Annotated in this window: 54 protein-coding genes (2 of these 54 only partly in view); 19 read left to right on the top strand and 35 right to left on the bottom strand. The window is 73.5% G+C overall.

The features are described from left to right. Both ACFYUZ_RS16595 and ACFYUZ_RS16600 read right to left on the bottom strand, forming a co-directional pair. Positions 1-579, bottom strand: partial view of a sugar ABC transporter substrate-binding protein gene (locus ACFYUZ_RS16595; RefSeq protein WP_389309605.1) — the 5' portion only. 441 nt of this gene lie to the left of the window's left edge; the window shows 579 of its 1,020 coding nt (coding positions 1-579); it begins with the start codon at positions 577-579; its stop codon lies off the left edge, out of view. A gap of 88 nt (positions 580-667) precedes the next feature. Beyond that, positions 668-1,387, bottom strand: a complete 720-nt coding sequence (locus tag ACFYUZ_RS16600) for a GntR family transcriptional regulator (protein ID WP_389310284.1) — start codon at positions 1,385-1,387, stop codon at positions 668-670. Positions 1,388-1,526: 139 nt separating this feature from the next. Here ACFYUZ_RS16600 and ACFYUZ_RS16605 point away from each other — a divergent pair, with 139 nt between their 5' ends. Then, a complete protein-coding gene (locus ACFYUZ_RS16605; protein WP_389309608.1) occupies positions 1,527-2,597 on the top strand; it encodes a Gfo/Idh/MocA family oxidoreductase in 1,071 nt (356 codons plus the stop codon). Here ACFYUZ_RS16605 and ACFYUZ_RS16610 read toward each other — a convergent pair. The 4 genes from ACFYUZ_RS16610 to ACFYUZ_RS16625 are packed head-to-tail and all read right to left on the bottom strand — an operon-like array spanning position 2,586 to position 6,100. Continuing rightward, entirely contained in the window at positions 2,586-3,017 is a 432-nt protein-coding gene (locus tag ACFYUZ_RS16610; protein ID WP_389309611.1) for a PaaI family thioesterase, read from the bottom strand. The genes ACFYUZ_RS16605 and ACFYUZ_RS16610 overlap by 12 nt on opposite strands. A gap of 4 nt (positions 3,018-3,021) precedes the next feature. Then, positions 3,022-4,200 carry a cytochrome P450 gene (locus tag ACFYUZ_RS16615; RefSeq protein WP_389309613.1) on the bottom strand — a complete coding sequence of 393 codons (1,179 nt, stop codon included), beginning with the start codon at positions 4,198-4,200 and terminating at the stop codon, positions 3,022-3,024. A gap of 17 nt (positions 4,201-4,217) precedes the next feature. Next, on the bottom strand, positions 4,218-4,892 hold the full coding sequence (locus ACFYUZ_RS16620) for a response regulator (protein WP_389309615.1): 675 nt from the start codon (positions 4,890-4,892) through the stop codon (positions 4,218-4,220). After that, on the bottom strand, positions 4,889-6,100 hold the full coding sequence (locus tag ACFYUZ_RS16625; RefSeq protein ID WP_389309617.1) for a sensor histidine kinase: 1,212 nt from the start codon (positions 6,098-6,100) through the stop codon (positions 4,889-4,891). Before ACFYUZ_RS16625 ends, ACFYUZ_RS16620 begins: the two co-directional genes overlap by 4 nt. Before the next feature lie 146 nt (positions 6,101-6,246). On the opposite strand from ACFYUZ_RS16625, the gene ACFYUZ_RS16630 reads away from it, so the two are divergent. Beyond that, positions 6,247-6,483 (top strand): hypothetical protein, encoded by a 237-nt coding sequence (locus tag ACFYUZ_RS16630; RefSeq protein ID WP_389309619.1) that lies wholly within the window; start codon positions 6,247-6,249, stop codon positions 6,481-6,483. 19 nt (positions 6,484-6,502) lie between these two features. Here the strand turns inward: ACFYUZ_RS16630 and ACFYUZ_RS16635 are convergent, their stop codons facing one another. From ACFYUZ_RS16635 to ACFYUZ_RS16645, 3 genes are all read right to left on the bottom strand, one after another. Beyond that, positions 6,503-6,862: a hypothetical protein gene (locus ACFYUZ_RS16635; RefSeq protein WP_389309620.1), complete on the bottom strand. Its 360-nt coding sequence runs from the start codon at positions 6,860-6,862 to the stop codon at positions 6,503-6,505. Positions 6,863-6,873: 11 nt separating this feature from the next. Then, a complete protein-coding gene (locus ACFYUZ_RS16640) occupies positions 6,874-7,800 on the bottom strand; it encodes a DMT family transporter (RefSeq protein WP_389309621.1) in 927 nt (308 codons plus the stop codon). A 115-nt stretch (positions 7,801-7,915) separates the two neighbouring features. Beyond that, positions 7,916-8,524 (bottom strand): dihydrofolate reductase family protein, encoded by a 609-nt coding sequence (locus tag ACFYUZ_RS16645; protein ID WP_389309623.1) that lies wholly within the window; start codon positions 8,522-8,524, stop codon positions 7,916-7,918. Between the two features lie 193 nt (positions 8,525-8,717). Between ACFYUZ_RS16645 and ACFYUZ_RS16650 the strand changes: the two genes are divergently transcribed. Next, entirely contained in the window at positions 8,718-9,458 is a 741-nt protein-coding gene (locus tag ACFYUZ_RS16650) for an SDR family NAD(P)-dependent oxidoreductase (RefSeq protein ID WP_389309625.1), read from the top strand. A gap of 249 nt (positions 9,459-9,707) precedes the next feature. On the opposite strand, the gene alc is transcribed toward ACFYUZ_RS16650, so the two are convergent. Both alc and allB read right to left on the bottom strand, forming a co-directional pair. Further along, positions 9,708-10,823, bottom strand: coding sequence for an allantoicase (alc, locus tag ACFYUZ_RS16655; protein WP_389309627.1), 1,116 nt, complete (start codon positions 10,821-10,823; stop codon positions 9,708-9,710). Between the two features lies 1 nt (position 10,824). Continuing rightward, the gene (gene allB, locus ACFYUZ_RS16660) at positions 10,825-12,159 is read right to left on the bottom strand and encodes an allantoinase AllB (RefSeq protein WP_389309628.1); all 1,335 of its coding nucleotides are present in this window, start codon (positions 12,157-12,159) and stop codon (positions 10,825-10,827) included. Between the two features lie 327 nt (positions 12,160-12,486). Between allB and ACFYUZ_RS16665 the strand changes: the two genes are divergently transcribed. Then, positions 12,487-13,293 carry an IclR family transcriptional regulator gene (locus tag ACFYUZ_RS16665; protein ID WP_389309630.1) on the top strand — a complete coding sequence of 269 codons (807 nt, stop codon included), beginning with the start codon at positions 12,487-12,489 and terminating at the stop codon, positions 13,291-13,293. A 722-nt stretch (positions 13,294-14,015) separates the two neighbouring features. Beyond that, positions 14,016-14,444: a DUF6223 family protein gene (locus ACFYUZ_RS16670; protein WP_389309632.1), complete on the top strand. Its 429-nt coding sequence runs from the start codon at positions 14,016-14,018 to the stop codon at positions 14,442-14,444. Positions 14,445-14,453: 9 nt separating this feature from the next. Here ACFYUZ_RS16670 and ACFYUZ_RS16675 read toward each other — a convergent pair whose 3' ends face one another. Both ACFYUZ_RS16675 and ACFYUZ_RS16680 read right to left on the bottom strand, forming a co-directional pair. Further along, positions 14,454-15,134, bottom strand: a complete 681-nt coding sequence (locus ACFYUZ_RS16675; RefSeq protein ID WP_389309634.1) for an ABC transporter ATP-binding protein — start codon at positions 15,132-15,134, stop codon at positions 14,454-14,456. Then, entirely contained in the window at positions 15,131-16,207 is a 1,077-nt protein-coding gene (locus ACFYUZ_RS16680; RefSeq protein WP_389309636.1) for an ABC transporter permease, read from the bottom strand. Before ACFYUZ_RS16680 ends, ACFYUZ_RS16675 begins: the two co-directional genes overlap by 4 nt. A gap of 112 nt (positions 16,208-16,319) precedes the next feature. On the opposite strand from ACFYUZ_RS16680, the gene ACFYUZ_RS16685 reads away from it, so the two are divergent. After that, positions 16,320-17,498, top strand: a complete 1,179-nt coding sequence (locus ACFYUZ_RS16685) for a histidine kinase (RefSeq protein ID WP_389309637.1) — start codon at positions 16,320-16,322, stop codon at positions 17,496-17,498. Further along, the gene (locus ACFYUZ_RS16690) at positions 17,495-18,121 is read left to right on the top strand and encodes a response regulator (protein WP_389309639.1); all 627 of its coding nucleotides are present in this window, start codon (positions 17,495-17,497) and stop codon (positions 18,119-18,121) included. Before ACFYUZ_RS16685 ends, ACFYUZ_RS16690 begins: the two co-directional genes overlap by 4 nt. Here ACFYUZ_RS16690 and ACFYUZ_RS16695 read toward each other — a convergent pair. The 8 genes from ACFYUZ_RS16695 to ACFYUZ_RS16730 form a co-directional block, all read right to left on the bottom strand. Continuing rightward, positions 18,111-18,335 (bottom strand): hypothetical protein, encoded by a 225-nt coding sequence (locus ACFYUZ_RS16695; RefSeq protein ID WP_389309641.1) that lies wholly within the window; start codon positions 18,333-18,335, stop codon positions 18,111-18,113. The two genes, ACFYUZ_RS16690 and ACFYUZ_RS16695, sit on opposite strands and share 11 nt — an antisense overlap. A 116-nt stretch (positions 18,336-18,451) precedes the next feature. Then, complete coding sequence (locus ACFYUZ_RS16700; RefSeq protein WP_389309643.1) at positions 18,452-18,877, bottom strand: amphi-Trp domain-containing protein; 426 nt, start codon at positions 18,875-18,877, stop codon at positions 18,452-18,454. Further along, positions 18,874-19,311, bottom strand: a complete 438-nt coding sequence (locus ACFYUZ_RS16705) for a hypothetical protein (protein WP_389309645.1) — start codon at positions 19,309-19,311, stop codon at positions 18,874-18,876. Before ACFYUZ_RS16705 ends, ACFYUZ_RS16700 begins: the two co-directional genes overlap by 4 nt. Positions 19,312-19,339: 28 nt before the next feature. Continuing rightward, complete coding sequence (locus ACFYUZ_RS16710) at positions 19,340-19,798, bottom strand: SHOCT domain-containing protein (protein WP_389309648.1); 459 nt, start codon at positions 19,796-19,798, stop codon at positions 19,340-19,342. 58 nt (positions 19,799-19,856) lie between these two features. After that, positions 19,857-20,054 carry a hypothetical protein gene (locus ACFYUZ_RS16715; RefSeq protein ID WP_030693005.1) on the bottom strand — a complete coding sequence of 66 codons (198 nt, stop codon included), beginning with the start codon at positions 20,052-20,054 and terminating at the stop codon, positions 19,857-19,859. A 103-nt stretch (positions 20,055-20,157) separates the two neighbouring features. Beyond that, entirely contained in the window at positions 20,158-21,939 is a 1,782-nt protein-coding gene (locus ACFYUZ_RS16720) for an MFS transporter (RefSeq protein ID WP_389309651.1), read from the bottom strand. A 166-nt stretch (positions 21,940-22,105) separates the two neighbouring features. Further along, positions 22,106-24,751 carry a LuxR C-terminal-related transcriptional regulator gene (locus tag ACFYUZ_RS16725; RefSeq protein WP_389310286.1) on the bottom strand — a complete coding sequence of 882 codons (2,646 nt, stop codon included), beginning with the start codon at positions 24,749-24,751 and terminating at the stop codon, positions 22,106-22,108. Positions 24,752-25,098: 347 nt separating this feature from the next. Then, the gene (locus ACFYUZ_RS16730) at positions 25,099-25,416 is read right to left on the bottom strand and encodes a DUF5955 family protein (RefSeq protein WP_389309654.1); all 318 of its coding nucleotides are present in this window, start codon (positions 25,414-25,416) and stop codon (positions 25,099-25,101) included. A 184-nt stretch (positions 25,417-25,600) separates the two neighbouring features. On the opposite strand from ACFYUZ_RS16730, the gene ACFYUZ_RS16735 reads away from it, so the two are divergent. The 3 genes from ACFYUZ_RS16735 (at position 25,601) to ACFYUZ_RS16745 (ending at position 29,464) form a co-directional block, all read left to right on the top strand. After that, positions 25,601-26,215, top strand: coding sequence for an NTP transferase domain-containing protein (locus ACFYUZ_RS16735; RefSeq protein ID WP_389309657.1), 615 nt, complete (start codon positions 25,601-25,603; stop codon positions 26,213-26,215). Positions 26,216-26,441: 226 nt separating this feature from the next. Continuing rightward, positions 26,442-28,073: a malate synthase A gene (aceB, locus tag ACFYUZ_RS16740; protein ID WP_389309660.1), complete on the top strand. Its 1,632-nt coding sequence runs from the start codon at positions 26,442-26,444 to the stop codon at positions 28,071-28,073. Positions 28,074-28,318: 245 nt separating this feature from the next. After that, positions 28,319-29,464, top strand: a complete 1,146-nt coding sequence (locus ACFYUZ_RS16745; protein ID WP_389309662.1) for a GDSL-type esterase/lipase family protein — start codon at positions 28,319-28,321, stop codon at positions 29,462-29,464. A gap of 18 nt (positions 29,465-29,482) precedes the next feature. Here ACFYUZ_RS16745 and ACFYUZ_RS16750 read toward each other — a convergent pair whose 3' ends face one another. From ACFYUZ_RS16750 to ACFYUZ_RS16760, 3 genes are all read right to left on the bottom strand, one after another. Then, positions 29,483-31,270 (bottom strand): hypothetical protein, encoded by a 1,788-nt coding sequence (locus ACFYUZ_RS16750; RefSeq protein WP_389309665.1) that lies wholly within the window; start codon positions 31,268-31,270, stop codon positions 29,483-29,485. 51 nt (positions 31,271-31,321) lie between these two features. Next, complete coding sequence (locus tag ACFYUZ_RS16755; RefSeq protein WP_389309666.1) at positions 31,322-32,437, bottom strand: hypothetical protein; 1,116 nt, start codon at positions 32,435-32,437, stop codon at positions 31,322-31,324. A 96-nt stretch (positions 32,438-32,533) separates the two neighbouring features. Further along, a complete protein-coding gene (locus ACFYUZ_RS16760) occupies positions 32,534-33,505 on the bottom strand; it encodes a fibronectin type III domain-containing protein (protein WP_389309669.1) in 972 nt (323 codons plus the stop codon). Between the two features lie 132 nt (positions 33,506-33,637). Here ACFYUZ_RS16760 and ACFYUZ_RS16765 point away from each other — a divergent pair, with 132 nt between their 5' ends. Further along, complete coding sequence (locus ACFYUZ_RS16765; RefSeq protein ID WP_389309671.1) at positions 33,638-34,306, top strand: hypothetical protein; 669 nt, start codon at positions 33,638-33,640, stop codon at positions 34,304-34,306. 25 nt (positions 34,307-34,331) lie between these two features. Here the strand turns inward: ACFYUZ_RS16765 and ACFYUZ_RS16770 are convergent, their stop codons facing one another. From ACFYUZ_RS16770 to ACFYUZ_RS16810, 9 genes are all read right to left on the bottom strand, one after another. After that, on the bottom strand, positions 34,332-35,003 hold the full coding sequence (locus ACFYUZ_RS16770) for an aspartate/glutamate racemase family protein (protein WP_389309673.1): 672 nt from the start codon (positions 35,001-35,003) through the stop codon (positions 34,332-34,334). A gap of 59 nt (positions 35,004-35,062) precedes the next feature. Next, positions 35,063-36,511 carry a nucleobase:cation symporter-2 family protein gene (locus ACFYUZ_RS16775; protein WP_389309676.1) on the bottom strand — a complete coding sequence of 483 codons (1,449 nt, stop codon included), beginning with the start codon at positions 36,509-36,511 and terminating at the stop codon, positions 35,063-35,065. Between the two features lie 304 nt (positions 36,512-36,815). Further along, positions 36,816-38,204, bottom strand: a complete 1,389-nt coding sequence (locus tag ACFYUZ_RS16780) for an 8-oxoguanine deaminase (protein WP_389309679.1) — start codon at positions 38,202-38,204, stop codon at positions 36,816-36,818. Positions 38,205-38,252: 48 nt separating this feature from the next. Beyond that, positions 38,253-39,668 (bottom strand): nucleobase:cation symporter-2 family protein, encoded by a 1,416-nt coding sequence (locus tag ACFYUZ_RS16785; RefSeq protein WP_389309682.1) that lies wholly within the window; start codon positions 39,666-39,668, stop codon positions 38,253-38,255. A gap of 73 nt (positions 39,669-39,741) precedes the next feature. Beyond that, positions 39,742-40,665 carry a factor-independent urate hydroxylase gene (gene pucL / locus ACFYUZ_RS16790; RefSeq protein ID WP_356906430.1) on the bottom strand — a complete coding sequence of 308 codons (924 nt, stop codon included), beginning with the start codon at positions 40,663-40,665 and terminating at the stop codon, positions 39,742-39,744. A gap of 5 nt (positions 40,666-40,670) precedes the next feature. Then, on the bottom strand, positions 40,671-41,060 hold the full coding sequence (gene uraH, locus ACFYUZ_RS16795; RefSeq protein ID WP_017236881.1) for a hydroxyisourate hydrolase: 390 nt from the start codon (positions 41,058-41,060) through the stop codon (positions 40,671-40,673). Next, positions 41,057-41,608: a 2-oxo-4-hydroxy-4-carboxy-5-ureidoimidazoline decarboxylase gene (gene uraD / locus ACFYUZ_RS16800; RefSeq protein WP_389309686.1), complete on the bottom strand. Its 552-nt coding sequence runs from the start codon at positions 41,606-41,608 to the stop codon at positions 41,057-41,059. Before uraD ends, uraH begins: the two co-directional genes overlap by 4 nt. A 155-nt stretch (positions 41,609-41,763) precedes the next feature. Further along, entirely contained in the window at positions 41,764-42,102 is a 339-nt protein-coding gene (locus ACFYUZ_RS16805) for a helix-turn-helix domain-containing protein (RefSeq protein ID WP_389310288.1), read from the bottom strand. A 44-nt stretch (positions 42,103-42,146) separates the two neighbouring features. Next, a complete protein-coding gene (locus ACFYUZ_RS16810; protein ID WP_389309689.1) occupies positions 42,147-42,401 on the bottom strand; it encodes a thiamine-binding protein in 255 nt (84 codons plus the stop codon). Between the two features lie 137 nt (positions 42,402-42,538). Here ACFYUZ_RS16810 and ACFYUZ_RS16815 point away from each other — a divergent pair, with 137 nt between their 5' ends. The 3 genes from ACFYUZ_RS16815 to ACFYUZ_RS16825 all read left to right on the top strand — a co-directional run bounded on the left by ACFYUZ_RS16815 (position 42,539) and on the right by ACFYUZ_RS16825 (position 46,002). Next, positions 42,539-43,372 carry a TIM barrel protein gene (locus ACFYUZ_RS16815; RefSeq protein ID WP_389309692.1) on the top strand — a complete coding sequence of 278 codons (834 nt, stop codon included), beginning with the start codon at positions 42,539-42,541 and terminating at the stop codon, positions 43,370-43,372. Positions 43,373-43,416: 44 nt separating this feature from the next. Then, on the top strand, positions 43,417-44,331 hold the full coding sequence (locus ACFYUZ_RS16820; RefSeq protein WP_389309695.1) for a 2-hydroxy-3-oxopropionate reductase: 915 nt from the start codon (positions 43,417-43,419) through the stop codon (positions 44,329-44,331). Positions 44,332-44,544: 213 nt separating this feature from the next. Further along, positions 44,545-46,002, top strand: coding sequence for a catalase (locus ACFYUZ_RS16825; protein ID WP_389309697.1), 1,458 nt, complete (start codon positions 44,545-44,547; stop codon positions 46,000-46,002). Positions 46,003-46,372: 370 nt separating this feature from the next. Here ACFYUZ_RS16825 and ACFYUZ_RS16830 read toward each other — a convergent pair whose 3' ends face one another. Next, positions 46,373-47,575: an MFS transporter gene (locus ACFYUZ_RS16830; protein ID WP_389309700.1), complete on the bottom strand. Its 1,203-nt coding sequence runs from the start codon at positions 47,573-47,575 to the stop codon at positions 46,373-46,375. Between the two features lie 58 nt (positions 47,576-47,633). On the opposite strand from ACFYUZ_RS16830, the gene ACFYUZ_RS16835 reads away from it, so the two are divergent. Beyond that, positions 47,634-48,647 (top strand): ArsR family transcriptional regulator, encoded by a 1,014-nt coding sequence (locus ACFYUZ_RS16835; RefSeq protein WP_389309703.1) that lies wholly within the window; start codon positions 47,634-47,636, stop codon positions 48,645-48,647. 12 nt (positions 48,648-48,659) lie between these two features. Here ACFYUZ_RS16835 and gcl read toward each other — a convergent pair whose 3' ends face one another. After that, positions 48,660-50,447, bottom strand: coding sequence for a glyoxylate carboligase (gcl, locus tag ACFYUZ_RS16840; protein WP_389309706.1), 1,788 nt, complete (start codon positions 50,445-50,447; stop codon positions 48,660-48,662). 1,114 nt (positions 50,448-51,561) lie between these two features. On the opposite strand from gcl, the gene ACFYUZ_RS16845 reads away from it, so the two are divergent. The 4 genes from ACFYUZ_RS16845 to ACFYUZ_RS16860 form a co-directional block, all read left to right on the top strand. Then, on the top strand, positions 51,562-52,020 hold the full coding sequence (locus ACFYUZ_RS16845) for a hypothetical protein (RefSeq protein ID WP_389309708.1): 459 nt from the start codon (positions 51,562-51,564) through the stop codon (positions 52,018-52,020). Positions 52,021-52,108: 88 nt separating this feature from the next. After that, on the top strand, positions 52,109-52,927 hold the full coding sequence (locus tag ACFYUZ_RS16850; protein WP_389309711.1) for a TIGR04222 domain-containing membrane protein: 819 nt from the start codon (positions 52,109-52,111) through the stop codon (positions 52,925-52,927). A gap of 19 nt (positions 52,928-52,946) precedes the next feature. After that, positions 52,947-53,477, top strand: a complete 531-nt coding sequence (locus ACFYUZ_RS16855) for a GNAT family N-acetyltransferase (RefSeq protein ID WP_389309714.1) — start codon at positions 52,947-52,949, stop codon at positions 53,475-53,477. A gap of 135 nt (positions 53,478-53,612) precedes the next feature. Next, on the top strand, positions 53,613-54,842 hold the 5' portion of the coding sequence (locus ACFYUZ_RS16860) for an NACHT domain-containing protein (protein WP_389309716.1). It continues 1,053 nt past the right edge of the window; 1,230 of the gene's 2,283 nt are visible here — the first part of the coding sequence; its start codon is at positions 53,613-53,615; its stop codon lies off the right edge, out of view.

Here is a 54,842-nt window from a genome sequence, read left to right on the forward strand (position 1 = left end):
GTGGCCGACGTTGCCCTGCTCGTGCAGGACGCAGAGGGCCTTCTTCCTCCCGCGCTTGTCGAGCTCCTCGCCGACGGCCTCGCCGGCGACGGCCTCGTCCTGGCCGATGTGGGTGAGCGCCCCGTAGGCCTTGGACTGCTCGGCGCCCGAGTTCACGGTGATCACCGGGATGCCGGCCCTGACGGCCTTCTCGACGGCGGCCTTCATGGCGTCGGGCTTGGCGAGGGTGACGATCAGTCCGTCGACGCCCTTGGCGACGTACGAGTCGATCAGCTGCGCCTGCTGCTGCGCCTCGTCGCTGTGGGCGTAGAGGAAGTTGATGTTGTCCTTGGCGGCGGCCTGCTTGGCGCCCTTCTGGACGATGTCCCAGAAGGTGTCGCCGTCGCCGGAGTGGGTCACCATGGCGAAGGTCCACCGGGGGGTGTCGACGGCCGCCCTGCCCTGGGCCTCGGCGGCCTTGCGGGCGTCCTCCGCCCGCTTCCCGCCGGTGCTGCTGCACCCGGCGAGCGCCGCGGTGAGTGCGAGGGCGAGCACGGCGCCGACTGCGGCGCGTACCCCTCCTGTCCGAAGCCTGGTCACGAGGCCGTGCCCTCCTTTGTGTCCTTCTGCGTGCATTGCAGTATCGGTCATGCGGGTCGTGGCACTGCCGAGGGGCCCCCTCGAGTGGCTACGGACGGGCCATCAGCTGGAACTCGAAGGAGTAGCGGGCCGCCCGGTAGAGGTGGGAGCCGTACTCGATGGCGCGTCCGGTGTCGTCGAAGGTGACGCGCTCCATCGTGAGCAGCGGCGCGCCCTCCGGTTCGTCGAGGAGCGCGGCCTCCTCGGCGGTCGCGGCGCGGGCGCCGACGGACTGGCGGGCGCTGTGCAGGGTGTGCGCGGCGGAGCGGAGCATGCGGTAGAGGCCGGTGGTCTCCAGGAGCTCGGTGTCGGGGGCGACGATCCCCGTGGGCAGGTGGTTGCGCAGGTACGCCATGGGCTCGCCGTGCGCGGTGCGGATCCGCTCCAGGTAGTGGACCTCGGTGCCCTCGGGCACGCCGAGGGCCGCGGCGGCGGATCCGGTCGCGGGTTCGAGGCGGTTGACCAGGACCCGGGTGGCGGGGCGCCGGCCGGCGGCGGCGAGGTCGTCGTACAGGCTGCTGAGTTCCATCGGGCGCCGGACCCTGCTGTGCACGACCTGGGTGCCGACGCCCCGGCGGCGGACCAGGAGGCCCTTGTCGACGAGGGTCTGGATGGCCTGGCGGACGGTGGGCCGGGAGAGGCCGAGGCGGGTGGCGAGGTCGATCTCGTTGCCGAGGAGGGTGCCCGGGGACAGCGTCCCGTTCTCCACGGCGGTCTCCAGCTGCTGGGCCAGCTGGAAGTAGAGCGGGACCGGACTCGTGCGGTCCACGGCCAGCGGAGGAAGCGGGGAGCCGGACTGCTTGGGCACGGGGGGAGCGTAGCCCGGGGCGCTGATGACGGGAAGTCGTGACGTCCGGTTGTCCTGACAAATCCTTGACAGTCGGGCCGTCCGCCTCCACGGTGGGCCCATGCGCATCGGACTGATCGGTACGGGACGGATCGGGAGTTTCCACGCGGGGGTGCTGGCCCGGCATCCGGAGGTCGAGTCGCTGGTCCTGGCGGACGCGGACGCCGTCCGGGCGGCCGGGGTGGCGGGGGCGCTCGGCGCGGAGGCGGCGCCGGACGTGGACGCGCTGCTCGGGCACGCCTTGGACGCCGTGGTGATCGCCTCGGCGACGGCCGCGCACGCGGAGCTGATCGCCCGCGCCGCCCGGGCGGGCCTGCCGGCCTTCTGCGAGAAGCCGATCGCCCTGGACGTGCCGGGGACGCTGCGGGCGCTGGACGCGGTGACGGAGGCGGGCACGGTGCTCCAGCTGGGGTTCATGCGCCGCTTCGACGCGGGGTACCGGGCGGCGCGCGAGGCCGTGCGGGCGGGGCGGCTCGGCCGGCTGCACACCGTGCGGGCGGCCACCTCCGACCCGGAGCCGCCGCCCGCCGCGTATCTGCCGCTCTCCGGCGGTCTCTTCCGCGACTGCCTCGTGCACGACTTCGACATCGTCCGCTGGGTGACCGGGCGGGAGGTCGTCGAGGTGTACGCGACGGGCTCGGACTCCGGGCCGGCGATGTTCCGGGAGGCCGGCGACGTGGACACGGCCGCGGCCGTGCTCACCCTGGACGACGGGACGCTGGTGACGGCGACCGCGACCCGGTGCAACGGCGCCGGGTACGACGTCCGCATGGAGCTGGCGGGCGAGCGGGACCAGATCGCGGTGGGCCTGGACGACCGGACCCCGCTCGCCTCGGTGGAGCCGCAGGGCCCGCCCGCCCCGGGCAAGCCCTGGCCCGGCTTCCTGGAGCGGTTCGCCCCCGCGTACGAGGCGGAGCTGGACGCCTTCGTACGGCTGGTGCGCGGCGAGGCGCCCAACCCCTGCGACGGCCGGGAGGCCCTGGCGGCGCTCCGGATCGCCGAGGCGTGCGAGCGCTCGCGACGGGAGCGGCGGCCGGTCCCGGTCCAGGACGCGCGACGGGAGCGGGGGCCGGTCCGGCCCGCCGGGGCGGGCGGACCGGCCGGGGGCGGCGGGGCCGGTTCAGCCGGCTGAGAGCACCGTGCCCTGGGCCACCGCGCACAGCGTCTCGGCGCCCCGCTCGTCGACGGTCGACAGGTCGCAGCGCACCACCGCCTGCCGCCGCCCGGCGTGGACCACCTCCGCCCGGGCGCGCAGCACTCCGCCCGTCGCGGGCCGGACGTACTGGATGGAGAACCCGGCCGTCAGCACGGCCGCGCCGAGCTCGGCGCCCGCGGCGAACGTGATCGCGTTGTCGGCCGCGTACGAGAGCACGCCGCCGTGCAGGAAGCCGTTCTGCTGCCTCAGCTCGTCGCGGTGGTCCACCTCGAGGACCGCACGGCCCGCGCCGAATTCGGTGAGGCGGGCGCCGACGAGCCGGCTGAACGGCTGTGCGTCGAGGACCTTCCGGGCGAGGTCGAGGTCGAGGTCGAGGGCGGGGGTCTGGTCGCTCAAGGGTTCACCACCGAACGGGGAGATGACGGGTCCCGCGCATGAGCATGCCGGGCAGCCATTCGAACGAACCGGCCTCCGCGTCGAGTTCCAGCCCGGGGAAGCGGTCCAGAAGTGTCCGGAGCGCGATCCTGCCCTCCAGGCGGGCGAGCGGCGCGCCCAGGCAGTAGTGGATGCCGTGGCCGAAGGCGAGGTGCCCCCTGGTGTCGCGGCGGATGTCGAAGCGGTCGGGCTCGGGGAAGCGGGCCGGATCCCGGTCGAGCGCCCCGATCCCCACGAGGACGCTCTCTCCCGCCGGGACGACGGTGTCGCCGATGGTGACGGGCTCCCGGGTGAAGCGGAAGGTGCCGGTCTCCACCGGTCCGTCGTACCGCAGGGACTCCTCGATCGCCCCGTCGAGGAGTCCCGGGTCGGCGCGCAGGGCGGCGAGCTGCTCGGGGTGGGTGAGCAGGTTGCGGACGGTGTTGGAGATCAGGTTGACGGTCGTCTCGTGGCCGGCGATGAGCAACAGGTAGGCCATGGCGCGGAGTTCGGGGCCGGAGAGCCGGTCGCCGTCCTCGGCGCGAGCGGCGATCAGACCGGAGAGCAGGTCGTCGGCGGGCCCCGCGGCCCGCTTGTCCTCGACGAGTCCGTCGAGATAGCCGCCGAAGCCCTCCAGGGCGTCGAGGATGCCCCGCTCGCCGGTCGGGGTGACGAGCTCGTTCGACCAGCCGCGGAAGGTCTCGCGGTCCTCCGCGGGGACGCCGAGGAGCTCGCAGATGACGGTGATCGGCAGCGGGAAGGCGTAGGCGTCGACGAGGTCGGCGCGGCCGGCCGGTTCCATGGCGTCGGCGAGTTCGTGGGTGAGCCGCTCGATGCGGGGGCGCAGGCTCTCGACCCGGCGGCCGGTGAACTCCGCCGTGACCAGGCGGCGCAGCCGGGTGTGGTCGGGGGCGTCCGCCGCGAGGAGGTGGACGCCGATGACGTCCTCCTCCGGGGGCCGGACGCCGATGACGGAGGGGGACTTGGCGAGCCGGGGATCGGCGAGCGCCGAGCGTCCTTCCTCGTGGCCGACGATCAGCCAGAACTGGAAGCCGTCGGGCATCCGCACCTCGTGGACGGGCCCTGCTTCACGGAGCTTCGCGTAGTAGGGGTACGGGTTCGCGGTGAAGTCCGCGCCGTACTCCCCCAGTTCGATGACGGACATCGAAGCAGACTATCCGACTAGTCGTCGTCGTCCGCGTCGACGAGGCCCGCGTCATGGACGAGGAGCGCGATCTGGACACGGTTGTTGAGGCCGAGCTTGGCGAGGATCCGCGAGACGTGGGTCTTGACCGTGGGGACGCTCATGTACAGCTCGGCGGCGATCTCGGCGTTCGACCGCCCGTGTCCGACGGCGACGGCCACCTCCCTCTCGCGGTCGCCGAGTCCGGTCAGGCGCCCGGCGGCCGTGGTGCGCCGCGGTGGGCGTTCCGGCCGCTCCACGACGTGGGCCACGAGCCGGCGGGTGACGGCCGGCGAGAGGACGGGGTCGCCCGCGGCGACCCGGCGGACGGCGGCGACGATCTCCGCGGGCGGGGTGTCCTTGAGGACGAAACCGGCGGCACCGGCCCGCAGGGCGCGCAGCACCTGCTCGTCGGCGTGGAAGGTGGTGAGGACGACGACCTCGGGGGCGCCGGGGCGGGCGCGGAGCCGCTCGGTGGCGGTGAGGCCGTCCACGTGGGGCATGCGGATGTCCATGAGGACGACGTCCGGGGCGTGCCGGGCGACGAGTTCGGGGACGTCCCGGCCGTCGGCGCCCTCGCCGACGATCTCGAGGTCTTCCGCGCCGCCGAGCATGAGGGCGAGGCCCGCGCGGACCAGGGGGTCGTCGTCGACGACGATCAGCCGAATGGTCATGGGGGCCACGGTAGCCAGGCGTGCAGGGCGAAACCGCCGTCGGGGGCCGGACCGTGCTCCAGTCGGCCGCCGGCGAGGGCGGCGCGTTCGGTGAGGCCGATGAGGCCCTGGCCGGAGCCGGGGACGTGGGGCACCGGGCCGGCGGGGGCCGGGTTGCGGACGTCGACGGTGAGGCCTTCGCCGGGCCGGCCGCGCACGGTGACGGTGACGGTGGTGCCGGGGGCGTGCTTGCGGGCGTTGGTGAGGGCCTCCTGCGCGATGCGGTAGACGGTGCGGCCGGTGGCGGCGGGCACCGCGGCCGGGTCGTCGACGGTGGTGTCGAGGACGACCTCCGCACCGGCCTCGCGGGACTCCTCGACCAGTGCGTCGAGGGTGGCGAGGGTGGGCTGGGGCCGGTCGCCGTCGCCGTTCTCGCCGGGGGCGCGCAGGACGCCGATGATCTCGCGGAGGTCCTGGAGGGCTTCGTGCGCGCTGTCGCGGATGACTCCGGCGGCACGGGCGATCTGCTCGGGCGGGGCGTCCGGCCGGAACTCCAGGGCTCCGGCGTGCACGCTCAGCAGGGTGAGCCGGTGGGCGAGCACGTCGTGCATCTCCCGGGCGATGGCCTCGCGGGCGAGCCGCTGGGCCTGGGCGGCGCGCAGTCCGGCCTCGGCCTCGGCGCGGCGGGCCCGCTCCCTGAGGGCTTCGACGAGCTGGCGCCGGGAGCGGACGAGCATGCCCCAGGCGGTGACGAGGAGGATGAGGATGAAGCCGAGGGCGATGGAGAGACCGGCGTGGGTGGTGGGGTCGGGACGGACGAAGACCTGGGCGACGGAGGTGGCGACGGCGAGGGCGCCGATCCAGGCGATCTCGCGGAACGGGCGGCGCACGGCGACGCTGAACAGGCTCGCGAGGAGGGCTCCGGCGGCGACCGGGGCCACGAGGTTCGCCAGGGAGAGGGCGACGGCGAGCCCGACGGGCCACCGTCGGCGCAGCCAGAGGGCGCAGCAGGCGGCGGCGCCGACCAGTTGGTCGACGAGGGTGACGGCCTCGCTGGTGTACTGCGCGCTGGCGTCGGCGGCGAGGAGACCGACGAACGCGGCGAGGAGGAACAGGACGGTGTCCACGGTCCAGTCGCGGAGGGTACGGCGGGGCCGGGCCGCTCCGGTCCCGCCCGGTTCGACCAGGTGGGAGGGGAGCAGCCAACGCTGCCGGTCCGTACGAGTCATGTCCGCAAATGTACGCAGGCCGGGTGCGTGCCGGCGGTCGTGCGGGCCGTCGGGCTACCGGAGTCGCCGAGGTCGATACTTTGGTATCGACCCCGGTAGACGAGCGGCGGACGCGGCCGGTCGACCCGCCTCGCCATGATCGGCTCATGAAGAAGTTTCTCGAGGGTGTCGGAGTGCTGCTGCTCCTGGCGGGCGTCGCCGGAGTGATCCGCGAGCTGACCGGCGGCTGGTTCCACTTCATGGGTCTGACCCGGTTCCTCACGGAGAACGTGGGGTTCCTGGAGGGCCGGGAGCTGTTCGCGAACGTCGTCGTCGCGGTCTTCGGGCTGGTCCTCGCGATCGTGGGGAGCCGGGTGGGGGAGAGACGGATGACGAAGGACTGAGCGGGCGGCTTCCCGGGGGTCAGGCGCTCGCCCGGTCGAGGCGGGTGACCTCGGCGAGGTGTTCGGCCATGCGGTGGGAGACGGAGCCGCTGGTGTGGAGGACGCCGCCGAGGACGGCCACGGGCACGGACGCGCCGAGAACGGCGAGGAGTTCGGGCCAGTCGCGCTCGTCGACGCAGCGGCTGTCGCTGTTGTGGAGGTTCTCGCTGGTGAACCGGGAGGTGCACTCGCGGCCGCGCTCACCGGTCTCGTAGGGCGTGAAGAGGAGCACGGCGAGCCAGATCCACAGGAGCACGGCCACGGCGAGGAGTCCGAGACCCCATGCCTGGGTGCGTCGGGCACGGGCGCGGAACGCATTGTCGTACACGAGTGAACGCATGGTCGAAGAACCTACCCGGCGCCCTTGTCGGCCGTGCGGCGGCCCCAACTGGTGCCCGCGAGCACGAGGATCGCGCCCGCGAGGCCGAGGGCGCCGGGGCGGTCGCCGGCGAGGGCGATGCCCGCGGCGGCGGCCCAGAGCGGCTCGGTGCCGAGGAGGAGGCTGACCCGGGAGGGTGAGGTGCGGCGGACGGCCCACATCTGCACGAAGAAGGCGAAGAGCGTGCAGAAGACGGAGAGGAAGAGGAGCCCGGCCCACTCGCGCGGACCGAAGTCGAGGGCGACGGCCCAGGGCGAGGCGCCGGTGCCGGGGAGGGCGGCGATGACGGCGAACACGGCGACGGCGGAGCCGAGCTGGACGGTGGTGAGGGAGAGCGAGTCGGCCGACCGGACCGCCTTGATCCGGGACATGGCCAGGACGTGGACGGTGCGGGCGAGGGCGGCGAGCAGCATGAGCAGATCGCCGGGGGAGGGGGCGGTGAAACCTCCGCCCTGGGTCAGCAGGACGACACCGGTGACGGAGAGCGCGGCGGCGGCGAGGAAGGCGCGGGGCGGGAGGACGCGGGTGACGGCGGCCTCGGCGAGCGGGGTGAAGATCATGGTGAGGCTGATGATCAGGCCCGCGTTGGTGGCGGAGGTGTGGACGACGCCGTACGTCTCCAGGAGGAAGATCCCGCCGAGGATCAGCCCGAGGGTCGTGGCGCCGCGCCACTGGGCCGCGCTCAGGGCCCGGAGCCTGCTCCACCCCGCGGCGACGAGGACGGGCACCACCACGGCGAACCGCAGCACGAGGACCGCGATGACGGTGTGGCCGGTGGTGATGCCCTTGGCCGCGAGATAGCTGGTGCCCCAGACGAGGGCGACGAGCAGGACGGGCAGGTCGGTGAGCCAGGCGCGGCGCGGGGCGCCGAGGGACACGGGTGCGGCGATCGAGGACATCGCGGGCCGGTTCTCCCACTCTTCCGAAGGGGTGGAGACTTCGACGGCTCGCACTCGGGGCGATCACCGTAACCGGGACGGGCCCGTGGTGGCTACACCGTTCTTCCGGTACGGGTCAGTAACTGCCGTACGTGGGGCGTCCGGCCAGTTCGTACGTGTGGAGGGCGACGCCCGCGGCGGTGGTGCGTGCGTCGGTGAGGCGGAAGGCGGTGGGGCGGACCCCGTCGGTGAAGAGGCGGCGGCCGGTGCCCAGGACCACGGGGAAGACGTGCAGGTGGAGGACGTCGATGAGGTCGTGGTCGAGGAGGGTCCGGGCGAGGCCCGCGCTGCCGTGCATCTGGATCTCGCCGTCGGTGCGCTCCTTGAGGGCGGCGACCTCCTTGACGACGTCGCCGCGGAGCAGGGTGGTGCCCTCCCAGTCCGCGGAGGTGAGGGTGGTGGTGGCGACGTACTTGGGGAGGGCGTTGAGCTTGGAGGCGACGGGGTCGGCGGGGTCGGTGTGCCGGGGCCAGTAGCCCGCGAAGATGTCGTAGGTGCGGCGGCCGAGGAGGAAGGCGGTCGGGCGGGCGAAGATCTCGGTGATGCGCCGTCCGAAGTCCTCGTCGCCGAACGGCACGGACCAGCCGCCGTGCTCGAAGCCGTCGCTGGGGTCCTCCTCGGGGCCGCCGGGTGCCTGGACGACGCCGTCGAGGGTGAGGAACTGGGTGAGGCTGAGGGTGGCCATGGCGGGGTGCCCTTCCTTGTTCTCCGGACCATCGTGTCTCACCCCTTCCGACTCCACCGCCCGGCGGAAGTCATCGGCGGACGGGGCGGTGTCCCGCCGGCCGGGTCGGCGTCCGATTCCCGCCAGCGTTCGGACGCCCCGCCGACTTTCATTGAACCCGCAACCAGTTGGTACTTCTCACGGAGGTTTCGGGATGTCCACGATGAACGGCACGGCGGTCCTGGTGACGGGCGGCAGCCGGGGGATCGGCGCGGCGACGGCGGTGCGGCTGGCCCGGGAGGGAGCCGACGTGGCCTTCACCTACGTCCAGGGCGAGGCGCGGGCCAAGGAGGTCGCCGCGCGGATCGAGGCGGCCGGCCGCAAGGCGCTGCCCCTGCGGGCCGACGCGGCCGACGCCGGGGACGCGGCGGGCGCGGTGGAGTGGGCGGCGGACGCCCTCGGCCGCCTCGACGTCCTGGTGAACAACGTCGGCGCCGGCGTCCTCGGTCCGCTGGAGTCGCTCTCCCTCGCGGACGTGGACCGGGTCCTGGACGTCAACGTGCGGGCGGCGTTCCTCGCCTCGCAGGCGGCCGCGGCGCGGTTCTCCGAGGGCGGCAGGATCATCACGATCGGCACCTGCATGACCCAGCGGGTGCCGGGCCCCGGCGGGAGCCTCTACACGATGAGCAAGGCCGCGCTGATCGGCCTGACGAAGGCGCTCGCCCGGGAGCTGGGCGGGCGCGGCATCACGGCGAACATCGTCCACCCCGGTCCGGTCGACACCGACATGAACCCGGCGGACGGGCCGTACGCGGAGGGGCAGGCGGCGATGACGGCGCTCGGCCGCTTCGGCACCCCGGACGAGGTGGCGGCGATGGTCGCCTTCCTGGCGGGGCCCGGCGGGCGGTACGTGACGGGCGCCGAGTTCTCGGTGGACGGCGGGCACGCCGCGTAACGCCTCGTCCGAGGGACCCGGCGAGCGAGCCGAAGGGCGCCGCCGGGGGAACGGCCCCGAGCGCGCGGAGCCTCCCGAGGAACGAGGGAGGCGAGCACGGTCGGGGCCGTGAGCCCGGCTCCAGGCGCCCGGAGGCGAGCCGAGCCGTAAAAAAAGGGGGTGGCGCGAGGGCGCACCGGTGCTGTCGGGTCGGTGCGCCCTCGCGGGCCGGGCGGGGTGTCGTGCCCGCCCAGTCGGTGGAGGAGTCGGTCAGCCGCCGAGCTCCTGGTGGCGGGCGGTCAGCCGCGCCGCGCCGGCCTCCGTGAGGGAGCCGAAGAGACGGAGGCGGGAGATGCCGCCGTCCGGGTAGATGTCGATCCGGACGCGGGAGCCGACGGCCGGGGTGTCGAGCACGAACCGGTGGTTGGTGTCGGGCTGGAGGCGGGTCCGGGGCAGGATCTCGGTCCACTCCTCGGAGCCCTCGGCCGCGACGGAGAGGGCGGCCCAGCCCGCGCTGTTGCCCTTGAGGTAGGCGGTGTCGATCTCGACGGCGCGGATCTCGGACTCGGCGACCAGGCCGTAGCGGATCCAGTCGTTGCCCTTGTCGCGGCGGCGGCGGGTCTCCCAGCCGTCGTCCATCTTGCGGGAGCGGCCCGGCTGGATGGTGTTGGTGGCCGGGGAGTAGAAGCGGTCCGAGGCGTCCTCGACCTGGCCGCCGTTCTCCAGGGCCGCGAGGTCGAAGGTGCCGAGGACGCCGAGCCACGCCGGGTCCGGGGCGACCTCGCCGTAGACGCGGAGACGGGCGATGCCGCCGTCGGGGTGCTGGTTGACGCGCAGGTGCGTGAAGCGCTGCTCGACGTCGACGGCGAAGCCGTTGGCGGCGTGGCCGCCGACCGCGGTGCGCGGGACCAGCGTCGTCCACTTCACGTCGTCGGCGAGGAGCTCCTCGGGCGAGGGCGAGCCGGCCACGGAGGTGGCCTCGACGGAGACGGCCTGCGGGTAGTTGCCGCGGAAGTGGGCGGTGTCGACGACGATGCCGCGGACGACGCCGGGCGCGCCGAGGCGGACGAGGGCCCAGTCGTGGTCGTCCTCGGTGGGGTGCGGCTGCTGGGCCGATACACCGCGGCGGCGGCGGGTCTCCCAGCCGTCCATGATCTTGCCCTTGTGGCCGAAGTGCTCGGGGTCGAACTCGGCGGCCTCGGGCTTGAGCAGGTTCTCGCGCTCGGCGAAGAACTCGTCGTTGGCCGCGATGACGCCCGCGCCCAGGCGCCGGTCCGCGAGGTCCGCGTACTGGGTGAAGGGGAAGTCGGCCGTCCGGTAGTCGGCGTACGGGTCGCCGCCGCCGTAGGGGCTCGCGTCACCGGTGAAGCTGGGTACGGACGACACGTCAGTTGTTCCTTTCGAGGAGGCGGCCGGAGGGCTCGGCGAGGGTGCCGTGGTCGGCGATCCGCTCTCCACGCAGCCAGGTGGAGGTGACGACGCCGCTGAGGGTCTTGCCCGCGTAGGCGGTGATCCGGTTGCGGTGCTGGAGCTCGGCCGGGTCGACGGTGAAGGTGGCGTCGGGGGCGAGGACGGCGAAGTCGGCGTCGCGGCCGGCCTCGATGGCGCCCTTGCGGGTGAGTCCGGCGAGCCGGGCCGGGCCCTCGGACATCCAGCGGACGACGTCCTCCAGGGTGTGGCCGCGGCGGCGGGCCTCGGTCCAGATGGCCGGCAGGCCGAGCTGGAGGGAGGAGATGCCGCCCCAGGCGGAGGCGAAGTCGGGGGTCTTCAGGTCTGCGGTGGACGGGGAGTGGTCGGAGACGATGCAGTCGATCGTGCCGTCCGCGAGCCCCTGCCACAGGGCGTCCTGGTTCGAGGCCTCGCGGATGGGCGGGCAGCACTTGAACTCGGTGGCGCCGTCCGGGATCTCCTCGGCGGTGAGCGTGAGGAAGTGCGGGCAGGACTCGACGGTGATCTTCACGCCCTCGGCCTTGGCGGCGGCGAGGACCGGCAGCGCGTCCGAGGAGGAGAGGTGCAGGACGTGGACGCGGGCGTTGAGCCGGCGGGCCTGGTTGATCAGGTTCTCGATGGCCGTGTTCTCGGCGTCCCGGGGGCGGGAGGCGAGGAAGTCGGCGTAGGCGCCGCCCGACCGCTGGGGCGCGGCGGCGAGGTGGTGCGGGTCCTCGGCGTGCACGATCATCAGGCCGTCGAAGCCGGAGATCTCGGCGAGCGAGTTGGCCAGCTGCTCCTGGTCGAGCTCCGGGAACTCCTCGACGCCGGAGGGCGAGAGGAAGCACTTGAAGCCGAAGACGCCGGCGTCGTGGAGGGGGCGCAGGTCCTTGACGTTGTCGGGCAGGGCGCCGCCCCAGAAGCCGACGTCGATGTGGGCCTTGCTGCGGGCGACCTCCTGCTTGACGCGCAGGTTCTCCACGGTGGTGGTCGGGGGCAGCGAGTTGAGCGGCATGTCGAGCAGGGTGGTGATGCCGCCGGCGGCGGCCGCGCGGGTGGCGGTCCAGAAACCCTCCCACTCGGTGCGGCCCGGGTCGTTCACGTGGACGTGGGTGTCGACGAGCCCGGGGAGGACGACGTCGTCGCCGACGTCCTCGAGCCGGGCGCCTGCGGGCACCTCGGCGTCGTACGGCAGCACGGCCGCGATCGTCCCTCCGGAGACGGCGATCGACGCCGGGCGCGTCCCCTCGGGGGTGATGACGCGTGTCGAGCGCAGGACCAGGTTGACGTCCACCCGTACCCCTTCTTCAAGCACTTCAACGGAATTTCAACGAACTGTTGAAAAGGAGTCTTCACTTCCGAGCGAGGGGTCGTCAAGGGCACACTTCCAGCATCGGGCGCCGGTGGACCCGACTTAGATGTTTCCACAAAGTGGAATGGAAATTTCGTACAGTAGAACGTAGCTCCACACATGCGAGCCGGACCCGGACCGCTCCGGGCCGTCACCGACACCGGACAAACACCCCCTGACCGGCGCTGACGCCGGTACCGGGACCATGTACCCCGGCCGGCGGCCCGGTAGGCTGCTGCCTTGCCCGCCTGCCCCGAAAGGACCGTTGACGTGCCGACGTCCAGCGCCAGCACCACCGACGCCGCCAAGCCCGCCGCGAGCGGCGGCGTCCAGTCCCTTGAGCGCGCCTTCGACCTCCTGGAGCGGATGGCCGACGCCGGGGGCGAGGTAGGGCTGAGCGAGCTCTCCGCCAGCAGCGGACTCCCGCTCCCCACCATCCACCGCCTGATGCGCACCCTCGTCGCCTGCGGCTACGTGCGGCAGCAGCCCAACCGCCGCTACGCCCTCGGCCCCCGGCTCATCCGGCTCGGCGAGTCCGCCTCCCGCCTCCTCGGCACCTGGGCCCGCCCCTACCTGGCGCGGCTCGTCGAGGAGACCGGCGAGACCGCGAACATGGCGCTGCTCGACGGCGACGAGATCGTGTACGTCGCGCAGGTGCCGTCCAAGCACTCCATGCGCATGTTCACCGAGGTCGGCCGCCGGGTCCTGCCGCACTCGACCGGCGTCGGCAAGGCGCTCCTGGCGCACACGCCGGCGGAGGAGGTCCGGGCGCTGCTCGCCCGCACCGGCATGCCGGCCGCGACCGAGAAGACCATCACCACGCCGGACGGCTTCCTCGACGCGCTCGTGGCGGTCCGCGAGACGGGCTACGCGGTCGACGACAACGAGCAGGAGATAGGGGTCCGCTGCCTCGCGGTCTCCGTACCCGACTCCCCCACCGCGGCGGCCATCTCCATCTCGGGCCCGGCGGGCCGGGTCACCGAGGCGGCCACCGAGAAGATCGTCCCGATCCTCCAGGAAGTGGCCCGCGAACTGTCGACGGCCCTGGCGAACACCTCGGGCAACGGCCAGGGCTGAGCCCCGGGACGCCTCCCGGGCCCGTCGCCGCGGGGCGGGCCGGGGGGGGGGCGAAGACGCACGCGAGCGCGAGGGCCGTCGGGCCGTCGGCCCCGAAGCCGTGCGTCAGGGCCGGGGAGCACGCGGTGACACCAGCCCCGACCCGTAGGCGAGGACGCGACCATGCGCACCCCGGCCGGAGCCGGATCGGCGGCGCTGCGCCGGGTCGGCTCGACGCCGTCCACGACGGGCATCCGGATGTCCACCGGCGCGATGTCCGGCAGGCGCTCCTCCGCCAGAACCAGCCCCTCCCGGCCGCCGTCCGATGGCCGACCGCGCACAGCCCGGTCACGACCAGGACGGCGACCGGAGCGCGCCGGCGCGCGGCCGGGGCCGGTCCGCCGGCGGCGAGGAGCCCGAGGCCCAGGAGGTCGAGGCCGCCGGCCGCGTGCCCCCGGAAGCCCCGGTGAGCAGCAGAGCCCCGTCACGCCCACGGCGGTCGCCGCGTCGACGACGCCGTCCGGGACACCGAACCGTCCTCTGACCACGCGCGCGCCCCGGCCGCGCGGAAGGGGTGGGCGGATCCCGCCCGCGGAGGAGCCGCGACTACCGCGGACGCGGTAGTCGCCGCCGTTCCTGCCGCGCCCGCGGCAGCGCGAAGTGACCGCGCCCGCCGGACGACGCGCGGCCGGTCCGGCGGCCATGCTCGGACCGTCCCGTTCCCCGCGGAGAAGGAGCACCCCATGTCGGTCCGCACCGTACTCGCCCTGACCGGAGCCGCCCTGATCGGCGGCCTGGCGCTCGCCGTGCCGGCGGCCGCCGAAGCCTCCGTCCCGCCGGTCGCCGCGAGCGTCTACACCCTGAGCGTCGGTCGCGTCGGGGCCTCGTCGGCCGCGCTGGTCGGCCTCCTCGGCGTGGTCGCCGGCGGCCTGGCGCCGACCCGCTCGGCGGGCCCGGGGCGCGTCCGCGCCTGGGCCCGCCGGAACGGTTCCGTCACGGCCCTCGTGGCCGGGCCGATCGCCGTGGCCGTCGGGACGGCCGTCGCGGTCACCGCCGACGGCGGCCTCGGCACCGGCAACGGCCTCGGCGGCGCGTACGTCGCCGTGCTGGTGGGCCTGGCCTCGGTCGCCGTGGGGTGGCGGTCCCGCTCCCGGTCCCGCCGGGCCGGATGACGGCCCGCCTCAGGCCCGCACCGACTCCGCCAGGCGGCCGTCCTGGACCGTCACCGTGCGGTCCGTGCGGGCCAGGTGCGTGCGGTCGTGGGTGACCAGGACCGTCGCCGTCCCGCGCTCGGCCGTCAGCGCGGCGAGGAGGTCCATGACCGCCGCCCCCCGCTCGTGGTCCAGGGCGCTCGTCGGCTCGTCGACCAGGAGGACGGACGGCTCGTTCATCAGCGCCCGCGCGATGTTCACGCGCTGCCGCTGGCCGCCCGACAGCTGGTGCGGCCGCCGGTGGGCCCGGTCCGCGAGGCCCACCGCGTCGAGGAGGTCCAGGGCCCGGTCCCGTACCGCCTTCGGAGGACGTCCCGACAGATGGGCCATCACCTGGAGCTGCTCCACCGCGCTCAGCGAGGGCAGCAGGTTCGGCTGCTGGAAGACGATCCCGATGTGCTCCCGGCGCAGCTCCGCCTTGGCGGCGGGGGTGAGCGCCCCCGTGTCCGTCCCGGCGACGACGACCCGCCCCTCGTCCGGGGTCACCAGGGTGGCGGCGACCGCGAGGAGGCTGGACTTGCCGGAGCCGGAGGGCCCGACGACGGCGGTGAGCGTGCCGGCGGGGACGGTCAGGGAGACGGCGTCGAGGGCGGTGAGCCGGCCGTCGCCGTCGGGGTAGGTGAGGGTGACGGCGTCGAGGACGAGGCTCATCGGGCGCTCCCGAGGGCGGTGAGGGGGTCGACGGCGGTGATCCGCCGGATGGACAGGGCGGCGCCGAGGACACCGAGGACGACGATCACGGCGGCCGGCCCGAGGACGGTGAGCGGTTCGAGGACGAAGGGCACGTTCCCGCCGCTGACGAGGGCGCCGATGCCGACCGCGAGCGCGGTGCCGAGCAGGGTGCCCGCGGTGAGCATGAGGACGGCCTGCCCGAGGGCGTCCCTGAGGAGGTACGGGGTGGAGGCGCCGAGCGCCTTGAGGACGGCGACGTCGCCGCTGCGCTGGATGGTCCAGACGGTGAAGAAGGCTCCTATGACGAGCGCGGAGATGGCGAAGAGGAAGCCGCGCATCAGCTGCAGCGAGCCGTTCTCGGCCTGGTAGGACCCTATGGCGGTGAGGGCGCCGTCAAGGGTGCGGGCCTCGGTGCCGGCGGCCCTGTCACCGGCCGCCCAGTCGACGCCGTCGCCGCTCAGCGCGATCACGGTGGCCTGTTCCCCCGCTGCGGAGCCGTTGTGGCCGAGCTTCTGCCAGTCGTCGAGGGAGGTCCACACCACGGGCGTGTGGCTGTACGAGGCGTCGCCCGCGACCGCGGCGACGGTGACCTCCAGCGGGCCGAGGCGGACGCGGTCGCCGGCCCCCACGGCCAGCTCCCGGGCCGCCGACTCGGACAGGACGGCCTTGCCCGTGCCGACGGCGGCGGGGGCGAGTCCCGCGCCCGGTTCCGTGCCGAAGGCGGAGACGGCGGCGGTGCGGTCCCCGGCGGCGGCGTTGAGGGTGCGGATGCCGAGCGGATCGGCCTCTGTCACCCCGGGCCGCTCCGCCCAGCCGCGCCACTGCTCCTCCGCCACCGCCGAGTTGGTGAAGGAGACCGACTGCCCGGACGGCGGCGCCGCGAAGGCCAGCCGGTCGGCGGGCAGACCGGTGATCGCGGAGATGTTCTCTCGCGCGAGTCCGGCGGTCAGCCCGGACAACAACCCCACGAGCAGGGTGATCAGCACGATCACGGTGCCCATGAGGGTGAAACGCCCCTTGGCGAATCTCAGGTCTCTCCATGCCACGAACATGCTGACCAGAGTGGTCGGCGAGGGGCCCCGCGGGCATCGCGCCACGGATGGCTCCGTAATCAAACTTTCGGTTGAGTCCGGATCGTGGCCCGCTGTCTACGCTGGTGGGACCATGGATCCCCGCTCCCTCACCCCCGCCCTGCGCGCGCTGCGCCTCTGTCTGCACCTCCTCATGGCGGGGCTGCTCGTCCTCGCGGCGGTGCGGGCGGACTCGGCCGCCGGGACGGTGGCGGCGGTGGTCACGGGCGCGGTCTACGCGGCCGGCTCGTACCTGCCGTCCGTGCGGAGCTCGCAGCGGGCCGCCGCCGTGTGGCTGGCGGTCCTCGGGGCGTCCTGGCTCGGGCTGCTCTGGATCACCCCGGAGGCGCTCTGGCTGGCCTTCCCCCTGTACTTCCTCCAGCTGCACCTGCTGCCCACGCGGTGGTCACTGCCGGCTGTGGCGCTGACGGCGGGCGCGGCGATCCTCTCGTACGTGGGACACGGCGCCGCGCTCAATCCGGGGGTGTTCATCGGACCGCTGCTCGGCGCCGCGGTCGCGGTGGCGACGGTCCTCGGCTACCAGGCGCTGTACCGGGAGAGCGAGCGGCGGCGCCGGCTCATCGAGGAGCTGATCGCGACACGGGCGGAGCTGGCGGCGGCGGAGCGGCACGCGGGGACGCTCGCCGAGCGGGAGCGGCTCGCGCGGGAGATCCACGACACGCTCGCGCAGGGCCTGTCCTCGATCCAGCTGCTGCTGCGGGCGGCCGAGCGGGTGCTCCCGCCGGACTCCCCCGCCGCCGGCCACATCGGCCGGGCCCGCGAGGCGGCGCAGGACAACCTGGCGGAGGCGCGGCGCTTCGTCCGGGCGCTCTCGCCCCCGGACCTGGAGCACGGCTCCCTCGCGGCGGCGCTGGAGCGGCTGTGCGAGCCGGTCACCGGCGTGGCCCCGGGAGCGGGGCCCCGGGTGCGGTTCTCGGTGAGCGGCACGCCGGTGGAGCTGCCGACCCCGTACGAGGTGGCGCTGCTGCGGATCGCGCAGTCGGCGCTCGCGAACACGGTGCGGCACGCCTCGGCCTCGCGGGCGGAGATCACCTTGTCGTTCATGGACGCGTCGGTGACCCTGGACGTGGTCGACGACGGCCTGGGCTTCGAGCCCGCGTCCGTGCGCCCCTCCTCCGACGGCGGCTTCGGCCTTCCGGCGATGCGCTCGCGGGCGGAGTCGCTGGGCGGCACGTTCACCGTCGAGTCGGCGCCCGGCCAGGGCACCGCCGTCGCCGTCTCCCTCCCCCTCCCCGCTGGAGCGTCCGCATGACCATCCGACTCCTCCTCGCCGACGACCACCCGGTGGTCCGGGCGGGCCTGCGCGCGGTCCTCGACACCGAGCCCGACTTCGCGGTGGTCGCGGAGGCGGCCACGGCCGAGCGCGCGGTGGAGCTGGCCGCCGCCGGGGGCGTGGACGTGGTCCTGATGGACCTGCAGTTCGGCGCCGGGATGCACGGCTCGGAGGCGACGGCGGCGATCACGGCGGCGCCGGACGGGCCGAAGGTGCTGGTCCTGACGACGTACGACACGGACGCGGACATCCTGGCGGCGGTGGAGGCGGGCGCCTCCGGCTACCTCCTGAAGGACGCGCCGCCGGAGGAGCTGGCGGCGGCGGTCCGGACGGCGGCGGCCGGCCAGTCGGCCCTCGCACCGGCGGTGGCGCACCGGCTGATGGACCGCATGCGGACGCCGGCGGAGGCCCTGACCAAGCGCGAGCTGGAGGTGCTCCAGCTGGTGGGCGAGGGCCTGTCGAACCAGCAGATCAGCAAGGCGCTGTTCCTGAGCCAGGCGACGGTGAAGTCCCACCTGGTGCACGTCTTCGCGAAGCTGGGCGTGGACTCGCGCACGGCGGCGGTCGCGGCGGCGACGGCACGGCGGCTGATCAGACGGTGAGGCCGTCGGGCCGGCCGTCGGCCGAGGCGTCGGCCCGGGCGGCCATCAGGTCCTGGAAGGACCGCATGCACGGCAGGCAGTGCCGGTCCGTCCGCATCCCGTCCGCGCCACGGTCGACGGTCTGACCGCAGAGGCTGCTGTCCGCCTGCTTGGCGATCACGTGCCAGACCAGGAGTCCGCTGGAGTCGTCGGGCGCGATGTGCATCTCGTACATGGCAGGTTCCGTTCTCTGGGGGTCCGGGTTCCCACCCAACTCGTGCCCGGCGGCACCGGCGCGGCAGCCAGGTCAAGTGGGTGAAGCCGGACCCCCGCCCCCGAGCGGGGACCGGCTCACGCGGGCTTCGCGGCGGTGCGCCTGGTCTTGGCGGGTGCCGCGGCCTTCCGTCGCCGGGCGGGTGCGGGCTGTCCGCTCCCGGCCTCGGCCCTCTTCGCCTCGGCCTTCTTCGGCGCGGGCTTGGGCCTCGGCTCCGGCTCGGGCTGTTCCGCCCCGTCACCCTTCCCCCTGGGGGCGGCCGTGTCGCGCGAGCCGCCGCCCGTCCGCCACTTCAGCTCGATCTCCAGCTCGATCTCGCCGTCGCCGACCTCGAACTCCACCTCGCTGCGGAGTCTGTCGGGCACCCGCAGGCTCAGCACCCCGGGCCCCAGCGGGACCTCGGCCTCCTCACCGGCCCTGAGCGCCTCGGCGAGCGCCTCCAGCTGGTCGGCGGCCTCGGTACGGGTCAGGGAGCTCTTCTGCTCGAACTTGAGGTCCTTCACGGCTGCCTCCCGGCGATGGAACCCTCGTCCTCGCCCCTGTCGACGCACAGGGCCCAGATGATGAAACCGGACATCACGATCACGATGACGGACCACCACGGGTAGTACGGCAGCGACAGGAAGTTGGCGATGATCACGAGCGCGGCGATGCCGACGCCGGTGTACCGCGCCCAGGCGGACGCCGCGAAGAGTCCGAAGCTGACCAGCAGGGCGACGATGCCCAGGCCGAGATGGACCCAGCCCCAGCCGGTGAGGTCGAACTGGAAGACGTAGTGGGGCGTGCTGACGAAGACCTCGTCCTCGGCGATGGCCATGATCCCGCGGAAGATGCCGAACAGTCCCGCGAGGGCGAGCATGACGGCGGCGAAGACCCGCAGGCCCCCGGCCCAGGCGTATTTCGCCGATGAGGGGTGAGCGGTGTGCGTGGCGTTCATCATCGTCTCTCCTTCTCCCCGGCCCGTCTCACTGAGGGGCCGTGGTGGCGCCGGCGGGCGTGGACGGGCGGTCGTCGTTCAGGACGAGGGCCTTGGCCCGCTGGAACTCCTCCTCGCTGATGTCGCCCCGGCTGCGGAGGTCGGCGAGCCGGCCGAGTTCCTCGGTCCGGCTGGGGCGGCCGCCGCCGGCGGTCTCGCGGACGTAGGCGTCGAAGGCCTGCTGCTTCTCGCGGGCGTGGTCGATCTCCCGGCGGCCCATGCTCTTGCCGCGGGCGATCACGTAGACGAGCACGCCGAGGAACGGCAGCAGGATGACGAACGCCATCCAGCCGGCCTTGCCCCAGCCGCCCATGGTGTCGTCGCGGAGGATGTCGGCGATGATCCGGAAGAGCAGGATGAACCACAGGACCCACAGGAAGAGCCACAGCATGGTCCAGAACATGCTCAGCAGCGGGTAGTCGTAGGCGAGGTACATCTGTGTGTCCATGTCTCCGCTCCGTTTCCGGTTCCTTCTCCCGCCGGGCTCCCGCCGGGCTCCACGTCGGTCATTCGGGCAGCCGCCGCAGTTCCACCACGTGCAGTCCGAGGGACTGGAAGCGGGCCAGGAGCCCGTAGAGGTGGGCCTCGTCCACGAGAGGGCCGTACAGCACCGTCTGGCCGGAGATCATCACGTGCTCCAGCTCGGGGAAGGATCCGATCAGCGTCTCCGACATGAGGCCGTCGATCCGGATCTCGTACTGCATGGTCTGCCCCTCCCGTGATGGGGGTGGCTGTCACGGGGCCGGTCGGGCCCTGATGCGATGCTCCGCCCTCGCGGCTCCGGCGGCCTCACCCTGCGCGGGTGATTCAGGAGCCCTCGGGGCCGGGCTCCGGCGGCGTGGGACCCTCGGTGTCCCGGCGACGCCCCGCATCCCCGGGCCCGCCCGCCGTGGCCCCGCCCGTCCCCTGGATCCCGCCTGTCCCTCGGGTCCTGCCTGTCCCAGCAGCACCACCTGCTCCAGGGGTCCTGTCCGTCCCAGCAGCACCACCTGCCCCAGCGGCTCCGCCCGCCCCTTTGCCCCCGTCGGCGCCGGGGAGGCCGCGCGTCACCAGGAAGCTCGCCAGGGTGATGCCCCCGGTCGCGAGGACGGCCGCCTTGAGACCGTCCAGCTGGGCCGAGGCGTACGACTCGGTGACGGCGTCCACCTCGCGCGGCGGCAGTCCGGCGTCCTCCGCGGCCGAGCGGACCTGGTCGGTGGGGACGAAGCTGACCCCGGCCTCCAGGGCGACGCTCGTCTGCCGGCGCGCCTCGTCCGAGAGCCTGGGGTCGTCCTCCACCTGGGTGGTGAAGGCCTGGGCCAGGGCCCCGATCAGCAGGGATCCGATGAGGGCCGTGCCCAGCGCGGACCCCAGGTTCTGGGCGGTGAACTGCAGCCCTCCGACCTCGCTGCGCTCCCGCTCCCCCACGCTGGACTGGACGACGTTGCCCAGCTGCGAGGCGAGCAGTCCCATCCCCACGCCGAGGAGCGCCATGGCCCCGAAGAACTGGGCGTCGTCGATGACGGGGTCGATGGTGCCGAGGAGCCAGGCGATGGCGGCGAGGAGCAGCACCAGGGCCGTCCGTACGATCCGCCGCGGTCCCAGTCTGCGTCCGAGCTTCGCCGCTCCCAGGGAGGCCGCGAGCATGGTGACGGAGACCGGCAGCAGCCGCAGCCCCGTCTCGAAGGCGTCGAGCCCCTGCACCACCTGCAGGTACAGCGGGATGGTGAAGAACAGCCCCAGCAGGATGAGGTTCTGGCTCAGCAGGGTCATCAGCCCCGAACGCAGGACGGGCCGGTGGAGCAGGGCCAGATGGACCAGGGGATCGGCGCCCCGCGCCTCCCGCCTGTCCTCCCACACCCGGAAGAGGAACAGGACCACCGCTCCGGCCCCGATCACGAACAGCGTGGGGGCGAAGCCGAAGACGGTGAAGGGCGGGTTGCGCGGCTCCACCCACCCCCAGGTGCCGCTCTGCAGCACACCGAGCACGCCGAGGCCCAGACCTGCCGCCGACAGCACGGCACCGACGACGTCCAGGCCGGGGCGCCGGCCCGCCCGGGTCGGTTCCGGGATCGCCCGCCGCAGGAGCAGTACGGCCAGCACCACCACGACCTCGCCCGCGAAGACCAGGCGCCAGGTGAGGTACGTCGTCACCCAGCCGCCGAGCAGCGGACCGACCGCGATGCCCGCGCCGGCCAGGCCCCCGATGACGCCGTACGCGACGGAGCGGTCGCGGCCCCGGTAGGACTCCGCGACGAGGGCCGCCATGGACGGGAGCACCAGGGCGGCGCCGAGACCCTCGATGACCGACCATCCCAGCGCCAGGACCCACAGGGTGGGCGCGACGGCGGTCAGGGCCGATCCGACGCCGTAGACCGTCATGCCGATCAGGAAGACGCGGCGCCGGCCCAGGATGTCCCCGAACCTGCCTCCGATGATCATGAAGGCGGCCATGACCAGGGCGTACAGGGTGATGACGGCCTGGATGGCGGTCACCTCGGTGTCGAAGTCCTCCACCAGCTGGCTGATGGAGACGTTCATGACGGAGGTGTCCAGCACCATCAGGAACTGGGCCGTCCCCAGCACGATCAGAGCGCGCCACTTCTTCACGGTCGCCACCTCGCCGGGCCTGGCTGCCGGTGTCGGCGGCAGCGGAAGGGGTGAGCCCACCCCCGCCGCCATCACATCCGAAAAGGTCGCCGGCCGCCTCACCCGTCGCGGGTGAGGGGGCCGGCGGGGCCGGTGCGCCCTTCGGCGCCCGGTGTCCGGTGTCCGGTCACAGCAGCCGCAGCTCGCGGGCGCGGCGGACGGCGTCGTTGCGCCGGTGCACCGACAGCTTCCGGTAGGCGCTCTTGAGGTGGGTCTTCACCGTGTTCACGGACACGTACAGGTCGGCGGCGATGTCCTCGGTCGACATCGCCCGGGCGAGCCGCTCCAGGACCTCGCGCTCCCGTCCGCTGAGCTCCTCCACCGGCGCGACCGGCTCGGATCCGCCCGGGTCCGTCCCGCCGTACGTCTCGGGTCCGGGCAGGAGCCATCCGGCGGCCAGCGCCCGCAGCGGGGGCTCGGCCAGGAAGGGCGCGGTCCAGGGTCCGGCGTCCCGGAAGGGGCGCCTGAGCTCCTCGCCGCGGCCCTCGACGAGGGCCTGGGCGAGCATCCTGCGGGCGGTGGCGGTGTCTCCCTCCAGCGCCGCCGCCTGTGCCCGTACCAGCGCGGCCGGTACGGACACCCCCGGGCCGGGCCGCCCCTGGGCCGCGAGGCCGTCGAGCAGGCGGAGGGCCGTGCCGGGGGCGCCGGCGGCGAGGTGGGCCCGCGCCGCGCCGACGGTGCACAGCGGCTGGTCCCCGGCGACCTGACGGAGGGCTTCGAGGGCCGCGTCCGGGCGCCCCTCGGCCAGATGGGCCTCGGAGGCGGCCAGGGCGGCGCTGCCCCGCGCCCAGGGCGACGGCTCGGCGGCGGGGACGGGCCGTGCCGCGGCGGCCAGCGCCTCCCTCGTACGCCCCCGGAGCAGAAGCACGCCGGCCGTCACGGCCCGCCTGGTGGCGGCCGCCACCGGGTCCGCCGGCGGCCGGTCGGACGTCTGGGCGAGGAGGGCCTCGGCGCGGTCCGCCTCGTCCCGGTCGACGGCGACCGCGGCGAGCACCAGCTGCCCGAGTCCGGAACCCGACGGCGGGGCGAGGCCGTACCGCTCGGCCTCGGCCGTCATGGCGAGGACCCTGCGCTCCGCCGCGCCCGGCCGGCCGTCGAGGTGGTCGACGAGCGCCAGGTGTTCCAGCGCCTCCAGCCGCGGGAGGACGGTGGCCGCCGTGCGGGGGCCGCGGGCCACGGCGGTGAGGGCGGTCCGGGCCTCGTCGAGGTGTCCGGCCCACAGCCGCGAGGAGCCCACGTGGGTCAGCAGGAGGGCGCCGAGTTCCGGGTGACCGTCCAGCAGCCGGGAGGGCACCTGCGGCATCAGCCGCCGGGCCGACCGGCCGGCGCGCTCGGCCCGGTCCGCCGAGCCGGTCAGCCGTCCGGCGAGCGCCTCCAGCAGGGCGCGGCTCAGCCGGGCCGCCGGGGAGCCCCGGTCGTCGGCCGCCGGCTGCGGTGCCGCGCGGCGCAGGTGCGCCAGGCCGCCGTCGAGGTCCGAGCGGGACAGCTCGCACGCGGCGCGGACGAGGTTCAGGGCCGGGTCGGGCGTCTCTCCCTCCGTCCCCGCGAACCAGTCCACCGGCTCCCCGGAGCCGAGGCCGGTGAAGAGCTGCCCGATCGCCAGGTCCTCGACCAGGGCCCGGGCGATGTACGTCCAGTCCTGGGCGGCGGCGCCGTGGGCCAGCATCTCGGGGAGCGTGCCGGAGCGCCGCAGCCAGTGCGCGGCGCGCCGGTGCAGCTCCGGTTCGAGGCCGGGGGCGCGCCGGCGCAGATGGGCCCGCAGGATCTCCCGGAACAACGGGTGGAGCCGGTACCAGCCCTGCCCGAAGTCCTCGACGAAGGCGTTGGCGCCGTGCAGCGCGGCCAGGATCGTCGCGGCGTCGTGCCGCCGGGTCAGCTCGTCCGCCAGGTCGGGACAGAAGCGGTCCAGCACGCTGATCCGCAGCAGCAGGTCCTTCGTCTCGGGTGTCTGCCGTTCCAGCACCTCGGCCAGGAGGAAGTCGGCGATCGTGCCCCGTCCCGCCTCGAACTCCTTCAGGTAGAGCTCGGGGTCCGGGGTCGACCGCGCGGCCAGGGCGCTCAGCCGGAGACCGGCCGCCCACCCCCGGGTGCGTTCCACCAGGGCCCGGGCCACCGGGACGTCCAGTGACAGCCCGTGCCGTTCGAGGAGATCGACCGCCTCCTCGGTGGTGAAGGCCAGTTCGGCGCCCCGGATCTCGGTCACCTCACCGGTGAGGCGGTAGCGGTGGAGCGGGAGGAGGGGCTCGGTGCGGCTGACGAGGACGAGGCGCAGTCCCGGTCCCGCGTGCCGCAGGACGAACTCCAGCTGCCGCCCGACCTCGGGGTCGGTCATCCGGTCGAACTCGTCGATCACCACGACGACGGGCCGGTCGCGCCCGGCGAGTTCCCAGGCGAGTCGGCTCAGGAGCGCGTGGGAGACCCGCGTCGCGTCGGCGGGGAGGTCGACGGTGGCGGGTACCGGTGCGCCGGCGGCGTTCAGGGACTGGAGGAGGTGGGCCCAGAACATTCCCGGACCCCTGATCGCCGCGTCGAGCGTGAGCCAGGCGACCGGCCGCTCCAGGTTCGCGGCCCAGTCGGCGACCAGGAGGGTCTTGCCGGCCCCCGCGCTGCCGTTGACCACGGTCAGCGGGGTCAGCAGGGCCTGCCCGAGGTGCTCGACCAGCCGGTCGCGGCGCAGGAACGTGCCGGGGCGGCTCGGCAGGGCGAAGCGGGTCCGCAGGTACGGGTCTCCCAGCGGGTCGGCGCCGCCGGGGACCGGGGCGCCCCGCAACATCTCGTCATCCGTGGCCCCCACGTCCACCACCACCTTCCGGCCGGCCCGCCGAGACGGGACCTTCCTTCAGGATGGGAGCATTCCCTCCGGATCGGCCATCCCACAGAGGCCCGCGAACCCCTCCCGGGTACCCGGAGGTCCCGCCCCGGAGGGGCCTCTCGGGCCCTCTGCCCGGCCGCCGCGGGCCGTCGGCCCGGGCCCGGTCGCGGTCGCGGTCGCGGTCACGGATGGTCGTCGGACCGAGCACGAGCCGGTCGCGGATGACCGATCGGCCCGATCCGGTCGCGGAGAGCCGTCGAGCCGGTCGCGGATGACCGATCGGACCGGGCCCGGCCCCGGTCGCCGGCCTACTGTCCGGGCCGCGGGGGCCCGAAGAGCTCGATCGCGCGCCGGACGCCGGCGAGGCCCTCGGCGAGGGCGCTGACGGAGCCGACGGAGCCCGCGACGAGCAGCAGCGAGCGGCGCAGCCGCCGCACCTCGGGGTCGCCGCTGAGCGCCATGGCGTCAAGGGCGGCGAGCTCGTCCTCGGCGATCCCCCGGTCGGCGAAATCGACCCGGTGCGCGGCCAGTTCGCGCCGGAGCCGGGACACGGCGGCCCGCAGTTCGGCCACCCTGGGGTCCACGCCCTCGCCGGTCACTCGCCTCTGCCCCACGCTTCGCAACACGGTTCTCCCCCTCGCACCACACTGTGCGCAGAACTCCACTCCGAACACTCCGAGCCGCCCCCGGACGGCGGTCGGGCGCCGTGAGTCGCGGGCCAGTTAACTCCTTCGCCACCCCGGCGCGCCACCCTTGGTGGACGGAATTCAGGCGACCGTGTGATTCCGCCCCATGAGGTATGCAGTCCCCATGACAGCTGCAGAGGATCGAAGCCCCGTCGTCGCCGGACTGCTGCTCGCCGCAGGGGGCGGCAGGCGCCTCGGGGGGCGGCCGAAGGCCTTGCTCACGCACCGGGGACGGCCGCTGGTCGAGCACGCCGTGGAGGTGCTGCGCGGGGCCGGCTGCGAGGTGGTGCACGTGGTGCTGGGGGCCTCGGCCGATGTCGTACGGGAGCGGGCGGAGCTGCCCGGGTGCGTGCTGGTGGACAACCCGGAGTGGGCGGAGGGGATGGGCTCCTCGCTGCGGGCCGGGCTCGCCTCGCTGGCCGCCGACCCGCGCGGGCCGGCCGCGGCGCTCGTCCTGCTGGTCGACCAGCCGGGGATCGGGGTGGAGGCCGTGGCCCGGGTGCGGGCGGCGTACGGCTCGCGGGATTCGCTGGCGGCCGCCTCGTACGACGGGACGCGGGGGCATCCGGTGCTGTTCGGCGCCGGGCACTGGGCGGGGATCGCGGAGACGGCGGTGGGCGACCGGGGCGCTCGGGACTACCTGGCGGCGCACCGGGATGCGATCACCCCGGTGGACTGTTCGGATGTGGCCGAGCCCTACGACATCGACACGGAGGCGGATCTGTCCCGTCTGGAGTGAACGGCTTGGCACCGAGCGCCATGTTCTGTCGATCCGGAGAATCTCGACATCAACAAACCATTGAACTTCCACCATGAGGAAACTAGTATCCACTGTTCAGAAGCGCCTGCTCGTTCAGAAGGCGCTTGCGGCCGTATCTCGGCGCCTGCGGCACTCCGTGCCGTCCCGTGACGCCCGGCGGCCGCCTGGCACCGCCCGTGAAGTCCGCTGAAGGAAGTGACAGTTCATGTCCGCACCAGCGCCGTCCCCCCTGGCCGTCGTCGATGCCGAGCCCCTCCCGCGTCAGGAGGAGGTGCTCACCGAGGCCGCCCTGGCCTTCGTCGCCGAACTGCACCGGCGGTTCACCCCGCGCCGGGACGAGCTCCTCGCCCGCCGAGCGGAGCGTCGCGCCGAGATCGCCCGCACGTCCACCCTGGACTTCCTTCCGGAGACCGCCGCGATCCGCGCCGACGACTCCTGGAAGGTCGCGCCGGCCCCGGCGGCCCTGAACGACCGCCGCGTCGAGATCACCGGCCCGACCGACCGCAAGATGACGATCAACGCGCTCAACTCCGGCGCGAAGGTCTGGCTCGCCGACTTCGAGGACGCCTCGGCGCCGACCTGGGAGAACGTCGTCCTCGGCCAGGTCAACCTGATCGACGCGTACACCCGGAAGATCGACTTCACGGACCCGCGCTCGGGCAAGTCGTACGCCCTGAAGCCCGCCGACCAGCTCGCCACCGTCGTCATGCGGCCGCGCGGCTGGCACCTGGAGGAGCGTCACCTCACCTTCGACGGACGCCCGGTGCCGGGCGCGCTCGTCGACTTCGGCCTGTACTTCTTCCACAACGCCCAGCGCCTGATCGACCTCGGCAAGGGCCCGTACTTCTACCTCCCGAAGACGGAGTCGCACCTGGAGGCCCGCCTCTGGAACGACATCTTCGTCTTCGCGCAGGACTACGTCGGCATCCCGCAGGGCACCGTCCGCGCCACGGTCCTCATCGAGACCATCACGGCCGCGTACGAGATGGAGGAGATCCTCTACGAGCTCCGCGACCACGCCGCCGGCCTGAACGCGGGCCGCTGGGACTACCTCTTCTCCATCGTCAAGAACTTCCGTGACGGCGGAGCCAAGTTCGTCCTGCCGGACCGCAACGCGGTCACGATGACCGCCCCGTTCATGCGCGCCTACACCGAACTCCTCGTGCGCACCTGCCACAAGCGCGGCGCGCACGCGATCGGCGGCATGGCGGCCTTCATCCCGTCCCGCAAGGACGCCGAGGTCAACAAGGTCGCCTTCGAGAAGGTCAAGGCCGACAAGGACCGCGAGGCCGGCGACGGCTTCGACGGCTCCTGGGTCGCCCACCCCGACCTGGTCCCGATCGCGATGGCCTCCTTCGACGCCGTCCTCGGCGACAGGCCCCACCAGAAGGACCGCCTCCGCGAGGACGTCTCCGTCGCGCCCGGCGACCTCATCGCCATCGACTCGCTCGACGCCAAGCCCACCTACGAGGGCCTGGTCAGCGCCGTGCAGGTCGGCACGCGCTACATCGAGGCGTGGCTGCGCGGCCTCGGCGCCGTCGCCATCTTCAACCTGATGGAGGACGCGGCCACCGCCGAGATCTCCCGCTCCCAGATCTGGCAGTGGATCAACGCGGGCGTGGTCTTCGAGCACGCCGGAAAGCCCGTGAAGGCCACCCCCGAGCTGGCCCGCGAGGTCGCCGCCCAGGAGCTCGACGCCATCCGCGCCGAGATCGGCGAGGAGGCCTTCGCGGCCGGCAAGTGGCAGCAGGCGCACGACCTGCTCCTGCACGTCTCGCTCGACGCGGACTACGCGGACTTCCTCACCCTCCCCGCGTACGAGCAGCTGGTCGGCTGACTCGCCCCGTACGGCTGATCCGGCTGCCCGCACAGCTGCCGACAGCAACCCGAGCAGGGCTTCGTCCCCGGTGTCGCACAGCACCGGGGGCGGGGCCCTGTTCCCGTTCCTGTGATCCCACAGGCGACGTGACGGAACCGAGATATGCAGCTACCTAGCGGTAACAAGCCACGCCGTGCGAGATTCCGCCATGCCACCGGCCGGCGGCTGTCCCCCACGTCACTGCGTACCGCAGGAGCACAGCCATGCCTCCGTTCCCCCATCGTGCGCTGCGCGCACTCCTGGCACTGTGTACCGCCGCCGGGCTCGCCTCCCTCACCGCTCCCGCCGCCCATGCCTCCCCCGGCTCCGGCCCCACCGCCGTCGTCGCCATGGGCGACAGCTACATCTCCGGCGAGGCCGGCCGCTGGCTCGGCAACAGCCTCACCAACTCCGGCAGCCGCAACGGCACCGACCGCGCCTGGACGGGCAGTGCCTACGACCCGTCCAAGGTGTACGGCGCCACCGCCGGCGGCTGCCACCGCTCGGACGTCTCCGAGGTCAGGAGCGCCGGCCCGATCGCGAGCTCGCTGATCAACCTCGCCTGCTCCGGGGCGACCACGGCGAACGTCTTCCGCGCCTCCCAGGGCGGCCAGGCCTTCAAGGGCGAGGCGCCCCAGGCCGACCAGCTGGCGGCCGTGGCCGCCGCGAACGACGTCGAGCTGATCGCCCTGTCCATCGGCGGCAACGACCTCGGCTTCGGCGACATCATCAGCACCTGCGCGACCGACTACATCGTCTGGTACTCGTACTGCCACGACGACCAGCAGGCCGCCGTCGACGCGAAGATCGACGGCGCGATGGCCGCCGTCGGCCGGTCCGTCGACGAGATCCGGGCGGTCATGTCCGCCGCCGGATACGCCGCCGGCGACTACCGGATCGTCCTCCAGTCGTACCCCTCCCCCATCCCGCGCGCCGCCGAGAACCGGTACGCGGAGAGCGGCTGGGCCCGCACCAACACCGGCGGCTGCCCCTTCTGGAACGCCGACTCCGACTGGGCCCGCGACTCCCTGGTCCCCCAGATCGCCGACCGCCTCAAGGGCGTCGCCACGGCCAAGGGCGTGCAGTTCCTGGACCTGCGGGACGCCCTCCAGGGCCGTGAGGTCTGCGCCAAGGCGAGCAAGCAGGTCACGTCGACCGTGCCGCCGTCGGCGACGACGAGCGAGTGGGCGCGCTGGATCGACAGCCAGAGCACCCAGGGCCTCGTCCAGGAGTCGATGCACCCCAACGCCTACGGCCAGCAGGCCCTCGGCCGCTGCCTGGCCCTGATCAACGCCGTACCGACGGGGAACCGGAGCTGCCGGAACACGGCCGGGACGGGGGCGTCGGGGATGTACCTCACGACGGGCTGACGCTCGTCACCGTCCTGGTCACGGGAGTGCGATGCCGAGCGGGCGGAGGACCCGCTCGGTCTCGTGGCGGTCCGCGGCGGCCATCGCGCGGACCAAGGCGGCGGAACCGCCGGGCCAGTCCGCCGCCGCCGTGTCGAAGGCGGCGCGGCGGGTCTCCAGGGGGCCCTTCTTGGCCGGCAGCCCGTCGAGGACGTGCAGGGCCCGGGCCGAGGTCCGCACCTGGAGCGGGTCCGCCGGCTCGCCCCGCTCGCGCAGGGCCTCCAGGGCGTAGGCGCCGACGACCGGGTCGCGGAGGGCAGCGCGCAGGGCCTCCGGCGGTGCCCCGGCCGTGTCCAGTACGGCGAAGAGGCCGCGGGTGGCGGCCGCCTCGGAGGTCCCGGCGTGGACGGTGCCGAGGGCGGCGAGCAGCTCCGACCAGGCGTCGGCGGTGTCCATGCGCGCGTGGAGCCAGTCGGCGAGCACGCGCGCGGCGACGGAGGCCGGCCAGCCGCCGGCGGCGGCGACCGCCTCCGGCGCGGTCCATGCGGCGGCCTCGGCGGCGTCGGGCGCGGTGACCCCGCGCACCGCGAGCAGATAGCGCACGGCGCCCGCCCCGCGCGGGGTGAGCCCGAAGGCGTCGCCGCGGCGGAAGACCAGACCGGTGGCGGCGAGGCGGTCGAGGACCGCGGCGAGGTCGCGGGCCGCTCCTTCGAGCCGGGCCCGGTCGGCCTCGGTCAGCTCGACCGTGCCGAGGAGCCGTACGAGCTCCGGCAGGGGCGGGGCGGTGTACTCCTCGGGCGCCGCGTCCGGCACCGGTACGGGCAGGTCCTCCAGGGCCGGGTCGACGTTCCAGTCCTCGTACTCGGCGGCCTTGCGGGCGACGGACTCGGCGGCGCAGCCGCGCTGGTAGACCACGTACAGCAGGTGCGGCGCCTCGCCCCCGTAGGGTTCGAACTCCTCCTCCGCGAGCTCCTCGACGGCGCCGATGAGACTGTCGGCGTCCTCCTCGACGGGCCCGGCCTCGATCGCGGGCGGCGGGGGCACGGGGGCGGCGGGGTCCCCGTGGTAGTCGAGGTGCTCGTCCAGGAGGGCGTCGGCGAGGACGAGGTGGGGGAAGGCGTCGGGTCCCGGCGCGAACCGCGCGTACGGCCCGGCGAGCTGCTCGGCGAGCCCGGCGGCGGTCCACCGGTCCTGGAGCGCGGCGGCGAGCCGGCCGATGCCGGTCGCGACGGCGTGGTCGGTGAGCAGCGGCCCGGCGGCCGGGGGTGCTTCGGCGTCCCGCACGTACGCGCGCGTGAGCGCCTCGGCGAGCAGGACGTCGGCGAGGGCGGTCCGTCCCATGAGGTGGGCGCGGCGCACCCCGTCGGGGAGCGGTGCCCCGTCGAGGGCGGCGAGCCGGCGCCGTACGTCCTCGGGGTCGGTGAGGTCGGCGCCGCAGGTCCGCAGCAGCGAGGCGTACCAGCGGTGCCAGGTGAGGTTGCCGGGGTCGTTCATGGCGCGTTCGAAGTCGGGCGCGGACTCGGCGACGACCGCGGCGATCCGCTCGCGCCGCCCTCCGTCGAACCGTGCCGCGAGGGCCCCGAGGACGGCCGGGTAGTGGGCGAGCTGGCCGGGCGGGGCGTACACGAAGGTCGGCAGGTCCTCCACCAGGAGCTGCCGCACGAGGCCGGGCGTCGGCTCGGGCAGTCCCGTCGCCCGGTCGGCGCCGCGCAGGGCGAGCAGTCCCAGGACCGCTTCGGCGGCCCGCGCGAACGCGGGGTCACGATGCTCGGGCGCTCCGTCGAGGAAGCTGTCGAGCCCGGTGTTGGTGAGAACGGTCTCGGCCACGCTTCCCAGGGTAATTCCGGGAGGCCTGTTCCGGCGGGCAGGCGCCACGGCTCAGGAGTGTCGCCGCAGTTCGCGGGCGACGTGGGTCAGGTGCTGGCTGTGGCCGGCCAGGATCCAGAGGTCGGGGTGCCCGGTGCCGGGCAGGCCCCTGCCGTCGGCGCAGGCCTGGAGCCAGCGGTCCCCCTCGCTGTACCGCGCTCCCCTGAAGGCCGGGGAGGCGACGATCTCGCGGGCGAGCGCGCGGACCGTGAGGTGGTGGCCGGACTCGGCGGGGACCTCGCCGATGAGGAAGGCGTGGTCGGCGGTGTAGCGCAGGGCTCCGCGGAAGGGGTCGTCGCCCGTGTCGGAGACGCGGTCGGCGCTCGCCGGGTCGTGCGCGCCGTAGTCGCCGTGGAGGGGGCGCGGGCCGCGCGCGCCGCCGGCGGGGCGGAGCGGTCCGGGGAGGAGGCGGTCGGCGCGGTACGTCTCGGCCAGGCGCGTCCCGCACCTCTCGGGGCGGGTGCGGGGGAAGGCGCCGGCCAGGAGCACGACGGTGCGCCAGGGGTGGAGGGGGCCGAGGACGTCGAGGGCGTGGAGCGCCGTGCGGTCCGCGCCCCGGTCCTCGTCGACGGCGCCCAGGTCGAGGAGGAGGTCCACCGGGCACCGGGCGAACGCGATCCGCTCCAGGAGCCGGCGGAGCGCTTCCGCGGTCCGTTCGCCGGCGCTCGTCCGGGTGTCGGCGCCCGCCCCGTCGACGGCGCTCCGGCGGATCCGGATGCCGAGGCCGGTGCCGCCGGCGCGGGCCGCCTCGGCGCAGGCCGTCTGCTGGGCGGGGTCGCGTTCGATGCCGGTGACGGGCCTCAGCGGGGGCCGGCCCGCGCCGGGGCCGGGGAAGCCCGGCTCGCGCTCGACGTGGCAGGTGTCGACCCAGGCGGGCCGGTCGCGCTGGACCCGCGCGACGAGGGCCAGGGCGTGGCGCGCGTGGTGGCCGAGGGCGGCCGGGTCGGGGTCGAGGGGGCGGGGCGGCGGGCACGCGGGGGTCCGCTCGCGGCCGACGCGGGGCGGGACGGTCCAGAGCGGCGCCACGACGGCCCGGACGTCCGGCGCCAGTCCGGCGTACGCGGCGAGGGCGCTGGGGCGGGCCGGCAGGGCGGGCACGTAGAGCGGCTCGGACAACGGATCGTTCATCGGCGCCCCCCAGCGGCCCGTCGCTTCCCCTGGTCGCAGGGTGAGGCGCCGTCAGGTCGCGCGAAAGGGTGCGATTTCGGCCAGGAGGAGGGGAGTTCAGCGGACCGTCACGGTCCTCGGCGCCGAGAAGTCGCCCCAGGTGCCGTCCGGGAGCTGGGCGCGGAGGGCGACGGTGTGGCGGGTGCCCGGGGGGTCCTGGACCGAGAAGGTGTAGGTGGCGCGGCCCGGTGGCGGGGCGGTGCCCCAGATGATGGTGGTGGCGAAGCGGCCGTCGAGGTGGAGTTCGTGGCGGGTGACGGGTGCGCCCGTCTCCGGTGGGGTCCAGGTGAGGGTGATCTCGCCCTCGGCGGCCGTCGCGGTGAGGTCCCTGGGGGCGGTGTTCGGCGGGGCACCCGGGGAGGGGGCGGTGGTGAGGTCGGCCGGGGCGCTGTCCGGGGAGGAGTTCTCGGCGGCGTCGCGGGCGCGGACGGTGAACGCGTAGGCGGTGCCGGGGCGCAGTCCGGTGAGGCGGGCGGTGGTGGCGGTGCCGGGGACGGTGTGGACGCGGGTGTCGGCCTGGTAGACGTCGTACGCGGTGACCCGGGTGTCGTCCCGGGCCGGTGACCAGCGCAGGGTGGCGGCGCGGCCGCCGTCGGCGGTGACGCGGAGGGCGGTCGGGGCGGTGGGCGGCGTGCGGTCCTCGGCGGCGGCGGGGAGGGTGGTGGCCGTGACGCCGGCGCTGGGGGGCGAGACGTTGCCGGCGGCGTCGCGGGCGCGGACGGCGAAGCGGTGGCGGGTGGCGGGGGCGAGGCCGACGACGTCGGTCATCAGGGTGGTGGCGGGGAGGTCCTTGACCTTGCGGCCGTCGCGGTAGACGGCGTATCCGGTGACGGCGCGGTCGTCGGCGGCCGCGCTCCACATGACGTGGACCGTGCTCGCGCTGCCCGCGGTGGCGGTGACTCCGGCGGGGACGGTGGGCGCCCGGGTGTCCTTCGGCGCGGGGGCGGCGGCGGTGGAGCAGGCGGTGAGCGCGAGGGCGGCCGTGAGGGCGAGGGCGGCCGACAGGCTTGCGGCGAGCGGTCGTTGCACGGGCGGGCCTCCGTCCGTCGAAAAGGTCCAGACCTATATCGCACAGTCCGCGCCGGGTCGGCAAGGGGGGCGTTGTCAGTGGGGTGCGCTTCACTGGAATCGTCACGCTCCGTAATCGACCCAGGGGGAACCATGACGGACCGTACGACCTATGTGACGCTCACCGGAGTGCGCCGGCGCGGCTGGACCGACGCGATGGTGCGGGACCTGCTCGGCACGCCGGACGTGCAGGGGCGCGATCCCCGCCGCTGGTCCCTCGCGCCCGTGCGGCTCTATCTGCTGGCCAGGGTGGAGGCGGTGGAGCGGACGCCCGAGTTCGCCGAGACGGCCGCGCTCTGCCGGGCCCGGGCGTCGGCCGCCGGGATCCACGCGGAGCGGCGACGGGCCGCCGTCCTGGCCGCGATCCGCGCGGAACCGATCGAGGTGCCCCTGCTGCCCCGGCCCGAGCTGGAGCGGCGGGCCGTGCGGCACCGGCATCTGCTGGGGGCGCGAAGTCCCGGACCGCGGCGGGAGGGAGCGCCGGCCGGGCCGGCCGCGTCCGGGCGCGGATCCGCCCCCGGGACCGGAGCCGCGCCCGGATCCGCGGCAGCGCCCGCGCCCGCCGGGGCGCTCGTGCGGTGGCAGGTGAGCTATCTGCGGCACGCCCTGTCGCGGTACGAGTCGCTGCTCGACGGTCTGTACGGGGCGGTCGGGCGCGGCGAGGCGGAACGGCTGCTGGGGCGGCGGTTGTACGAGGCGATCGCCGCCGCCTACCCCTCGCTGGCCGGGGAGTGCCGTCGGCGGATCGCGGTGGAGCGGTGAGCGGGGCGTGCCCGCCTGCGGCCCGTCAGCCCGTCGGCCTCCGGACCGTCAGCAGGCGGGTGATCGCCCGGCAGGCCGCCGGGATCGGGGCCACGACGCGGACCGCGCAGCGGGCGTGGAGCTCCTCGGCGGCCTCGCCGAGCGGTCCGCCTCCGATGACGACGGCACGGGCCCCGTCGCGTTCGGCGCAGGCGCGGACGGCGCGTTCGAGGCGGTCGAGGAGGAGCGCCGGGTCGGCGGAGAGCCGCTCGGGAGCGCCGGCGGTGAGCCGGAGGCCGGTGTACCGGTCGGCGAGGCCGAGGGCGGTGACGCGCGCGTGGATGGCGTCGGCGAGGAGCGGGGTGGTGGTGGCGATCCCGAAGGGAGTTCCGTCGGCGGCCGCTTCGAGGAGCGCCGCCTCGCCGAGGCCGACCACCGGGATCCCGGCCGGGGCGGCCGCCTCGCGCAGCCGCGCGAGGCCCGGGTCCCCGAAGGCGGCGACCAGCAGGGCGGCGCAGTCGCCCCCGGCCGTGGCGCGGAGGCCCGTGGCGAGGACCTCGGGCGCGGCGGCCCGCAGGGCGTCCGGGTCGGTGAGCATGCGCGGGCCCCGGGCGACGGTCACGCCCCGGACGGGCCGGGCGGGGCCGAGGGCGCGCCGGGCGATGGCGGTCATCATCGCGGTCGTGGCGGCGGAGGTGTTGGGGTTGACCAGCACCACGGCCCCGGGCCCCGCGGCGTGCGCGGGGACCGGGGCGGGCGGTGGGACGGGGAGCGGGTTCAGTGGACGTGCGCCGCCTTCGCCGAGGCGCTGCCGGAGATCTCCTCGCCGGGCTCCATGGGCGCGGTGACCTCGTCGGCGTCGCGGCCCCGGCCCAGGTGGTTGAAGACCACGTTGAGCAGGACGGCGGCGACGCAGCCGGTGGAGATGCCGGAGTCCAGGATGATCTGCGCGGTCTCCGGGAAGGCGTGGTAGAAGTCCGGCTTCGTGATCGGGATGATGCCGACGGCCAGCGAGACGGCCACGATCAGCACGTTGTTGTCCTTCTCCAGGCCGGCCTTGACCAGGGTCTGGATGCCGCTGGCGGCGACCGAGCCGAAGAGGACCACACCGGCGCCGCCGAGGACGGGCCGGGGGACGACCGAGATGAGCGAGGCGGCGACCGGCGAGAGGCCCATCAGGACCAGGAAGCCACCGCCGGCGGCGACGACGAAGCGGCTGCGGATCCTGGTCATGGCGACCAGTCCGATGTTCTGCGCGAAGGCGCTGCACATGAAGCCGTTGAAGAGCGGGCTGAGCGCGGAGCCGAGGGTGTCGGCGCGCAGTCCGGCCGCGATGGTCTTCTCGTCGGCGGGCCGCTCGACGATCTCGCCGAGCGCCAGCATGTCGGCGGTCGACTCGGTCATGGAGACCAGCATGACCACGCACATGGAGATGATCGCGGCGAGGGCGAACTGCGGGGCGCCGAAGTGGAAGGGGGTCGGGAAGCCGACGATGTCGGCCTCCTTCACCGGGCTGAAGTCGGTGACCCCGAACGGTATGGCGATGAGGGTGCCGAGGACGAGGCCGACCAGGACCGCGACCTGCTTGAGGAAGCCGCGGGTGAAGCGGCGGAGCAGCAGGACCACGACGAGCGTGATGCCGGCGAGCGACAGGTAGGTCGTCGAGCCGTAGTCCTCGGCCTTGGGGTTGGGTCCCTGGGCCCAGCCGAAGGCGACCGGGAGGAGGGAGACACCGATGAGGGTGATCACGGAGCCGGTGACGACCGGCGGGAAGAACCGCACGAGCCGGGAGAAGAAGGGGGCCGCGGCGAAGCCGAGGAGTCCGGCGACGATGATCGCCCCGAAGATCACGGGGAGCGCGTCCGCCTTGTTCTCGGTGGTGTCGACGATCGCCAGCATGGGCGCGACACCGGCGAAGGTGACGCCGTTGACGAACGGCAGCTTGGCGCCGATCTTCCAGATGCCGAGGGTCTGCAGGAAGGTGGCGAGGCCGGCGGTGAAGAGGCTCGCGCCGGTGAGGAACGTGAGTTCGGTGCCGGAGAGGCCGACGGCCGCTCCGACGATCAGGGGCGGGGCGACGACACCCGCGTACATGGCGGCGACGTGCTGGAGGCCGCTGGTGAGCATCTTGAGTGGGGGCAGCGTCTCGTCGACCGGATGCTTCTCGCGGTCTTCGGGGGCGGAGCCTGCGTCTGGTGCATTGCGAACCTGGGGCTTGGCGGCCACGGCGGTTCCTCCGGTCGGTTACACGTCGGCGGCGACGAGGGGTTCAGGGAGGTGGTGCGATGCGGTGCGAAGTGCAGGAGGTGCGGCTCGGTGCGGGGTGAAGAGGGTGGAGCGGGGTGCGCGCGGAGGGGGTGCGGCACGGGGACGGGTGCCCGGTGTGGGGGTGCGGGCGTGCTTCACCGTCCCGGGTGGTGCCGTACGTCTTCTGCGTACGGCACCACCCGGTCGGGCTGCCGCGGACCCCGCTCGGGTCCGCGGCGACCGGCCGAGGGCCGTCCCCCTCGGTCGGACTCCATGGGGAGGGTCAGCTCTGGGCCGTGATCCGGGCCAGGCGCTGCGCCTCCGCGCGCGCGTCGCGCGCGATCTGCTCCTCGTCGGCGTACAGGAGCCGGTTGTTCTCGACGATCTGCTTGCCGTTGACGAAGGAGGCGGTGACCGGGGCCGCCGCGCCGAAGACGATGGCGGTGACCGGGTCGGCGATCGAGGAGTGGCCGAGGCCGTCGATCTTCCAGAGGACGAAGTCGGCGAGCTTGCCGACCTCGAGCGAGCCGATGTTGTCGGCGCGGCCGAGGACCTGCGCGCCGCCGTAGGTGCCGAGGCGCAGGGCCTGGCGGGCGTTGAGCGCGGCCTCGCGGTGGGCGCCGAGGCGGTTGATGAGGAGCGCGTTGCGCAGCTCGGTGTGGAGCTCGCCGGACTCGTTGGAGGCGGTGCCGTCGACGCCGAGGCCGACGGGGACGCCCGCCTTGAGCATGTCCGGTACGCGGGCGATGCCGGCGGCGAGGCGCGCGTTGGAGGACGGGCAGTGCGCCACACCGGTCTTGGTGCGGGCGAAGGCCTCGATGTCGGAGTCGTTCATGTGGACGCAGTGCGCCATCCACACGTCCTCGCCGAGGAAGCCGGTCGACTCGAAGTAGTCCGTCGGGCCCATGCCGAAGAGCTCGTGACAGAACTTCTCCTCCTCCACGGTCTCCGAGCCGTGGGTGTGCATGCGCACGCCGAGGCGGCGGCCGAGCGCGGCGCCCTCGCGGAGCAGCTCGGTGGAGATGGAGAAGGGCGAGCAGGGGGCGACGGCGACCTGGGTCATCGCGTCGAAGGAGGCGTCGTGGTACTTCCGCACCGTCTCCTCGGTCGCGGCGAGCGCGCCCTCGGTGGTCTCGACGGCGAAGTCCGGCGGCAGGCCGCCGTCCTTCTCGCTGCGGTCCATGGAGCCGCGGGCCAGGGTGAAGCGGACGCCCATGTCGGAGGCCGCGCCGATGATGGCGCCGGACAGGTCGCCGGAGCCCTGCGGGTAGACGTAGTGGTGGTCCATGGCCGTGGTGACACCGCCGCGGGCCATCATCGCCAGGGAGCCCTGGGCGGCCACGCGGACCATCGACTCGTCGATCCGGGACCACGTCGGGTAGAGCGCGACCAGCCAGTTGAAGAGGTTGTGGTCGGTGGCCAGGCCCCGGGTGATCCACTGGTAGAAGTGGTGGTGGGTGTTGACCAGACCGGGCGTCACCAGGTGACCGGTGGCGTCGATCCGGCGGACCACGTTCTCCAGCCCCTCGGGCGCCTTGCCGGCGCCGATGGACTCGATCCTGTTGTCGGCGACGACGAGGTACCCGGAGGCGTACTCGGTGTCGTTCGCGTCGACGGTCGCGATCGCCGCGTTCTCGATGACGATGCGCTGGGCTGCCGAAGGTGCTGCCATGGCGGTGCTTCCTTCATTCCTCGGGGATGGTTCGGGCACGGCAGGACCCTAGGAGGATTTGAGTGCCGGAGCCGCGTGACGGCTCCGGGTGCCGAGATGGTGGAAGAACAGGTTCAGCAGGACGGCGACGAGCGCGCCCGCGCTGATGCCGGAGCCGAGCACCGTCTGCGCCCAGGCGGGGAAGCCGGCGTAGAAGGTGGGCGCGGCGAGCGGGATGATGCCCGCTCCGAGCGCGACGGCCACCAGGATGATGTTGGAGCTGTCGTCGAGTCCGGCCTCGGAGAGGGTACGGATGCCGCTGACCGCGATCGAGCCGAAGAGGACGATGCCGGCGCCGCCGAGGACGGGCATCGGGACCATGGAGACGACCGCGCCGAGGACGGGGAAGGCGCCGAGGACGAGGAGGGCGCCGCCGGCGACGGCGACCACGTACCGGGAGCGGACCCGGGTCAGCGAGACGACGCCGACGTTCTGCGCGAAGGCGGAGGTCGGGAAGCCGCCGAAGACGGGGCCGAGCAGGGTGGCGATGCCGTCGGTGCGCAGGCCGCGGGTGATGGTCTTCCCGTCGCTGCGGCGCTCGCAGATCTCGCCGAGGGCGAGCATGCCGGCACTGGACTCGGTCATGAGGACCAGCATCACGATGCACAGGGAGAGGATCGCGGCGGGCTGGAACTCGGGGGCGCCGAAGGCGAAGGGGGCGGGCAGGGCCGCGACGGGCGCCTCGCGCAGGGCGCTGAAGTCGGCCATCCCGAAGGGGATCGCGGCGAGGGTGCCGATGAGGAGGCCGAGCAGCAGGGCGATCTGCTTGACGAAGCCCTTGCCGAAGCGCTGGAAGAGCAGGATGACGACGAGCGTGAAGGCGGCGAGCGCCAGGTACTTCATGGACCCGAAGTCCGCGGCGGTCTTGTCGCCGCCCTGGGCCCAGCCGACGGGCACGGGCATGAGGGTGACCCCGATGAGGGTGATCACGACGCCGGTGACGAGCGGAGGGAAGAAGCGCAGGAGCTTGCCGAAGAAGGGTCCGACGGCGAGGCAGAAGACTCCGGCGACCATCACCGCGCCGTAGATGGCGGGGAGTTGGTGTCCGGGGGCGCTGGTCTCGGCGATGGCGAGCATCGGGGCGATGCCGGCGGACGAGGCGGCGTTGACGAACGGGAGCCGGTTGCCGGCGAAGCGTCCGAGGCCGAGGGTCTGCAGGATGGTCGCGCAGCCGGCGATGAGCAGGCTGGCCGCGATGAGCCGTGTCATTCCTGCGGCGTCCAGGCCGACGGCCTGGCCGATGATGAGCGGAGGGGTGACGACGCCGGCGTACATGGCGGCGATGTGCTGGAGTGCCGCGGGGACGAGCCGCGAGGCGGGGAGCTTCTCGTCCACCGGGTGGCACTCGGTCGACGCCGAGGCGGTGGACGGAAGGGTGGAACACGGGCCTTCGGCGTTTGCCGGCCCCTTTGCAGGCTGAGCCATTGTTGTTCCCTCCGGTCCGGTTCACCGGCCCCGCCCGACTGCGGGCGGGCGGGGCCGGTGACGCGGATGCCGCTTAGAGGTTGGTCATGTCGACCGGGATCTGCGCCGTGGCTCCGTCGCGGAGGACGGTGGCCTCGATGAGGCCGTACATGCGGTCGGCGGCGTAGTAGACCTCGTTGTCGTTCTTCAGGCCGAAGGGCTCGAGGTCCACCAGGAAGTGGTGCTTGTTCGGGAGCGAGAAGCGGACTTCGTCGATCTCCGAGCGGTGGTTGATGATGCGCGTGGCCATCTGGTAGAGCGTCTGCTGGAGGGAGTACGAGTACGTCTCCGAGAAGGCCTCGAGCATGTGCTTCTTGGTCTGCTCGTAGGACCGCTCCCAGTTGGGCATGCGCTGGTCGTCGTCGGTCCAGTTGAACCGCCAGCGACCGGACACCTGGGTGGCCAGGATGCGGTCGTACGCCTCCTGGAGCGTCGTGTACTTGTCCTTGATGTAGCCCCAGAACTCCGAGTTGGTGGAGTTCATGACGACGAGGTCCTTGAGGCCGGAGATGACCTCCCACTTCTCGCCGTCGTAGGTGATCTGCGAGACGCGGGTCTCCTGGCCCTTGCGGGCGAAGGAGTGGTTGACCTCGTCGGCGCCGATGAACTTGGAGTTGGCGTCGGAGGAGGCGATGCGCTCCCAGGCGTACTCCTCGATCCGGATGCGCGCCTTCTTGATCGGCTCCTGGCTCGTCACGAAGTGGCGGGCGAGGTGGATGCCGAACTGCTCGGCGGACTCGATGCCGTACTCCTTGGCGAACGCGAAGACGGTGTTCTTCGTCGTGTCGGTGGGGAGGCAGTGGGCGTTCGAGCCGGTGAGGTGGACGTCGTCGAGGTCGCCGGAGAGGGCGACGGAGACGTTCAGGTCCTTGATGTGGTGGGTGGCGCCGTCCCGCGTGATCTTGACGACGCGGTTCTCTGCTTTGCCGTACTGGTTCTGGCCGAGAATCGTGGGCATGTCTGCTAGCTCCCTCGGTAAACGGAGTAGCCGAACGGGTTGAGCAGCAGCGGTACGTGGTAGTGCTCGCCCGGCTTGACGGCGAACGTGATCGCCACCTCCGGGAAGAACGCACCGCTGTCCCTTACGCGGGGGGCGTCCTGCTGCGCCTCGGCTTGCTTCTTGGCGAAGTACGTCTCGGTCTCGAAGTCGAGACGCACGTGGGTGGTTTCTTCCGGCAGCGCCGGCAGGTCCTTGCAGCGCCCGTCCGCGTCGGTGGCGGAGCCGCCGAGCGTGACCCACTGCGCGTCGGAGCCGCTGCGGGCCGCGAGCGTGATGGCCACGCCCTCGGCCGGGCGGCCGATGCTGGTGTCCAGGATGTGCGTGGACACCGAGGCGGTGGTGTCGGTGCTCATGCGGAGCTCTCTTCCTCGGAGGTCTCGGGGATCTCGGTGGTCTCGGTGGTCTCCACGAGACGGGCCAGCCGGATGCGGTTGATCTTGCCCAGTTCGGTGCGGACGATCTCCCGCTCCCTCTCGGGCGAGTTCTCGATCCGTTCCCGGACCGCGTCGCGCATCTGCTCGCCGGTCCTGCCGGTGGCGCAGATGAGGAAGACATGACCGAACTTCTCCTGGTAGGCCAGGTTCAGCTCGAGCATCTCGGCCTTGAGCTCCGCGGAGGCGCCGGCCATCCCGCTCTGCTCGCGGGAGGAGGTCGGGTCCCCTGCCTTCGGACGACCGATCGGCGGGTGCCCCGCCATCGCCTCGGCCAGATCCTCGGTGGTCAGCTCGGCCGTGGCGGCGTCGCCGGCGAGGAAGAGGGCTTCGGCGGTGGAGTACGGGCGCTGGGCGAGGACCTTGCTCCCCCACGCCGAACTGGAACACACCTCGTGGAGCGCGGCTGCGGCCTCGCTGTCCGAGGAGGTGTTGAACCGGGTGAGGCCCGGTGTCGTACCTGAAGTCACGGGAAGCCTCCGTGGCTGTTTTTCGCTGTGCGTCGGACGGGCTGCGGATAGCTAACGCCCTCCGCAACACAACGTCAACACTTTGTTGAAAACTCGGCCATACAAAAGCCGTCGTCCCGACATCTGGACGACGGCTCCCGGCCACACATGATCAACTACTCGGCCTTGGCGGCCTTTTCCCTGTTCAGGGCGGTCTCCCGGTTCAGGTAGTTGTACACCGTGAAACGGCTGACGCCGAGCGCGCCCGCCACCGTCTCCACTCCATGGCGCACCGAGAAGGCACCGCGTGCCTCCAGGATCCGGACGACCTCCTGCTTCGCCTTGCGGTCCAGTTCGGCCAGCGGCATCCCGTGCCGCCGCTCCATCGCCGCGAGGATGTGGTCCAGGGAGTCCGAGAGCTGGGGCAGGCGCACGGCGAGGACGTCCTCGCCCTCCCAGGACAGGACGACGTCGTCGACCTCCGCCTGCGCGGGGACGAGCAGCTCGGCGCCCATGGCGTCCACCAGGGGCTTCACCGCCGCGACCAAGGGGTGCTCGCTCACTTCCCGCCCTCCCCGATCACGTTCACCTGGAGCGAGACGCGCGTGGCGCCGGCCGCGAGCGACTCGCGCAGCAGGGCGTCGACGGCGGTGAGCACCGCGTCGGCGTCGCCTTCCGCCGTGTTGCCGAAGGGACCTACGTCGACCGCGTCCAGCGCGGCCGACTGGATGACCTCACGCGCCACGACCGCGTGCGCCGGCGCCTCGTCGAGGTCGAACGGCTCGGTCGTGAACTCCACTCTCAAACGCTCCATGGCCCCACGCTAAGGCCCCGCCCGCCCCTGCGGGAGCCCCGGACCTGCGGGGACCTCTTGACAAGTGCGACACCCGCCTTGCAACATTCCGTCAGACAGAAACTTACTTCCGCAATACGGAAGGAGCGCCGCCCCTCATGGGATACTCGGACCAGCGCTTCGATGTGAACCTGTCGATCCTCTTCACGGAACTCCCGCTCCTGGAGCGCCCCGCGGCCGCCGCCGCGGCGGGCTTCACCGCGGTCGAGCTGTGGTGGCCCTGGATCGACACCGCCACCCCCGAGCAGAGCGAGCTCGACGCCCTCAAGAAGGCCCTCGAGGACGCCGGCACCCAGCTGGTGGGCCTGAACTTCTACGCCGGGCAGCTCCCCGGCCCGGACCGCGGAGCCCTCTCCGTGCCCGGGGAAGAGTCGGACCGCTTCCGCGCCAACATCGAGGTGGCCGCCGACTTCGCCGCCTCGGTCGGCTGCAAGGCGCTCAACGCCCTCTACGGCAACCGCGTCGAAGGCGTGGACCCGCAGATCCAGGACGCCCTCGCCCTGGAGAACCTGGTGCTGGCCGCCCGTGCGGCCGACCGCATCGGCGCGATCCTCCTCGTCGAGACCCTCAACAAGCCGGAGTCGCCGCTCTACCCGCTGGTGAGCGCCCCCGCCGCGATCGAGGTCATCGACAAGGTGAACGCGGCCACCGGCCTCGGCAACGCCAAGTTCCTCCTCGACATCTACCACCTGTCGATGAACGGCGAGGACGTCAGCCGGGTCATCGCGGAGTACGCGGCCAAGACCGGCCACGTCCAGATCGCGGACAACCCGGGCCGCGGCGCGCCGGGCACCGGCGACCTGCCGCTCGAGCAGCTCCTCGACGAGCTGAAGAAGGCCGGTTACGACGGCTGGGTCGGCCTGGAGTACAAGGCCGCCGACGCCGCCGCTTCCTTCGAGTGGCTGCCGGCCGAGGCTCGCGCCGCCCGCTGACGCAGGCCACCTCCCCGTATCACCTTGTTTTGAGAGGCACCCTCATGAGCAACCTCGCTGATTCCTCCCAGTCCACCCGCCCGGCGATCGCCTGGATCGGCCTCGGCATCATGGGCTCCCCCATGTCCGAGAACCTGATCAAGGCGGGCTACTCCGTCACCGGCTTCACCCTGGAGCAGGACAAGCTGGACCGCCTGGCCGCCGCCGGCGGCACCGCGGCCGGCTCGATCGCCGAGGCCGTCAAGGACGCCGACGTCATCATCACGATGGTGCCCGCCTCCCCGCAGGTCGAGGCCATCTCCTACGGCCCCGAGGGCATCCTGGAGAACGCCAAGCAGGGCGCGCTGATCGTCGACATGTCCTCGATCACCCCGCAGACCTCGGTCGACCTGGCGAAGAACGCCGCCGAGAAGGGCATCCGCGTCATCGACGCCCCGGTCTCCGGCGGCGAGGCCGGCGCCATCGAGGCCGTGCTCTCGATCATGGTCGGCGGCGAGCAGGCCGACTTCGACGAGGCCCTCCCGATCCTGGAGGCCCTCGGCAAGACCATCGTGCTCTGCGGCCCGCACGGCTCCGGCCAGACGGTGAAGGCCGCCAACCAGCTGATCGTCGCCGTCAACATCCAGGCGTGCGCCGAGGCCGTGGTCTTCCTGGAGAAGTCGGGCGTGGACCTGAACGCCGCCCTCGACGTCCTCAACGGCGGTCTGGCCGGCTCGACAGTGCTGACCCGCAAGAAGGACAACTTCCTGAACCGGGACTTCAAGCCCGGCTTCCGGATCGACCTGCACCACAAGGACATGGGCATCGTCACCGACGCCGCCCGCAACGTCGGTGCGGCCCTCCCGGTCGGCGCGGTCGTCGCCCAGCTCGTCGCCTCGCTGCGCGCGCAGGGTGACGGCGGCCTGGACCACTCGGCCCTGCTGCGCGCCGTCGAGCGCCTCTCCGGCCAGCAGGTCTGATCCCTGGGGCCTGTCTTCCGGGCCAGGCCCCAGCCCCTTCCCGGGGCCCCTGATTTCCGGTCGGCGGCGGCGCTGACAACCTGTCCTGTCGCGCCCAGGCGTCGCCGCCGACCGGAACACCACACTTCATTTTCAACAAACTGTTGACGTGTTGTTCGAGGCGAATTTACGCTCCTCGCACCCGCCAGCAGAGCTCCCGTACGGAAGGTCACGATGTCGAAGCGCGTGCTTACGACCGAGTCCGGCGCCCCCGTCGCCGACAACCAGAACTCCGCCACCGCCGGCGTCGGTGGCCCTCTCCTCCTCCAGGACCAGCACCTGCTGGAGAAGCTCGCGCGCTTCAACCGTGAGCGGATCCCGGAGCGCGTGGTGCACGCCCGCGGCTCCGGCGCGTACGGCTACTTCGAGGTGACCGACGACGTCACCGCGTACACCAAGGCGAACTTCCTCGGCGAGGTCGGCAAGCGGACCGAGACCTTCATCCGCTTCTCCACCGTGGCCGACTCGCTCGGCGGCGCGGACGCGGTCCGCGACCCCCGCGGCTTCGCCCTGAAGTTCTACACCGAAGAGGGCAACTACGACCTCGTCGGCAACAACACCCCGGTGTTCTTCATCAAGGACCCGATCAAGTTCCCCGACTTCATCCACTCGCAGAAGCGCGACCCCTTCACGGGCCGCCAGGAGCCGGACAACGTCTGGGACTTCTGGGCGCACGCCCCCGAGGCCACCCACCAGATCACCTGGCTCATGGGCGACCGCGGCATCCCGGCCTCGTACCGTCACATGAACGGCTACGGCTCGCACACCTACCAGTGGACCAACGAGGCGGGCGAGGCCTTCTTCGTCAAGTACCACTTCAAGACGAACCAGGGCATCCGCTCCCTCTCCGCCGAGCAGGCCGCCGAGCTCGTCGGCAAGGACGCCAACTCGCACCAGACCGACCTGCTCCAGGCCATCGAGCGCGGTGTGAACCCCTCCTGGACCCTGTACGTCCAGGTCATGCCGGCCGCCGAGGCCGCGGACTACCGCTTCAACCCGTTCGACCTCACCAAGGTGTGGCCGCACGCGGACTACCCGCTGCAGCGCGTGGGCCGTCTGGTCCTCGACCGCAACCCGGACAACGTCTTCGCCGAGGTCGAGCAGGCCGCGTTCTCCCCGAACAACTTCGTCCCGGGCATCGGCCCCTCGCCGGACAAGATGCTCCAGGGCCGCCTCTTCGCCTACGCGGACGCCCACCGCTACCGCCTCGGCGTGAACCACACCCAGCTCCCGGTGAACGCCCCCAAGGCGACCGTGGCCGAGAACTACGGCCGCGACGGCCTCATGGCCACCCGCAACGGCTCGCGCCACGACAAGAACTACGAGCCCAACTCGTACCAGGGCCCGGCCCAGACCGACGCCGCGCTCTCCGCGCCGCTCGCGATCCACGGCTGGACCGGCACCCACGAGGCGCCGCAGCACACCAAGGACGACGACTTCTTCCAGGCCGGCGAGCTCTACCGCCTGATGTCCGAGGACGAGAAGAAGCGCCTGGTCGCCAACATCGCCGGCGGTCTGTCCCAGGTGTCCCGCGAGGACGTCATCGAGAAGAACCTCGCGCACTTCGCCGCCGCCGACGCGGACTACGGCAAGCGCGTCCGCGAGGCCGTCGAGGCCCTGCGCGAGGACTGACCGCACAGCGACACCCAGACTGCGTACCGCACCTGACGGGAGGTCAGTGCGGTACGCGGTCCGGATCGCCGGCCCGGATGAGGGGTGGTCGGCGAACCGGACAAGCGTGAGGACCGCGGCGGCTCCGAGCCAGTGCGGTGGTCAGGACGCCGGGCCCCCTTCTTGACCTGAAGGAAGGGGAACCGCCACGGCGCCCGTCGGCACCGCCGCGGTCCCAACGCCCCCTCCGTGGGGATCCCGAGACTCCGCCCGGCGACGCGAACGTCCTGTCGCGCCAGCCTCGTGCCGCCGGGCGGTCACCAACGGGAGAGCGCGGAACCAGGTTTACGGTCCCTGGTTCCGCGCTCTTCTTCTTTTGCGGGTACGGAAGTCAGCGCACGCCGGCCGGGTCACGGCCGAGCGGCACCCCGCCGGCCCCGTCCCTCCCCTCCGCCCGGGCCAGCAGGAGCGTCACCGTGAGCGAGGCGAGGGCGAGCAGCACCATCCCCGTGCGCGGCGACGCGTACTGGGCGAGGGCGCCGGCCAGCGCCGCGCTCAGCCCCTGGAGGGCGAGCATCCCCGAGGTGTGCAGCCCGAGGGCGTGACCGCCCAGCTCCTCCGGCACCAGCGTCATCAGCCGCTCCTGGTGCAGCAGGCTCGCCCCGTACCCGACCGCCGACACGGTCACCAGGACGAGCGCGAGGGGAAGCCCCGGACCGAGGGCGAACAGCAGGAACGGGGCCGCGAGCAGCGCCTGGAGCGGGAAGCGGGTCCGGCCGCGCAGCCGCGCCGGCAGGAAGCGGCCGACGACGGTGTCCCCCACCAGCATCCCGAACGCGCCGCAGGCGAAGAGGAGCCCGGCGCGCTCGGGGGCGTACGGCACGAAGAGGGACTCGCAGCCGACGACGAGACCGTTCGGCACCCAGAGCGCCAGGTAGGCGCGGCGGCGGGCGGGCACGGCCCAGAGCCGTCCGTTGGTGCGCCAGGTCTCGACGACCGAGGGCCGCCCGGCGGCGCGCGGCGGACGCGCCCCGAGCCCGAGGCGCGCGGTCAGGGCGGCGGCGAGGTAGAGCCCGGCGCCGGCCAGGACCGTGCCGCGGGGCGAGAGCAGGACGACGAGAAGGCCGCCCGTGGCGAAGCCGCCGATCTGGCAGGCGCCGGTGGCCATGTTCGTCACGGAGCGGCCCAGGAGGTACTCCCCGCGCGGCAGGATCTCGTTCAGGAGCCCGTGGCGCACCCCGCCGCCCAGCGAGGCCGCGAGCCCCTCGGCGAGCAGGATCACGAAGACCGCCCAGGTCGGCAGGGCGGGGACCGCCAGGGCGGCGGTGCCCAGGGCGAAGAAGAGGGCGATGCCCCAGAGCGCGGTGCGCGGCGGCAGCCGGTCGGCGGCGGAGAGCAGGGTGGTCGCGCCGAGGAGCTGCGCGAGCGAGGGGCCGAAGAGGGCCAGGGCGGAGAGGAGGGGGGACCCGGTCGTGCGGAGGACGAGCGTGGCGAGGCCGAGTCCGGCGACGGTCTGGGCGGCGGTGTGGACGGCGCCGGTGAGGAAGAGCGGGGTGAACTCGGGGGTGCGGAAGAGCGCGCGGTAGCGGGGCATGCGGGGAGTCTCGGAGGGCGCGGCGGGCCATCGGTAATGTTTCGCGGGGAGGCGAAACATGGGCTGGTGGCGGATCGGCACGGACACCCTGGCGGGGAGTTCGTTCGTGCTCTCGCCGCTCGCCGAGACGGTCGCCTCGCTCAAGGCCCTGCACGCGGCGGCGGCCTCGCATCCGGGTGAGCGCGCCTGGCTCTCCCGGCACCTGCCCGCCTACCGGGAGCGGCTCGCGGCCGAGCCGCTCGACGCGCTGCTCGTGCGGGCCGCGATCGGGCCCACCTGGAACGCGGACTTCCTCACCCCCACCCCGCTGGGCGACCGCGAGCGGAGCTTCGAGGAGGAGGCCGAGGCGGTCCTGGCGACCGGACCGGCCGACGCCGTGGACCAGTTGGCGGTCGCGATCGGCGGACCGGTGCCGGAGCCGCTGCGCTCGGCACGGGACCTGCCGCAGCGGCTCGCGGACGTGCTCGGCTGGGTGTGGCGGGAGACCGTGCGGCCGGAGTGGGCGCGGCGGCGGCGGATCCTGGAGGCCGACGTGCTGGCGCGGACGGCGCTGCTGAGCCGCGGCGGCTGGGCGGCGGCGCTCGACGAGCTGTATCCGGGGAGGACGCGGTGGCTCGGCGACGGGCGGCTCCAGGTCAACACCCGTGACCATCCGCCGCGTTCGGTCGACGGGGGGCGGCTGCTGTTCGTGCCGGTGACACCGGCGACCGGCTGGGTGTCCTGGGAGGGGACGGAGCGCTACGCGGTCGTCTACGCCTGCGCGGGAGCCCTCGCGGACACGGCCGGCCCGACGGTCCCGGAGGCCTTGGGGGCCCTGCTGGGGACGGCCCGCGCCGGGGTGCTCGTACGCCTCCGGACGCCGCTGTCCACCAGCCAGCTGGTGGCGCTCACCGGCCAGGGCCTCGGCTCGGTCGGCCGCCACCTGAGGGTGCTGCTCGACGCCGGGCTCGTACGGCGGGGGCGGGCGGGCCGCTCGGTGCTGTACGAGTGGACGGAGGCGGGCGCGGTCCTGGTGGCCGCACAGGGAGACCCCCGCCCCGGTGCTCCTCGGGGCGGGGGTCGGTCCCTCTGACGAGGGGGACGATCAGACCTGGAGGGCCTTGATCGCGGTCGGCGCGTGGCCGGGCTCGGTGGCCAGGTCCTCGAACTCGGTGACGTCGCTCATGTCGACCGTCTTGCTCATCGCGATGTTGGTGATGCGCTCCAGGATGGCCTCGACGACGACCGGGACCTGGTGCTCGACGGCCAGCTTCTTGGCCTCTTCCAGGGCCTCGCCCAGCTTGTCCGGGTCGGTGACGCGGATGGCCTTGACGCCCAGGCCCTCGGCGACCTTGACGTGGTCGACGCCGTAGACGCCGATCTCCGGGGTGTTGATGTTCTCGAACTCGAGGTTGACCTCGAAGTTGATGCCGAGGTTGCCCTGCGCCTGACGGATCAGACCGAGGTAGGCGTTGTTCACGAGGACGTGGACGTAGGGGACCTTGTGCTGGGCGGCGACCGCCAGCTCCTCGATCATGAACTGGAAGTCGTAGTCGCCGGAGAGCGCGACGACCGGGGTCTCCGGGTCGGCGGTGGCGGCACCGATGGCGGCCGGGATCGTCCAGCCGAGCGGGCCGGCCTGGCCGCAGTTGATCCAGTGGCGCGGCTTGTAGACGTGCAGGAACTGCGCGGCCGCGATCTGGGAGAGGCCGATGGTGGTGACGTAACGCGTCTCCGGGCCGAAGGCCTTGTTCATCTCCTCGTAGACGCGCTGCGGCTTGATCGGGATGTCGTCGAAGTGCGTGCGGCGCTGGAGGGTGGCCTTGCGCTCCTGCGCGGAGGCGGCCCAGGCGGAGAAGTCCGGCAGCTTGCCGGCGGCCTTCCACTCCTTGGCGATCTCGACGAAGAGCTCCAGGGCGACCTTGGCGTCGGAGGCGATGCCGTAGTCGGGGGCGAAGATCTTGCCGATCTGGGTGGGCTCGATGTCGACGTGGACGAACTTCCGGCCCTTGGTGTAGGCGTCCATGTTGTAACCGGTGTGGCGGTTGGCCCAGCGGTTGCCGATGCCGATGACGGTGTCCGACTCCAGGAAGGTCGCGTTGCCGTAGCGGTGCGCGGTCTGGACGCCGACCATGCCGGCGGCGAGCTCGTGGTCGTCCGGGATGGTGCCCCAGCCCATGAGGGTGGAGATGACCGGGATGTTCGTCAGCTCGGCGAACTCGACGAGCAGGTCGGAGGCGTCGGCGTTGATGATGCCGCCACCGGCGACGATCAGCGGGCGCTCGGCCTCCAGGAGGAAGCTCAGCGCCTTCTCGGCCTGGGCGCGGGTCGCGGACGGCTTGTAGACCGGCAGCGGCTCGTAGGTCTCCGGGTCGAACTCGATCTCGGTCAGCTGGACGTCGATCGGCAGGTCGATGAGGACCGGGCCGGGGCGGCCGGAGCGCATCAGGTGGAAGGCCTGCTGGAAGACGCCGGGGACCTGCGCGGCCTCCAGGACGGTCGTCGCGGCCTTGGTGACCGGCTTGGCGATCGAGGCGATGTCGACGGCCTGGAAGTCCTCCTTGTGGAGCTTCGAGACCGGGGCCTGGCCGGTGATGCACAGGATCGGGATCGAGTCCGCGATCGCCGAGTACAGGCCGGTGATCATGTCGGTGCCGGCGGGGCCGGACGTACCGATGCAGACGCCGATGTTGCCGGCCTTGGCACGGGTGTAGCCCTCGGCCATGTGGGACGCGCCCTCGACGTGGCGGGCGAGCGTGTGGCCGACGCCGCCGACGTTCTTGAGCTCGCGGTAGAAGGGGTTGATCGCCGCGCCGGGGACGCCGAACGCCTGGGTGACGCCTTCGCGCTTGAGGATCTCAACGGCCGCTGCGGCGGCGGTCATACGAGGCATGGGAGTGCTCCTGCTTCGGCCGGGCGGATCCAGGCGGGCGCCTCGTCTCGGGAGGCCCGGCGCCTGTTTCCGTAATGCGGAAATGCTGTTCTGCTATACGGAAGCAATGTAGGTCGGGGTTCGGAGAGCCGTCAAGAGAAGTCCGCCCGCCGGGATCACGGAAGTGGCCGAACACCCTCCCCCCGGCCACCGGATGGGTGGACGATGGGGCGGAACGACAGGGGGTGGGGCTGTGGGCGAGTCGGTACCGGTGCGCTGTCCGGAATGCCTGCGCACGCAGGCGTACGCGGCACCCGTCTTCCCCTGCGCGTGCGGGAGCCCCGTCGCGCCGCCGGTCCTGGCGGGCGCGGTCGCGGAGCCGATCACGCACCGGAACTGGGCGGACGAATGGGTCACCGTCCGCTGCGGGGCCTGCGGCCACGAGAACGACTGGCCGCACCCGGAGCTGGGCTGCCCCTGCGGGACGGTGCTGCGCGTACCGGTGCGCCCGGCGGAACCGGCCCCGGCGACGGACGGGACCGCCGCCGACGGTTCAAACGCCCCGACGGCCGGCCTGGCCGGAACGGGCGATCCCGTCGTCCCGCCGTGGGAGCCGGGAACGTTTCCTTCGCCGCCCCCGGTGACCCCCGACCCGCCGCGCCCGCGAGCGGCGGGAGGACGGGACGGGTCCGGTGCGGGCGGAGCCGGTGCGGGCGGGCCCGGTGCCGACGCTCCCGGTGCGGGCGGAGCCGCTCCCGGCCGAACCGGTACGGGGCACGGCCCGGAGGCGACCGGGGCCGGTGCGAACGGGCCCGGTGCGAACGGGTTCGGGACGAGGCCCCCCGCCACCGGCGGAGCCGGGACGGCCGGGGGTACGTCCGGCGACGCCGGCTCCCCGTGGTTCGGTCCGGGACCGAAGACCCGTGGCCTCACCGGCCCGGCGGGGAGCGGCGCAGGCGGGGCCGGGCCGGTCGGACACGGTCCGGTCGGGGCCGATCCGGGCGGGCATGGCACGGACGGGACCGGACCGGTCGGAGCCGGTCCGGTCGGGCGCGGTACGGACGAGGCCGGACCCGTCGGGCACGGCGCGGACGCGGCCGGGCCGGTGGGGCGGGGCGCGGACGCGGCCGGGCCGGTGGGGCACCGTACGTTCGCCGAGCGGTATCCCGCGCGGGTCCCGCCGCCGTCCACGGCCCCCCGCCCGGCCCCGCTGCGCGGGGCGTTCCGGCCGGTGACGATCCGGACCTCGCGGGACGCGGTCGCGGCGGCGGCCGAGTACCTGCGCTGGCTCGGCTTCAGGGACGTCGTGCAGCCGGAGGAGCGCCCCGCGTCCGGCGTGGACCTGCGGGCCCCCGGCCTGCTCGCCCAGGTCGACCCGAGCACCCGGCCCACCGGGCTGCGGGCCGTCGAGTGCCTCTGGCTCAACGGACTGAGCACGGCCGCCGTGAGCGTGTTCTTCTCGCTCGCGGGCTACACCCCGGAGGCCCGCTCGCGCGCCGCCGAGGTCGGCCTCCCGCTCTTCGTCCTCGACCTCACCGGCACTCCGCAGCCGGTCAACGACGCCGCGGACGGACTGACGGCGGGCGGCGCCTGAGCCTCACAACTCCTCGGCATCCGAAATCGGCCATTCACGCGTGACGATCACGCTCCGCCGGGCACAACACCCTCGGGGGGTGGGCGTCATGCCGACGGGGACGTGGTGGTTCATCGGAGCGGCGTGGGGGGAGCTGCTGCTCGCCGCCGTTCTGCTGAGAACCCGCAGCGGGACGAGCGGCACGAGCGACGTGCCGCCTCCGCAGGCCCTCGCGCTGCTGCGCGGCGGGCGGCGGGCGGCCGTCACCGTGGCGCTGGTGGCGCTGCACCAGCGGGGGGCGGTCGCCGCGGGCCGCAAACGTACGATTCGGGCCAACGGCGGGCCGGGCCGGACCCGCGACCCCGTACAGCTCGGGGTGCACGGGGCGTTGCGCCGCGCCCTCGCGCTGCGGACGCTCACGCAGCGCCCCGAGGCCCGGCGGGCCGTGGACGCGCTGCGCGGCGAACTGTGCGGTGCCGGGCTGCTGCGGCCGCCGGCGCGGCTGTGGGCCGCCCGCGCGCTCCTGGGGTGCGTACCGGTGACGGCGGTGGCCGGACCGTTCGCGGCCGGGGCGTCGGGGGCGGGCCTCGCGGTGGCGCTCGCGGCCGCGGCGCCGCCGGTCCTCGTGGCGCCGGCGCTGCTGCGGCTGCCGGACACGACCGGGGCGGCACGGCGGCTCCTCGGCGACCTGCGGGAGCGGTATCCGCTGCCGGCGCACCGGCGCGAGGTGACGGACGGGTGGCTCGTCCAGCTGTACGTGGCGCTGTACGGGGATCCGGCCCTGGCCCTGTTCCTGCCCCGCTTCTCGCGCGACGGCGGGCTCCTGGACCGCCCGCCCGGGAACGGCAGCCCGCCCGGGAACGGCCGCGCGTACGGGGACGACCGCCCCGCGGGCGGAGGTCCGGAGGCGGGCGGCGCCTCGTGCTGAGGCCGCGCCATACTGTCGTATGCGCATCAGAGCGGCCGCTCCGGCCGAACTCCCGCTGCTCCAGGACATCGAACGGGCGGCGGGCGAGCCGTTCCGCGCCCTCGGCATGGCGGCGGTCGCCGACGACGACCCGCTGCCCCTGGACGTCCTGGAGGCCTACCGCCGTGCGGGCCGGGCGTGGGTGGCGGTGGACGCCGCCGACCGCCCGGTCGCGTACCTGCTCACGGACACGGTCGACGGCGCCGCCCACATCGAGCAGGTGTCGGTGCACCCGGACGCCGCCCGCCGGGGCGTCGGCCGGGCGCTGATCGAGCATCTGGCGGCGGCCGCCGGGGAGCAGGGCCTGGCGGCCCTGACGCTGACGACCTTCGCCGAGGTCCCGTGGAACGCCCCGTACTACACGCGGCTCGGCTTCCGCCCGCTCGCCGACTCCGACCCGGCGCTGACGGAGGGCCTGCGCGCCATCAGCCGCGCCGAGGCGGCCCACGGCCTGTCGCTCTGGCCCCGCGTCTGCATGCGCCGGGAGGTGGAGCCGCGCCGAGGCCCGTAGCGCTCCCGCCGTCCCGCCCGGGGACGGAACCGCTCGCGGCCACCTCCGCTCGCCTCGGTGACACCCTCGTCGCGGACGAACTGACCTTCCCACCCGCGGATATGATGTGACGTCAGTCACGGACGAGGGGGCTCATTGGCACCGGATGAGAAGCAACAGGAAGAGGCCGCGTTCGAGGCGGAAGTGCTGCGGATCTCCCGTGCGCTCTTCGCGGGGGAGAACGAGTTCCAGGGTTCGACCTACATCGGCACCGCGGAGCGGGACGGCGTCTTCGTCACCGCGGATTCCGTCGTCATCGTCGAATGCACCGTCTCCCGCCTCAAGAAGAAGGCGGAGAAGGACGGCAGGAAGCTGTACGACGCGTGCTTGGCCAAGTCCCGGGAGCACCCGTTCAAGTCGGTCAAGGGCTTCTTCGTCACGCGTGAAGAGCCCACGGCCGACCAGCGCCTCGTCATCAAGAACCTGGGCCAGCCCCTCGTCGCGTGCAGCTTCGCGCAGTTGCGCGGCCAGCTCGTCGACTCCCTGAAGTACCTCGAACTGCGGCCGCTCTACCCCTTCGGCAGCGCACGCGAGCCGAGCAGCGGAGACCACGAGGCCCTGAAGCCGTACGTCGCCGTCGACCCGACGGAGAGCGGCACCGGGGACCCGTACTCCGTCACGAGCGTGGCCGAAGCGGTCAGAACGGGCCGGTCCGTCCTCCTGTACGGGGACTACGGAGCGGGAAAGAGCATGTTCCTGCGCGAGCTGTACCGCCGGCTGGCCAAGGCGCACCGGCAGGACCCGTTCAAGCCCTTCCCCCTCCTGCTCAACCTGCGCGACCACCAGGGGCAGGTCCGGCCCGTGGAAGCCCTGGAGCGACACGCCCGCGAGATCGGCTTCCCCCATCCCACCCAACTCGTCCGCGCCTGGCGCTCGGGCGACGTGACGCTCATTCTCGACGGTTTCGACGAGATCGCCACGCCGGGCTGGCTCGGCAAGACGTCCGCCATGCGCGACATCCGGCGCCGTTCGGTGGAGCTCGTGCGTCGGTTCTGTCGCGAATCACGGCCGACCACCTCCGTCGTCCTGGCCGGCAGGGCACACTTCTTCGACAGCGAGCGGGAGATGCGCCTGGCGCTCGGCACCCGTGACGACTCGCTGTACCTCATGGCCGGCGAGCCGACCGACGAGCAGGCGCGCAAGATCCTCGACGCCTACGGCTGGAAGGAGGCGCTCCCCGACTGGCTGCCCTCACGCCCGCTGCTGCTGAGCTACCTGGGCTCGTCGAGCGCACTGCAGAACTCCATGGAGGACACGTTCGGGCGCTCGGCGGGCGAGGGATGGCACATGATGCTGGACCGCATCGCCGAGCGCGAGGCGAGCATG

Source organism: Streptomyces sp. NPDC004266, assembly GCF_042874095.1.
In the GTDB taxonomy this organism is placed as follows: domain Bacteria; phylum Actinomycetota; class Actinomycetes; order Streptomycetales; family Streptomycetaceae; genus Streptomyces.

Bases quoted from the DNA above. Each gene is read 5' to 3' on its own strand.
- ACFYUZ_RS16670 (WP_389309632.1), top strand. From the start codon at position 14,016: ATGTCGGTCCGCACCGTACTCGCCCTGACCGGAGCCGCCCTGATCGGC.
- ACFYUZ_RS16695 (WP_389309641.1), bottom strand. From the start codon at position 18,335: ATGTACGAGATGCACATCGCGCCCGACGACTCCAGCGGACTCCTGGTC.
- ACFYUZ_RS16785 (WP_389309682.1), bottom strand. From the start codon at position 39,668: ATGGCTCAGCCTGCAAAGGGGCCGGCAAACGCCGAAGGCCCGTGTTCC.
- ACFYUZ_RS16725 (WP_389310286.1), bottom strand. From the start codon at position 24,751: ATGTTGCGGGGCGCCCCGGTCCCCGGCGGCGCCGACCCGCTGGGAGAC.
- ACFYUZ_RS16805 (WP_389310288.1), bottom strand. From the start codon at position 42,102: ATGGGCGCCGAGCTGCTCGTCCCCGCGCAGGCGGAGGTCGACGACGTC.
- ACFYUZ_RS16710 (WP_389309648.1), bottom strand. From the start codon at position 19,798: ATGGACACACAGATGTACCTCGCCTACGACTACCCGCTGCTGAGCATG.
- ACFYUZ_RS16645 (WP_389309623.1), bottom strand. From the start codon at position 8,524: ATGGCCACCCTCAGCCTCACCCAGTTCCTCACCCTCGACGGCGTCGTC.
- ACFYUZ_RS16705 (WP_389309645.1), bottom strand. From the start codon at position 19,311: ATGAACGCCACGCACACCGCTCACCCCTCATCGGCGAAATACGCCTGG.
- ACFYUZ_RS16755 (WP_389309666.1), bottom strand. From the start codon at position 32,437: ATGAACGATCCGTTGTCCGAGCCGCTCTACGTGCCCGCCCTGCCGGCC.
- ACFYUZ_RS16680 (WP_389309636.1), bottom strand. From the start codon at position 16,207: ATGTTCGTGGCATGGAGAGACCTGAGATTCGCCAAGGGGCGTTTCACC.
- ACFYUZ_RS16630 (WP_389309619.1), top strand. From the start codon at position 6,247: ATGAAGAAGTTTCTCGAGGGTGTCGGAGTGCTGCTGCTCCTGGCGGGC.
- ACFYUZ_RS16635 (WP_389309620.1), bottom strand. From the start codon at position 6,862: ATGCGTTCACTCGTGTACGACAATGCGTTCCGCGCCCGTGCCCGACGC.
- aceB (WP_389309660.1), top strand. From the start codon at position 26,442: ATGTCCGCACCAGCGCCGTCCCCCCTGGCCGTCGTCGATGCCGAGCCC.
- ACFYUZ_RS16690 (WP_389309639.1), top strand. From the start codon at position 17,495: ATGACCATCCGACTCCTCCTCGCCGACGACCACCCGGTGGTCCGGGCG.
- ACFYUZ_RS16815 (WP_389309692.1), top strand. From the start codon at position 42,539: ATGGGATACTCGGACCAGCGCTTCGATGTGAACCTGTCGATCCTCTTC.
- ACFYUZ_RS16735 (WP_389309657.1), top strand. From the start codon at position 25,601: ATGACAGCTGCAGAGGATCGAAGCCCCGTCGTCGCCGGACTGCTGCTC.
- ACFYUZ_RS16835 (WP_389309703.1), top strand. From the start codon at position 47,634: ATGGGCTGGTGGCGGATCGGCACGGACACCCTGGCGGGGAGTTCGTTC.
- ACFYUZ_RS16650 (WP_389309625.1), top strand. From the start codon at position 8,718: ATGTCCACGATGAACGGCACGGCGGTCCTGGTGACGGGCGGCAGCCGG.
- ACFYUZ_RS16715 (WP_030693005.1), bottom strand. From the start codon at position 20,054: ATGCAGTACGAGATCCGGATCGACGGCCTCATGTCGGAGACGCTGATC.
- ACFYUZ_RS16765 (WP_389309671.1), top strand. From the start codon at position 33,638: ATGACGGACCGTACGACCTATGTGACGCTCACCGGAGTGCGCCGGCGC.
- ACFYUZ_RS16605 (WP_389309608.1), top strand. From the start codon at position 1,527: ATGCGCATCGGACTGATCGGTACGGGACGGATCGGGAGTTTCCACGCG.
- ACFYUZ_RS16820 (WP_389309695.1), top strand. From the start codon at position 43,417: ATGAGCAACCTCGCTGATTCCTCCCAGTCCACCCGCCCGGCGATCGCC.
- ACFYUZ_RS16620 (WP_389309615.1), bottom strand. From the start codon at position 4,892: ATGACCATTCGGCTGATCGTCGTCGACGACGACCCCCTGGTCCGCGCG.
- uraH (WP_017236881.1), bottom strand. From the start codon at position 41,060: ATGAGCACCGACACCACCGCCTCGGTGTCCACGCACATCCTGGACACC.
- ACFYUZ_RS16685 (WP_389309637.1), top strand. From the start codon at position 16,320: ATGGATCCCCGCTCCCTCACCCCCGCCCTGCGCGCGCTGCGCCTCTGT.
- ACFYUZ_RS16850 (WP_389309711.1), top strand. From the start codon at position 52,109: ATGCCGACGGGGACGTGGTGGTTCATCGGAGCGGCGTGGGGGGAGCTG.
- ACFYUZ_RS16640 (WP_389309621.1), bottom strand. From the start codon at position 7,800: ATGTCCTCGATCGCCGCACCCGTGTCCCTCGGCGCCCCGCGCCGCGCC.
- ACFYUZ_RS16810 (WP_389309689.1), bottom strand. From the start codon at position 42,401: ATGGAGCGTTTGAGAGTGGAGTTCACGACCGAGCCGTTCGACCTCGAC.
- ACFYUZ_RS16830 (WP_389309700.1), bottom strand. From the start codon at position 47,575: ATGCCCCGCTACCGCGCGCTCTTCCGCACCCCCGAGTTCACCCCGCTC.
- pucL (WP_356906430.1), bottom strand. From the start codon at position 40,665: ATGCCCACGATTCTCGGCCAGAACCAGTACGGCAAAGCAGAGAACCGC.
- gcl (WP_389309706.1), bottom strand. From the start codon at position 50,447: ATGCCTCGTATGACCGCCGCCGCAGCGGCCGTTGAGATCCTCAAGCGC.
- ACFYUZ_RS16675 (WP_389309634.1), bottom strand. From the start codon at position 15,134: ATGAGCCTCGTCCTCGACGCCGTCACCCTCACCTACCCCGACGGCGAC.
- ACFYUZ_RS16745 (WP_389309662.1), top strand. From the start codon at position 28,319: ATGCCTCCGTTCCCCCATCGTGCGCTGCGCGCACTCCTGGCACTGTGT.
- ACFYUZ_RS16855 (WP_389309714.1), top strand. From the start codon at position 52,947: ATGCGCATCAGAGCGGCCGCTCCGGCCGAACTCCCGCTGCTCCAGGAC.
- ACFYUZ_RS16825 (WP_389309697.1), top strand. From the start codon at position 44,545: ATGTCGAAGCGCGTGCTTACGACCGAGTCCGGCGCCCCCGTCGCCGAC.
- ACFYUZ_RS16780 (WP_389309679.1), bottom strand. From the start codon at position 38,204: ATGGCAGCACCTTCGGCAGCCCAGCGCATCGTCATCGAGAACGCGGCG.
- ACFYUZ_RS16615 (WP_389309613.1), bottom strand. From the start codon at position 4,200: ATGTCCGTCATCGAACTGGGGGAGTACGGCGCGGACTTCACCGCGAAC.
- ACFYUZ_RS16625 (WP_389309617.1), bottom strand. From the start codon at position 6,100: ATGACTCGTACGGACCGGCAGCGTTGGCTGCTCCCCTCCCACCTGGTC.